Annotated in this window: 56 protein-coding genes (1 of these 56 cut by a window edge); 26 read left to right on the top strand and 30 right to left on the bottom strand. The window is 67.9% G+C overall.

Going from position 1 to position 56,071, the window contains the following annotated elements; translation table 11 throughout:
• Window positions 1-633 carry the 3' portion of an SAM-dependent methyltransferase gene (locus ACLARN_RS38940; RefSeq protein WP_409496510.1) on the top strand. Its footprint begins 165 nt before the window's first position, so only the last 633 of its 798 coding nucleotides appear in the window; the start codon falls outside the window, past its left edge; its stop codon occupies window positions 631-633.
• A gap of 84 nt (window positions 634-717) precedes the next feature.
• On the opposite strand, the gene ACLARN_RS38935 is transcribed toward ACLARN_RS38940, so the two are convergent.
• Window positions 718-1,098, bottom strand: coding sequence for a sterol carrier family protein (locus tag ACLARN_RS38935; RefSeq protein WP_409496491.1), 381 nt, complete (start codon window positions 1,096-1,098; stop codon window positions 718-720).
• Window positions 1,099-1,151: 53 nt separating this feature from the next.
• Here ACLARN_RS38935 and ACLARN_RS38930 point away from each other — a divergent pair, with 53 nt between their 5' ends.
• From ACLARN_RS38930 to ACLARN_RS38905, 6 genes are all read left to right on the top strand, one after another.
• Window positions 1,152-1,778, top strand: a complete 627-nt coding sequence (locus ACLARN_RS38930) for a type VII secretion system-associated protein (protein WP_409496509.1) — start codon at window positions 1,152-1,154, stop codon at window positions 1,776-1,778.
• Window positions 1,779-1,882: 104 nt separating this feature from the next.
• Window positions 1,883-2,698: a lysozyme gene (locus tag ACLARN_RS38925; protein WP_409496508.1), complete on the top strand. Its 816-nt coding sequence runs from the start codon at window positions 1,883-1,885 to the stop codon at window positions 2,696-2,698.
• 192 nt (window positions 2,699-2,890) lie between these two features.
• Window positions 2,891-3,736 carry a lysozyme gene (locus ACLARN_RS38920; RefSeq protein WP_409496490.1) on the top strand — a complete coding sequence of 282 codons (846 nt, stop codon included), beginning with the start codon at window positions 2,891-2,893 and terminating at the stop codon, window positions 3,734-3,736.
• Window positions 3,737-3,899: 163 nt separating this feature from the next.
• Window positions 3,900-4,706, top strand: a complete 807-nt coding sequence (locus ACLARN_RS38915; protein WP_409496489.1) for a Twin-arginine translocation protein TatA — start codon at window positions 3,900-3,902, stop codon at window positions 4,704-4,706.
• Window positions 4,707-4,710: 4 nt separating this feature from the next.
• Entirely contained in the window at window positions 4,711-5,820 is a 1,110-nt protein-coding gene (locus ACLARN_RS38910) for a pentapeptide repeat-containing protein (RefSeq protein WP_409496488.1), read from the top strand.
• Entirely contained in the window at window positions 5,817-6,674 is an 858-nt protein-coding gene (locus ACLARN_RS38905) for a hypothetical protein (protein WP_409496487.1), read from the top strand. Before ACLARN_RS38910 ends, ACLARN_RS38905 begins: the two co-directional genes overlap by 4 nt.
• A 194-nt stretch (window positions 6,675-6,868) precedes the next feature.
• Here ACLARN_RS38905 and purL read toward each other — a convergent pair whose 3' ends face one another.
• Window positions 6,869-9,154: a phosphoribosylformylglycinamidine synthase subunit PurL gene (purL, locus tag ACLARN_RS38900; protein WP_409496507.1), complete on the bottom strand. Its 2,286-nt coding sequence runs from the start codon at window positions 9,152-9,154 to the stop codon at window positions 6,869-6,871.
• A gap of 119 nt (window positions 9,155-9,273) precedes the next feature.
• On the opposite strand from purL, the gene ACLARN_RS38895 reads away from it, so the two are divergent.
• Window positions 9,274-10,899: an ABC transporter ATP-binding protein gene (locus ACLARN_RS38895; RefSeq protein ID WP_409496486.1), complete on the top strand. Its 1,626-nt coding sequence runs from the start codon at window positions 9,274-9,276 to the stop codon at window positions 10,897-10,899.
• 111 nt (window positions 10,900-11,010) lie between these two features.
• Window positions 11,011-12,738, top strand: coding sequence for an ABC transporter ATP-binding protein (locus tag ACLARN_RS38890; RefSeq protein ID WP_409496485.1), 1,728 nt, complete (start codon window positions 11,011-11,013; stop codon window positions 12,736-12,738).
• Between the two features lie 247 nt (window positions 12,739-12,985).
• On the opposite strand, the gene purQ is transcribed toward ACLARN_RS38890, so the two are convergent.
• Window positions 12,986-13,675, bottom strand: coding sequence for a phosphoribosylformylglycinamidine synthase subunit PurQ (gene purQ, locus ACLARN_RS38885; RefSeq protein WP_409496484.1), 690 nt, complete (start codon window positions 13,673-13,675; stop codon window positions 12,986-12,988).
• A complete protein-coding gene (gene purS, locus ACLARN_RS38880) occupies window positions 13,672-13,911 on the bottom strand; it encodes a phosphoribosylformylglycinamidine synthase subunit PurS (protein ID WP_076156233.1) in 240 nt (79 codons plus the stop codon). Before purS ends, purQ begins: the two co-directional genes overlap by 4 nt.
• Before the next feature lie 66 nt (window positions 13,912-13,977).
• Here purS and ACLARN_RS38875 point away from each other — a divergent pair, with 66 nt between their 5' ends.
• Together ACLARN_RS38875 and ACLARN_RS38870 are read left to right on the top strand one after the other, a co-directional pair.
• A complete protein-coding gene (locus ACLARN_RS38875) occupies window positions 13,978-14,751 on the top strand; it encodes a hypothetical protein (RefSeq protein WP_409496483.1) in 774 nt (257 codons plus the stop codon).
• Window positions 14,752-14,856: 105 nt separating this feature from the next.
• A complete protein-coding gene (locus tag ACLARN_RS38870) occupies window positions 14,857-16,437 on the top strand; it encodes a GMC family oxidoreductase (RefSeq protein ID WP_409496482.1) in 1,581 nt (526 codons plus the stop codon).
• Between the two features lie 101 nt (window positions 16,438-16,538).
• Here ACLARN_RS38870 and ACLARN_RS38865 read toward each other — a convergent pair whose 3' ends face one another.
• Both ACLARN_RS38865 and ACLARN_RS38860 read right to left on the bottom strand, forming a co-directional pair.
• Window positions 16,539-18,041, bottom strand: coding sequence for an aldehyde dehydrogenase family protein (locus tag ACLARN_RS38865; protein ID WP_409496481.1), 1,503 nt, complete (start codon window positions 18,039-18,041; stop codon window positions 16,539-16,541).
• Between the two features lie 35 nt (window positions 18,042-18,076).
• Window positions 18,077-19,219, bottom strand: coding sequence for an MFS transporter (locus ACLARN_RS38860; RefSeq protein ID WP_409496480.1), 1,143 nt, complete (start codon window positions 19,217-19,219; stop codon window positions 18,077-18,079).
• 62 nt (window positions 19,220-19,281) lie between these two features.
• On the opposite strand from ACLARN_RS38860, the gene ACLARN_RS38855 reads away from it, so the two are divergent.
• Entirely contained in the window at window positions 19,282-20,226 is a 945-nt protein-coding gene (locus ACLARN_RS38855) for a DUF5937 family protein (RefSeq protein WP_409496479.1), read from the top strand.
• Window positions 20,227-20,259: 33 nt separating this feature from the next.
• A complete protein-coding gene (locus tag ACLARN_RS38850) occupies window positions 20,260-20,895 on the top strand; it encodes an MBL fold metallo-hydrolase (RefSeq protein ID WP_409496478.1) in 636 nt (211 codons plus the stop codon).
• Here ACLARN_RS38850 and ACLARN_RS38845 read toward each other — a convergent pair.
• Together ACLARN_RS38845 and ACLARN_RS38840 are read right to left on the bottom strand one after the other, a co-directional pair.
• Window positions 20,885-21,583 carry a DUF2334 domain-containing protein gene (locus tag ACLARN_RS38845; RefSeq protein ID WP_409496477.1) on the bottom strand — a complete coding sequence of 233 codons (699 nt, stop codon included), beginning with the start codon at window positions 21,581-21,583 and terminating at the stop codon, window positions 20,885-20,887. The two genes, ACLARN_RS38850 and ACLARN_RS38845, sit on opposite strands and share 11 nt — an antisense overlap.
• 59 nt (window positions 21,584-21,642) lie before the next feature.
• Window positions 21,643-22,524, bottom strand: coding sequence for a phosphoribosylaminoimidazolesuccinocarboxamide synthase (locus ACLARN_RS38840; protein WP_409496476.1), 882 nt, complete (start codon window positions 22,522-22,524; stop codon window positions 21,643-21,645).
• A 35-nt stretch (window positions 22,525-22,559) separates the two neighbouring features.
• On the opposite strand from ACLARN_RS38840, the gene ACLARN_RS38835 reads away from it, so the two are divergent.
• On the top strand, window positions 22,560-23,366 hold the full coding sequence (locus ACLARN_RS38835) for an S-adenosyl-l-methionine hydroxide adenosyltransferase family protein (RefSeq protein WP_409496475.1): 807 nt from the start codon (window positions 22,560-22,562) through the stop codon (window positions 23,364-23,366).
• Here ACLARN_RS38835 and ACLARN_RS38830 read toward each other — a convergent pair.
• The 10 genes from ACLARN_RS38830 to ACLARN_RS38785 form a co-directional block, all read right to left on the bottom strand.
• A complete protein-coding gene (locus ACLARN_RS38830; RefSeq protein ID WP_409496474.1) occupies window positions 23,249-24,136 on the bottom strand; it encodes an MOSC domain-containing protein in 888 nt (295 codons plus the stop codon). The genes ACLARN_RS38835 and ACLARN_RS38830 overlap by 118 nt on opposite strands.
• 22 nt (window positions 24,137-24,158) lie before the next feature.
• A complete protein-coding gene (locus ACLARN_RS38825; protein WP_409496473.1) occupies window positions 24,159-24,899 on the bottom strand; it encodes an amino acid ABC transporter ATP-binding protein in 741 nt (246 codons plus the stop codon).
• Window positions 24,896-25,654, bottom strand: a complete 759-nt coding sequence (locus ACLARN_RS38820; protein WP_409496472.1) for an amino acid ABC transporter permease — start codon at window positions 25,652-25,654, stop codon at window positions 24,896-24,898. The genes ACLARN_RS38825 and ACLARN_RS38820 overlap by 4 nt, the downstream gene beginning before the upstream one ends.
• Entirely contained in the window at window positions 25,655-26,437 is a 783-nt protein-coding gene (locus ACLARN_RS38815) for an ABC transporter substrate-binding protein (protein WP_409496471.1), read from the bottom strand. It abuts the gene before it with no gap.
• Between the two features lie 8 nt (window positions 26,438-26,445).
• Window positions 26,446-27,219, bottom strand: a complete 774-nt coding sequence (locus ACLARN_RS38810; RefSeq protein ID WP_409496470.1) for an ABC transporter substrate-binding protein — start codon at window positions 27,217-27,219, stop codon at window positions 26,446-26,448.
• A 2-nt stretch (window positions 27,220-27,221) separates the two neighbouring features.
• Window positions 27,222-28,049, bottom strand: a complete 828-nt coding sequence (locus ACLARN_RS38805) for a substrate-binding periplasmic protein (RefSeq protein ID WP_409496469.1) — start codon at window positions 28,047-28,049, stop codon at window positions 27,222-27,224.
• A gap of 162 nt (window positions 28,050-28,211) precedes the next feature.
• Entirely contained in the window at window positions 28,212-29,642 is a 1,431-nt protein-coding gene (gene purB / locus ACLARN_RS38800; RefSeq protein ID WP_409496468.1) for an adenylosuccinate lyase, read from the bottom strand.
• Between the two features lie 103 nt (window positions 29,643-29,745).
• Window positions 29,746-30,339: a TetR/AcrR family transcriptional regulator gene (locus ACLARN_RS38795; protein ID WP_409496467.1), complete on the bottom strand. Its 594-nt coding sequence runs from the start codon at window positions 30,337-30,339 to the stop codon at window positions 29,746-29,748.
• Between the two features lie 24 nt (window positions 30,340-30,363).
• Window positions 30,364-31,068 carry a hypothetical protein gene (locus ACLARN_RS38790; RefSeq protein ID WP_409496466.1) on the bottom strand — a complete coding sequence of 235 codons (705 nt, stop codon included), beginning with the start codon at window positions 31,066-31,068 and terminating at the stop codon, window positions 30,364-30,366.
• A complete protein-coding gene (locus tag ACLARN_RS38785; RefSeq protein ID WP_409496465.1) occupies window positions 31,055-31,573 on the bottom strand; it encodes a SigE family RNA polymerase sigma factor in 519 nt (172 codons plus the stop codon). Before ACLARN_RS38785 ends, ACLARN_RS38790 begins: the two co-directional genes overlap by 14 nt.
• Before the next feature lie 135 nt (window positions 31,574-31,708).
• Between ACLARN_RS38785 and ACLARN_RS38780 the strand changes: the two genes are divergently transcribed.
• From ACLARN_RS38780 to ACLARN_RS38770, 3 genes are all read left to right on the top strand, one after another.
• Window positions 31,709-32,725: a threonine aldolase family protein gene (locus tag ACLARN_RS38780; RefSeq protein WP_409496464.1), complete on the top strand. Its 1,017-nt coding sequence runs from the start codon at window positions 31,709-31,711 to the stop codon at window positions 32,723-32,725.
• Between the two features lie 2 nt (window positions 32,726-32,727).
• Window positions 32,728-33,306 (top strand): HAD family hydrolase, encoded by a 579-nt coding sequence (locus ACLARN_RS38775; protein ID WP_409496463.1) that lies wholly within the window; start codon window positions 32,728-32,730, stop codon window positions 33,304-33,306.
• 103 nt (window positions 33,307-33,409) lie between these two features.
• Window positions 33,410-34,237 carry an SAM-dependent methyltransferase gene (locus tag ACLARN_RS38770; RefSeq protein ID WP_409496462.1) on the top strand — a complete coding sequence of 276 codons (828 nt, stop codon included), beginning with the start codon at window positions 33,410-33,412 and terminating at the stop codon, window positions 34,235-34,237.
• 3 nt (window positions 34,238-34,240) lie between these two features.
• Here the strand turns inward: ACLARN_RS38770 and ACLARN_RS38765 are convergent, their stop codons facing one another.
• The 3 genes from ACLARN_RS38765 to ACLARN_RS38755 all read right to left on the bottom strand — a co-directional run bounded on the left by ACLARN_RS38765 (window position 34,241) and on the right by ACLARN_RS38755 (window position 36,608).
• Window positions 34,241-34,423: a hypothetical protein gene (locus ACLARN_RS38765; protein WP_409496461.1), complete on the bottom strand. Its 183-nt coding sequence runs from the start codon at window positions 34,421-34,423 to the stop codon at window positions 34,241-34,243.
• 85 nt (window positions 34,424-34,508) lie between these two features.
• The gene (locus ACLARN_RS38760; protein ID WP_409496460.1) at window positions 34,509-35,696 is read right to left on the bottom strand and encodes a pyridoxal phosphate-dependent aminotransferase; all 1,188 of its coding nucleotides are present in this window, start codon (window positions 35,694-35,696) and stop codon (window positions 34,509-34,511) included.
• A gap of 9 nt (window positions 35,697-35,705) precedes the next feature.
• Window positions 35,706-36,608, bottom strand: coding sequence for a TetR/AcrR family transcriptional regulator C-terminal domain-containing protein (locus ACLARN_RS38755; protein ID WP_409496459.1), 903 nt, complete (start codon window positions 36,606-36,608; stop codon window positions 35,706-35,708).
• 160 nt (window positions 36,609-36,768) lie between these two features.
• On the opposite strand from ACLARN_RS38755, the gene ACLARN_RS38750 reads away from it, so the two are divergent.
• Both ACLARN_RS38750 and ACLARN_RS38745 read left to right on the top strand, forming a co-directional pair.
• The gene (locus tag ACLARN_RS38750) at window positions 36,769-37,953 is read left to right on the top strand and encodes an FAD-dependent monooxygenase (RefSeq protein ID WP_409496458.1); all 1,185 of its coding nucleotides are present in this window, start codon (window positions 36,769-36,771) and stop codon (window positions 37,951-37,953) included.
• Window positions 37,954-38,122: 169 nt separating this feature from the next.
• Window positions 38,123-39,337 (top strand): integrase catalytic domain-containing protein, encoded by a 1,215-nt coding sequence (locus ACLARN_RS38745; RefSeq protein ID WP_409496457.1) that lies wholly within the window; start codon window positions 38,123-38,125, stop codon window positions 39,335-39,337.
• Window positions 39,338-39,403: 66 nt separating this feature from the next.
• Here ACLARN_RS38745 and ACLARN_RS38740 read toward each other — a convergent pair whose 3' ends face one another.
• Together ACLARN_RS38740 and ACLARN_RS38735 are read right to left on the bottom strand one after the other, a co-directional pair.
• Window positions 39,404-40,528: a transglycosylase SLT domain-containing protein gene (locus ACLARN_RS38740; protein WP_409496456.1), complete on the bottom strand. Its 1,125-nt coding sequence runs from the start codon at window positions 40,526-40,528 to the stop codon at window positions 39,404-39,406.
• A gap of 44 nt (window positions 40,529-40,572) precedes the next feature.
• Window positions 40,573-40,884, bottom strand: coding sequence for a hypothetical protein (locus tag ACLARN_RS38735; RefSeq protein ID WP_185927309.1), 312 nt, complete (start codon window positions 40,882-40,884; stop codon window positions 40,573-40,575).
• Window positions 40,885-41,074: 190 nt separating this feature from the next.
• On the opposite strand from ACLARN_RS38735, the gene ACLARN_RS38730 reads away from it, so the two are divergent.
• Both ACLARN_RS38730 and ACLARN_RS38725 read left to right on the top strand, forming a co-directional pair.
• A complete protein-coding gene (locus tag ACLARN_RS38730) occupies window positions 41,075-42,379 on the top strand; it encodes a serine/threonine-protein kinase (protein WP_409496455.1) in 1,305 nt (434 codons plus the stop codon).
• Window positions 42,376-42,969: a DUF3558 family protein gene (locus ACLARN_RS38725; RefSeq protein ID WP_409496454.1), complete on the top strand. Its 594-nt coding sequence runs from the start codon at window positions 42,376-42,378 to the stop codon at window positions 42,967-42,969. Before ACLARN_RS38730 ends, ACLARN_RS38725 begins: the two co-directional genes overlap by 4 nt.
• 1 nt (window position 42,970) lies before the next feature.
• On the opposite strand, the gene ACLARN_RS38720 is transcribed toward ACLARN_RS38725, so the two are convergent.
• The 5 genes from ACLARN_RS38720 to purD form a co-directional block, all read right to left on the bottom strand.
• Window positions 42,971-43,741 carry an ESX secretion-associated protein EspG gene (locus ACLARN_RS38720; protein ID WP_409496453.1) on the bottom strand — a complete coding sequence of 257 codons (771 nt, stop codon included), beginning with the start codon at window positions 43,739-43,741 and terminating at the stop codon, window positions 42,971-42,973.
• A gap of 4 nt (window positions 43,742-43,745) precedes the next feature.
• Window positions 43,746-45,425 carry a hypothetical protein gene (locus ACLARN_RS38715; RefSeq protein ID WP_409496452.1) on the bottom strand — a complete coding sequence of 560 codons (1,680 nt, stop codon included), beginning with the start codon at window positions 45,423-45,425 and terminating at the stop codon, window positions 43,746-43,748.
• A gap of 10 nt (window positions 45,426-45,435) precedes the next feature.
• Window positions 45,436-46,077, bottom strand: coding sequence for a DUF3558 domain-containing protein (locus tag ACLARN_RS38710; RefSeq protein WP_409496451.1), 642 nt, complete (start codon window positions 46,075-46,077; stop codon window positions 45,436-45,438).
• Window positions 46,028-46,414 (bottom strand): hypothetical protein, encoded by a 387-nt coding sequence (locus ACLARN_RS38705; protein WP_409496450.1) that lies wholly within the window; start codon window positions 46,412-46,414, stop codon window positions 46,028-46,030. Before ACLARN_RS38705 ends, ACLARN_RS38710 begins: the two co-directional genes overlap by 50 nt.
• Window positions 46,415-46,564: 150 nt before the next feature.
• The gene (purD, locus tag ACLARN_RS38700; RefSeq protein WP_409496449.1) at window positions 46,565-47,827 is read right to left on the bottom strand and encodes a phosphoribosylamine--glycine ligase; all 1,263 of its coding nucleotides are present in this window, start codon (window positions 47,825-47,827) and stop codon (window positions 46,565-46,567) included.
• A 176-nt stretch (window positions 47,828-48,003) separates the two neighbouring features.
• On the opposite strand from purD, the gene ACLARN_RS38695 reads away from it, so the two are divergent.
• On the top strand, window positions 48,004-49,122 hold the full coding sequence (locus ACLARN_RS38695; RefSeq protein ID WP_409496448.1) for a glycerophosphodiester phosphodiesterase: 1,119 nt from the start codon (window positions 48,004-48,006) through the stop codon (window positions 49,120-49,122).
• A 170-nt stretch (window positions 49,123-49,292) separates the two neighbouring features.
• On the top strand, window positions 49,293-50,831 hold the full coding sequence (locus ACLARN_RS38690) for an amino acid permease (protein ID WP_409496447.1): 1,539 nt from the start codon (window positions 49,293-49,295) through the stop codon (window positions 50,829-50,831).
• Here ACLARN_RS38690 and ACLARN_RS38685 read toward each other — a convergent pair.
• Window positions 50,815-52,035 (bottom strand): MFS transporter, encoded by a 1,221-nt coding sequence (locus ACLARN_RS38685; RefSeq protein WP_409496446.1) that lies wholly within the window; start codon window positions 52,033-52,035, stop codon window positions 50,815-50,817. The genes ACLARN_RS38690 and ACLARN_RS38685 overlap by 17 nt on opposite strands.
• 463 nt (window positions 52,036-52,498) lie before the next feature.
• Here ACLARN_RS38685 and ACLARN_RS38680 point away from each other — a divergent pair, with 463 nt between their 5' ends.
• Window positions 52,499-52,993, top strand: coding sequence for an OsmC family protein (locus ACLARN_RS38680; RefSeq protein WP_409496445.1), 495 nt, complete (start codon window positions 52,499-52,501; stop codon window positions 52,991-52,993).
• A gap of 91 nt (window positions 52,994-53,084) precedes the next feature.
• Here the strand turns inward: ACLARN_RS38680 and ACLARN_RS38675 are convergent, their stop codons facing one another.
• Complete coding sequence (locus tag ACLARN_RS38675; protein ID WP_409496444.1) at window positions 53,085-54,371, bottom strand: adenylosuccinate synthase; 1,287 nt, start codon at window positions 54,369-54,371, stop codon at window positions 53,085-53,087.
• 54 nt (window positions 54,372-54,425) lie between these two features.
• On the opposite strand from ACLARN_RS38675, the gene ACLARN_RS38670 reads away from it, so the two are divergent.
• Complete coding sequence (locus ACLARN_RS38670; RefSeq protein ID WP_244197040.1) at window positions 54,426-55,106, top strand: hypothetical protein; 681 nt, start codon at window positions 54,426-54,428, stop codon at window positions 55,104-55,106.
• 186 nt (window positions 55,107-55,292) lie between these two features.
• Window positions 55,293-55,931, top strand: coding sequence for an HNH endonuclease family protein (locus tag ACLARN_RS38665; protein WP_409496443.1), 639 nt, complete (start codon window positions 55,293-55,295; stop codon window positions 55,929-55,931).
• The last annotated feature ends 140 nt before the right edge of the window (window positions 55,932-56,071 follow it).

Genomic DNA, 56,071 nt, shown 5'->3' with positions numbered 1-56,071 from the left:
TGTCGGTTCCTCGCCAGCCAGACGGGCATCACCCAGTTCCTCGACCTCGGATCCGGCCTCCCGACGGCCGAGAACACGCACCAGGTCGTGCAGCGGATCAACCCGGAGATCAAGGTCGTCTACGTCGACAACGACCCGGTCGTGCTCGCGCACGGGCGTGCCCTGCTCGAAGAGAACGAGAACACGCACTTCGTCTCGGACGACATCTTCGAGCCGGACCGGATCATGGAGAACCCGGACATCCGGCGGCACATCGACTTCACGCAGCCGATCGCGTTGCTGCAGCTCGGGACCCTGCACCACTACAACGGGCCGCACGACGAACCGGCCAAGATCATGAAGAAGTACATCGACGCGCTGCCTTCGGGTTCGTACGTGGCGATCTCGCACTTCTCCGACCCGCAGGACGAGCTGTCCGAGATCGCCCGCAAGATGGAGGAATTCTTCATCCACAGCCCGATGGGTTCGGGCACCTTCCGCACCAAGGCCGAGATCGAGGAGCTGTTCCACGACCTCGAGATGGTCGAGCCCGGCGTCCAGCTGTGCGCCGACTGGTGGCCGGACGGTCCGCGGATCAAGGAGCTGAACACGGCTCAGCGGACGATCTCCGGCGGGATCGGCCGGAAGAAGTAAGTCCCCGTCCCACGCGTGTTATGAACGGACCTTTCATAACAAATCCTGTTATGAAAGGTCCGTTCATAACATCCGGACCAGGGTTCAGAGGCGGACCAAGGGCAGCCAGCGGGCCAGATCGGCCCTGCTCCCGGAGGCGGTGACCCGCCCCGACTCGACGGCGTCGGCCCAGCCGAGCTGCCCGGTCGCCAGTTCAAGCCACGTGCGCGGATCCGTTTCGACGACGTTCGGCGGCGTCCCGCGCGTGTGCCGCAATCCTTCGACGCACTGCACAGCCGCGAACGGCGGCACCCGCACTTCGACACTCTTCCCCGGCGCGTCCGCGGCCAATGTCCGCAGGCTCAGCCGCACCGCCGCGGCCAGGTCGGGACGGGCCGGATCCGGCCCGGATCCGCTCAACCAGGGGGAAATCGCCGTGATCGCGGCACGTAACTCAGCGGGGTCGACCGAACGCGAAGAGGCCATGGGAGAACAGTAGAGTGAGCGCGAACAAACCTTCAGGCACCCGGAACGTGGGGATGGCGATGGCGCAGCGGGACGAGGCGGATCGGTTGGCGTCGAGCCCGGCGGGCAAGCTGAAACCGGGGAAGCCGAAGATCACCGAAGAGATGCGCGCCAACGCCAAGGCCAACCCGAACAGCTGGCTGTATGTCATCGACGAGGCCTTCGATCCCGACGGCCCGGTGCCGTCCTGGGCGGTCGTCGGCGCGTACCCGGTGAACGGCGCGGGTGAGATCGTCGAGGACTTCCACCCCAACGACCGCTATCGTCCCTCGCCGAAGGCGCTCGGCTTCCCGGAGCCGCGCAACGAACTCGAGCAACTGCTCCAGCTGGTGCGCACGAACCACCGCCCGGCCGCCGACCTGCCGCGGGTCATCCTCGACTCGACGCTGTTCGTCTACGCCCTTTCCCCGGTGCAGCGCACGGTGATCGGCTTCCACAACACCGACGGCCGGGTGCTCGTGCCCGCGTACACGGCCAAGGCGCTGGTCCCGCGCGAATGGCCGCACGCCCGCGCGGTGCTGGGCCGGGACATGGTGCCGTTGCTCGCGGGGCATCCGGTGACCATCAATCCGCATGACCGGCTCACCGCGATCATCCCCTCGGAGCACCTCGACAAAGCCCTTTCGGACGAGCGTCGTTAGGGCCCGGTTAACCCACTCGGCCCAATTTATTCGGCCGGAACGCCACTCTTTCGGGTGATGTTCGAGTCGCTGATTCTCTTTCCTAGGGGGATCGTGGCGACGTGATGAGTCGCAGAGTGTGTTCAAAAGGCTGGGGGGCCGTCCTCACGGCGGGGGTTTTGCTGCTCGCGCAGACCCCCGCCGTCGCAAGTGAAAGCGGGCCCAGATACGACGGGGCAGAGGAGCACTACGCCGGTTCGCAGATCGCGTTGCACGAAGGCGTCGCGGAGGCCGTCGGGCCGCTGTACGGCGGCGAAGCGCAGACGCTCGGCCACGACGTCAGCGGCCACCAGGGCGACGTCGACTGGCACGGCGCCGCCAGGACCGGCGCCAAGTTCGTCTACGTGAAGGCGACCGAGGGCACCGGCTTCGTCAATCCGCGGTTTCCCCAGCAGTACAACGGCTCTTACGGCGTCGGCCTGATCCGCGGCTCGTACCACTTCGCCCGCCCCGACATCTCGGACGGCGCCGCGCAGGCGCACTACTTCGTCAACCACGGCGGCGGCTGGTCCGGCGACGGCAAGACGCTGCCGGGCGCGCTCGACGTCGAGTACAACCCTTACGGCGAAACCTGTTACGGCAAGACGCCGGCGCAGATGGTCGCGTGGATGGCGTCGTTCGCCGAGGCCTATCTGTGGCGGACCGGGCGGCATCCGACGATCTACACGTCGACGAGCTGGTGGAAGCGCTGCACCGGCAACAGCAACGCCTTCTGGCAGAACCCGTTGTGGCTCGCGCGCTACAACACGGAGATCGGCGAGCTGCCCGCGAGCTGGAAGACCCAGACCATCTGGCAGTTCGCGGACAAGGGCAGCCTGCCCGGCGACCAGAACTGGTTCAACGGGACGGTCGACCGGGTGCGCGCGCTGGCCGTCGGTTGAGCACTCACCCCAGTGGGCGTTACAAGATCACATAACCTGACCTAATTGGAAATGAAAATCACCCACGCGTAGTACCAATTTCACGGAAGTTAGTGACAAACCCGGCACTCGTCGTCAACAATCGTGCCCGGACGGCCACCACCTGCAAGGTTGCCGTCCTCAGCGAGGGTTATCCGTGAAGGGATTGTCGTAATGCGCACTTCCCGAAGAATCACCATCGCCGTCGGCTCCGCGCTGCTCCTGCTCGGCAGCACGGTCCAGGCGTCGGCCGCCCCGTCCCCCGAGATCATGTCGATCGAACAGGATCTCCAGCAGAACGACCACACGATCGGATCGCAGATCCGGCGCGTGGAAGGCGACACCTCCACCCCGGAATCGAAGGCCAAGGCCGCGCAGCCGCAGCCCGAGGCCGGGGTGCTCGCCACCGTCGCGGGCATGGACGTGGCCAGCTACCAGAAGAATGTCGACTGGGCCTACTGGTGGGGCCAGGGCAAGCGCTTCGTGTGGACGAAGGCCACCGAAGGCACGAGCTACAAGAACCCGTACTTCGCCCAGCAGTACAACGGTTCGTACAGTCAGGGCTTCATCCGCGGCGCGTATCACTTCGCCCTGCCGAACGTCTCGAGCGGCGCGGCGCAGGCGGACTTCTTCATCAACAACGGCGGCGGCTGGTCCCAGGACGGCAAGACCCTGCCGGGCGCGCTGGACATGGAGTACAACCCGTACGGCGCCACCTGCTACGGCCTGAGCCAGGCATCCATGGGGGCATGGATCCGGGCGTTCCATGACCGGTACAAGGCACGCACCGGCCGCTGGCCCGTCATCTACACCTCGACGAGCTGGTGGAGCACCTGCGTCGGCACGTCGCAGAACTTCGGTGGCACGGTCCCGCTGTGGATCGCGCGCTACGCGTCGACCGTGGGTGCGCTTCCGTACGGCTGGGGCTTCTACACCGTGTGGCAGTACACCTCCAGTCCGCTCGACCAGAACACCTTCAACGGCGCATACGACCGCTTGCAGGCACTGGCCAACGGCTGAGCTGCGCATTTCGTGAACAAGCGGCTCCCGGCCTCGTCGGGAGCCGCTTTCACGCGCGAGGTACCTTCCCTCTGAAACCCCTGGCACGGGCGGATCCGGAACCAGCGCCGACCGTCGGCCGTCTGATCTCCAGCCTCAGGCCCCAGTACGGAAGGCGAGACCGATGACCTACCCACCCCAGCCAGGCCAGCCCTATGGCCAAGATCCCCAGGGGCAGCAGCCCGGCGGCTATCCGCAGCAGGGTGGCTGGGACCAGACCCAGCAGTACGGTCAGCCTCAGCAGTACGGACAGCAGCAGGGCTGGGATCAGACCCAGCAGTACCAGCAGCCCCAGCAGGGTGCCTGGGATCCGAACGCGCAGCAGCAGGGCTGGGACCCGAACAACCCTGGCTACCAGCAGGGTTACGGCGGCCCGCCCGCGCCGCCGCCGAAGAGCAAGACCGGGCTGATCATCGGGATCGTGATCGGCGTGGTCGTGCTGATCGCGTTCGGTGTCACCGGTTTCGTCGCGCCGGGCTTCCTGCTCAGCAAGGACGAAGGCAACAACACGGCCGCGCCGCCGGCGTCGTCGTCCAGCAAGGCCCCGACTTCCGCGCCGAAGAGCAGCCCGAAGTCGAGCGCGCCCAAGAGCAGCCCGAGGAGCACCGAAAGCGGTGGCACGGGCTCCGAAGGCAACCCGAAAGGCGTCCAGAACCTCAAGGACTTCCTGGCCAAGGTGAGTGCCGGTGACAAGGCAGGCGCGCTGTCGCTGGTCTGCGCGGACATGAAGGCGACCATGGGCGACTCGATCGACATCATGGCGCCGGCGCCGTCGCAGCTGGAGGTCACCTCGACCGCCGGTATCGGTGACGGGTTCATCACCGGTGACATCGAGGGCACGGTCAAGGGCAAGAAGGTGAGCGGCTCGGGGATCTCCTCGGACGACAACCCGGACAAGTCCTTCTGCGTCCGCAACTTCTTCGTATTCTGAGCAGATGAAGCGGTTGCTCCGCTCTCCACTGCTCTGGACGTTCATCGTCTCGCTCGTGCTGCTGCTCGCCGTCGGCGGCTGGTTGCTGACCGATCCGGCGACCAGCCGCAGCGAGGCGTTGAAGACCGGCGGCATCGCCGGTGGCGCCATCGTCGCGCTGTACGCGTTGTGGCTCAACGACCGGCGGCGCCGGGTCGAGGAGCGACGACAGGAAACCGAACGGCAGCGGCAGGAACTCGAACTGCGGCGGGCCGACCAGGACCGGGACCGGATCTCGGACGAGCGGTTCGCGAAAGCCGTCGAGCTGCTCGGGCACGACGCCGACCAGGTGCGGGTCGGGGCCCTGCACGCGCTGGCCGGGCTGGCCCGCGGACGGGCGATCTACACGCAGACCGTGCTGGACATCCTGTGCTCGTACCTGCGGCGGCCGTACAAGCACCCACGGTACGAAGGCGAGGCGAAACGTCCGGGGAACAAGCTGCCCGAAGCCGGTGACGCGGAGCAGGAGCAGGAACTCCAGGTGCGGCAGACCGCGCAGCGGCTCATCGGAGACCTGCTTCCGGCCGCGGATTCCGAGGGCACGCCGGGATACGACCTCGACCTGACCGGTGCGGTGCTGGAGTACTTCGACCTTTCGGAACGGAAGGTCGGCAAGCTCCTGCTGCGCTACGGGGGTTTGTACAGCAGCACCAATCTGTCCGGCTGTGTGTTCCTCGGACCGGTGTACCTGACCGGCGCGGGAACGGCAGACGAGAAGAAGATCGGCTTCTTCCGGTGCAATGAAGCCAAGTTCGAGCAGCGGGCGTGGTTCAGCGGGGTGCAGTTCAGTGAGGACGCCGAGTTCCGCGGCACGGTGTTCGCGGGAGAGACGTCGTTCAAGGACAGTGTCTTCGCGAAGACAGCGGAATTCGGCGACAGCGAGTTCGGTGACTCGCTGGATCTGCGGCGCGCCCGGTTCGAAGGTTTCTGCGACCTGAGGTTCCGCAAGGCGCCGGACTCGGTGTCGCTCTACAACACGACGGTGGAACCGGCCAAGGATCACGAACTCCCGGCGGGCTGGGTCATCGAGACCTTGTCCGACGGCCGTGCCCGGCTGACGGTGAAGGACGGATGAGGCGCCTGCTCAGGTCGCCGCTGCTGTGGACGTTGCTGTCGTCGGTCGCGGTGCTGGTCGGGGTCACCGCCTGGCTGCTCGCGGATCGCGCGACGAGCCGCGGTGACGCGCTCAAGACCGGTGCCCTCGCCGGCGGGGCGATCGCCGCGCTCTACGGGCTTTGGCTCAACGACCGGCGGAGGCGGACCGAGGAGGACCGGCACGAGATCGAGCGCAGCAGGATCTCGGACGAGCGCTTCGCCAAGTCGATCGAACTGCTGGGCAACGAGGCCGACCAGGTACGCGTCGGGGCGATGCATTCGCTCGCGGGGCTCGCCAGGACACGGCCGGAGTACCGGCAGACGGTGCTCGACGTGCTGTGCGCCTACCTGCGGCGGCCGTTCGACCATCCGAAGTTCCCGAGTGATATCAAGTGGGACACGGAAAAGCGGGCGGCCGCGGAGCGGGAACGGCTGGTCCGGCGCGCGGCCGAACGGCTGATCCGCGACATCCTTCCCCACGCCGGGACCACCGGTCCGACCTTCGGGCTCAACCTCAGCGACGCGCGGATCGACAAGCTGGAACTGACGGCGAGGCGGGTCGGCTGGTTCGGCGCGGATCGCAGTGAGGTGCTGCATCACCTCGTCCTCGAGAACGCCGAACTCGCCGGGAAGTTCTCGCTCAACCACGCGACGATCCACGGCGAGCTCAGGCTCACCGGGGCGACCTTCAAACGACGGGTGCAGATGGACGGCCTGGTCATCGAAAAGCCGGTCGACTTCAGCGTGGCCACCTTCGCGGAGCCACCATTGCTGGAGGGCGCGAAGTTCGCGCCCGGCACGACTCTGCCGGTCGTGAGTGGCATGGACGGTTAGATCCGCCCTGAGTGGCGACTGGCCGGTGGCCGTGTCGCGAAAGCCACTTTCGGGACATCAGACGTCGCGAAAGTGGCTTTCGCGACACCCGGGATGGCTCTGGCGTGGCCTTCAATACAGCACCCTCGTGTGCTCACTCATGCCTTCCTGCCCCACCGCAAGTAGAGGACTACTTGCGGTGGCTCACGACATCTTTAGTCGAACAGCGCGGGGAGCGTGCGCTCCCAAGGCTCCCGAAGCTCGTCCAGGGTGAACTCGGTGATGTCCTGGAGTTCGAGCGAGCCCGATTCCGGGTCCACCACCCCGGTCTTGCGCCACGGCAGGCCGCGCGCGGTGAGCATCTCGGTGAACCGCAGTTCCTCGGTGCGCGGCACGGCGACCAGCACCCGGCCCGCGGATTCGGAGAACAGCTGCACGAACGGGTCCTGCTCCGCGTCGAGGAAGACGCGGGCACCGCACTGTCCGATGAGGACGGTCTCGACGAGGGTCTGGATCAGGCCGCCGTCGGAGATGTCGTGCGCGGCGGAGATCATGCCGTCGCGGGAACCGGCGATGAGGATGTCGGCGAGCAGCTTCTCGCGCGCCAGATCCACGCGAGGCGGACGGCCGCCGAGGTGGCCGTGCAGTTCGCGCGCCCAGGCGGAGCCGTCCAGCTCGTCGTGGGTCTCACCCAGCAGCAGCAGGGTTTCCCCGGCCTCCGCGCCGATGCCGGTCGGGATGCGGCGGGTGACGTCGTCGATCACGCCGAGCACGCCGACCACCGGGGTCGGCAGGATGGCGACGTCACCGGTCTGGTTGAAGAAGCTGACGTTGCCGCCGGTGACCGGGATGCCGAGTTCGACGCAGCCGTCGGCGATACCGTGCACGGCCTGCTCGAACTGCCACATCACGCCAGGGTCGGTCGGTGCGCCGAAGTTCAGGCAGTCCGACACCGCGACCGGCTTCGCGCCACTGGTGGCGACGTTGCGGTACGCCTCGGCCAGCGCGAGCTTCGCGCCCTCGTACGGGTCGAGGAAGACGAACTTGCTGTTGCAGTCGGTCGAAACGGCGACGCCGCGGCCGGTCGACTCGTCGATCCGGATGACGCCGGAGTCCGACGGCTGCGCGAGCACGGTGTTGCCGCGCACGTAGCGGTCGTACTGGGAGGTCACCCATTCCTTCGACGCCTGGTTCGGCGACGCGATCAGCTTGAGGATGTCGGCGCGTAGTTCGTCCGAAGTGGACGGACGCGGCAGCTTCGCGGAGGTGTCGGCCTGCAAGGCGTCCTGTGTGGACGGACGCTGGATCGGGCGGTCGTACACCGGGCCCTGGTGCGCCACGGTGTGCGCCGGGACGTCGACGACGACCTCGTCATTCCAGGTGATGACCAGGTGCTCGCCGTCGGTGACCTCGCCGATGTCGGTGGCGATGACGTCCCACTTCTCGCAGACCTTCATGAACGCCTCGACGTTCTCCGGCGAGACGACCGCGCACATGCGCTCCTGCGACTCGCTGGACAGCACCTCCGCCGGGGTCATCCCGGTGGCGCGCAAGGGAACCCGGTCGAGGTAGATGTGCATACCGCCGTCACCGGCGGCCGCCAGCTCCGACGTCGCGCAGGAAAGCCCGGCGCCGCCGAGGTCCTGGATGCCGACGACGAGCTTCTGGGCGAACAGTTCGAGACAGCACTCGATGAGCACCTTCTCGGTGAAGGGGTCGCCGACCTGGACGCTCGGCAGCTTCTTGCGGCCACCCGAGGATTCGTCGCCGGAGAAGGTGTCACTCGCGAGCACGGAGACGCCGCCGATGCCGTCGAGACCGGTGCGCGCGCCGAACAGGATGATCTTGTTGCCCTGGCCGGAGGCGAACGCCAGGTGCAGGTCCTCGACGCGCATCGCGCCGACGCACAGCGCGTTGACCAGCGGGTTACCGGCGTAGCTCTGGTCGAACACCAGCTCGCCGCCGATGTTCGGCAGGCCGAGACAGTTGCCGTAGCCGCCGACTCCGGCGACCACGCCGGGCAGCACGCGGCGGGTGTCGGGCGCGTCGGCCGGGCCGAATCGCAGCGCGTCGGCCACGGCCAGCGGGCGCGCGCCCATCGCCATGATGTCGCGCACGATGCCGCCGACGCCGGTCGCGGCGCCCTGGTACGGCTCCACATAGGACGGGTGGTTGTGGCTCTCGACCTTGAAGGTGACCGCCCAGCCCTCGCCGATGTCGACGACGCCGGCGTTCTCGCCGATACCGGCGAGCATCTTCTCCTTCATCTCGGGCGTGGCGGTCTCACCGAAGTAGCGCAGGTGCTTCTTCGAGGACTTGTACGAGCAGTGCTCGCTCCACATCACCGAGTACATCGCCAGTTCGGCGTCGGTCGGACGGCGGCCGAGGATCTCCCGGATCCGGGCGTACTCGTCGTCGGCGAGGCCGAGCTCGACGTACGGCTGGGTCTGCTCGGGGGTCGACTCGGCGCGTGCGGTGGTGTCGACGTCGGTGCTGGTCACGGTGTCCACATCAGGGTTCGCCACGGCCTTGAGAATAGGCGAACCACATGTTCACCTCTCGGTCGCCCACGGATAAATCGGTCGCGCCGACGACGGTGATCCGCTTACCGTCGACAATCGTGCTTTCCGCCACATATCCCCTTCCGCGACTGAGGCTGCCAGCCAAGCCGACCGCCTGGCGCTATCTGGTCGCGATGATGCTCGCGCGTCCGGGACTGCTCGCCGTCTCGGCGATCAGCGGTGCGCTCTGGTCGCTGCCGATCGCGTTGCTGCCGGTCGCGATCGGCCGCGGCATCGACGCGATCGGACGCGGTGACGGCGACTCGGTCTGGCTGTGGGCTCTCTCGGCGGCCGGGCTCGGGATCGCGCAGACGCTGGCGGGCACGGTGCAACACTTCGCGTCCTACGGCTGCTGGATCCACGGCGCCGGGGTCACGCAGCGCCTGGCCACCGAGCACGCCGCGAAACTGGGCGCGAACCTCCGGGACACGACCACCACCGGTGACGTGGTCGCCATCACCACCAGCGACATCAACCCGATCGGGGACTCCTTCGAGGTACTCGGCCGGGCCTTCGGTTCGTTGATCGCGTTCATCGTGTGCGCGACGGCGCTGCTGACGACGTCTCCGCTGCTTGGCGTGGTCGCGCTGGTCGGCGTGCCGCTGGCGGTGGTGGGCATCGGCCCGCTGCTGAAGCCGCTGGAGAAGCGCCAGACGAAGCAGCGTGAGGAGAAGACCGACGTCAACGCGCTGGCCGCGGACATCGTCTCCGGCCTGCGGATCCTTCGCGGTGTCGGCGGCGAGAAGCAGTTCCTCGACCGCTTCCGCCGTTCCAGCCAGCGAGTGCGGGCGGCCGGTGTCCAGGTCGGGCGCAGCGAAGCGTGGCTTTCGGCGGCGGAGGTCGCGCTGCCGGGCCTGGTCACGGTGGTCATCACCTGGCTGGGCGCGCAACTGGCGCTCAACGGCACCATCGGCGTCGGCGAGCTGATCACGTTCTACGGCGTCTCGGTGTTCCTGGTGATTCCGGTGACGACGGCGACCGAGTTCGCGGGTGTGCTGAGCGCCGCGCTGGTTTCGGCGCGGAAGGTGTGCAAACTGCTGTCCACCGAACGCACGCTCGCCGAACCGGAGACCCCGCTGCCGCTACCGGAAGGCCCGCTGGACCTGTACGACGAGACGTCCGGGATCAAGGCCGAGGCCGGGAAGCTGACCGTGATCGACGTCGGGGCCGATGCCGAAGCGGTGGCTTCGCGGATGGCGCGGTTCACCGATCCGAGTGAACCTGCCCTCGTCGGCGGGGTCCCGGTGGACCAGGTCACCCTCGGCGAACTGCGGCGGCGGGTGGTCTACGCGCACAACCAGGACATCTGGTTCTCCGGGGTGCTGCGCGAGCAGGTCGCCCCCGCCGAGCCTGGCGACGTCGAGATCACCGAAGCGCTGTACGCGGCGGACGCCGAGGACATCGTGGAGGCGCTGCCCAACGGCGTCGACGAGGTGATCGGCGAACGCGGACGTGAGGTTTCCGGCGGTCAACGGCAGCGGCTGAACCTGGCCCGCGCCCTGGCGACCGACGCCGACGTCCTGCTGCTCGACGAGCCGACTTCGGCCGTCGACGCGCATACCGAAGCTCGCATAACCGAACGCGTCGCGAAGCTGCGGCGCGGCAAGACCACCGTCGTGTTCAGCCAGAGTCCACTGTGGACACATGTGGCCGATGTGGTCGTGAGTACGAAAGTGGTGGCCTGAAGACGGAGTTGCCGCGCCCGCCTTTGGCCGAAGGCCTCGCGAATCCGTTGGCGGGCCGAAGGCCCTCCGGCGGGTTCGCGACGACCACCTCGGGGGTAAGGAAATGACAGCATGAAGAAGCTGCCGCTGGCAGACAAACAAGACGTCCGACGATGGATCAGAGAGACCGCGCGGGACAACAAACGCGAGTTCTTCGTGATGCTCGGCCTGTTCTGCGTCGCGACCGCGATCGGGCTTGCCGGGCCGCGACTGCTGGGCGCGCTGGTGGACGAGGTCGCCGGAGGCACGACCACCACCACGATCACCTGGCTCGCGATCGCGTTCGTGGTCGTGCTGGGCGCGCAGGCGTGGTTCAAGGGACTGGCGCGGCTGCGCGCGCGGGTGTTCGGCGAGCGGATCCTGGCGCACAACCGCGAGGAGTTCGTCGGCAACGCGCTGGACCTGCCGCTCGGCACGGTCGAGGCCGCGGGCACCGGTGACCTGCTCAGCCGCGCGACCACCGACGTCAGCCGCATCGACCACGCGGTGCGGCACGGCGCGCCCGAGATCCTGATCGCCGCGGTCACCGTGGTGTTCACCGTGGTGGCGATGGTGATCACGTCGCCGTTCCTGGCGCTCGGCCTGCTGGTCGCGCTGCCGCTGCTGGTGCCGGTGAACATCTGGTATCAGCGACGGGTGCCGGACGTGATGCGGCGGATGCTGGACCGGTGGTCCGAACTCCAGTCGGCCACGCACGAGACCGCGGAGGGCGCGCGGACCGCCGAGGCGCTGAACCTGACCGGCCGCCGCGTGCGCGCCGGGCACGACGGCCTCGACGAGGCGATGCTGGGCGAACGCAAGATCCGGGCGTTGCAGATGTGGTGGATCCCGTCGCTGGAGATCAGCTACGTGCTGCCGGTGCCGGTGATGCTCGGGCTGGGCCTGCTCGCCTACTCGAACGGCTGGGAAGGGCTCGGCACGATCACCGCGATGCTGCTGTACTCGCAGGTCATGACCGGTCCGCTGAACGAGGCGCTGTTCTGGCTCGCGGACATGCAGGTCGCCGGGGCGTCGCTGCGACGGCTGCTGGGCGTGCGCCCGGCAGCCTCCACGGCTGTGGTTTCCGAGGCTCCGCGCGGGCAGGACATCGAGGTCAGCGACGTGCGCTTCGGCTACAACGCGGACCGCGAAGTGTTGCACGGGATCGACTTGCGAGTGCCGCGCGGCGAGCGGCTGGCGATCGTCGGGCCGTCGGGCGCGGGCAAGTCGACCCTTGGCAGGCTGCTGGCCGGGATGTCGGCGCCGACCTCGGGCTCGGTGCGGATCGGCGGGGCCGAGGTGTCGTCGCTGCCGGACGACGTCCTGCGCGGTGAGGTCCTGCTGCTGACCCAGGAACACCACGTGTTCGCGGGAACGCTGCGGGACAACCTGACGCTTCCCGCCGGGGACTGGTCCGACGACCGGCTGCTGGCCGCGCTGGCCTCGGTCGGCGCTTCGGAGTGGGTGGCCGGGCTGCCGGACGGGCTCGACACGAAGGTCGGCGCGGGCGCTGTCGCCGTCCCGGCGGCGATGGCGCAGCAGCTGGCGCTGGCCCGAGTGGTGCTGGCCGACCCGCACACGCTGGTGCTGGACGAGGCGACGTCACTGCTGGACACGGGTTCGGCGCGGGATCTGGAGCGGTCTTTGAGCGCGGTGCTCGAGGGGCGCACGGTGATCGCGATCGCGCACCGGCTGCACACCGCGGCCGCGGCGGACCGGGTCGCCGTCATCGAGGGTGGCCGGGTGACCGAACTGGGCTCGCACGCGGAGCTTCTTGCGGCGGGTGGGCCTTATGCGGCTCTGGTGGCCGCGGCGTCCTGAAGTGTTATGAACGGTCCGTTCATAACAGGATTTGTTATGAACGGACCGTTCATAACACGCGCGTAGGCGGAAACGCGTCTCCCCAAGGGCGCCCCGCGCCCGACGGAGACTTCACCCGTCGCGCGCCCTCTTTCGGGCCGAAGGCCCACGTGAACACGATGAAGGGGCGCCTCCGCACTCAACGTGAGTCGAGTACGAAACGGCGCCCCTTCGGCGTGTTCGCGTCAGCGCGCGATCAAAATTACAGTCAGCGCGCGGCCAATGACACAGACAGGGCGTCCACGGCGCTGTAGAACATGCCGAGACCGTCGTCGGAAGGCCCGGTGAGGGCGTCGATGGCGTGCTCCGGATGCGGCATGAGCCCGACCACGCGGCCGTTCTCGCTGCGGATGCCGGCGATGTCGTTGCGCGAGCCGTTCGGGTTGCCGCCGACGTAGCGGAACACCACGCGGCCCTCACCCTCCAGCTCGTCGAGGGTGGCCTGCTCGGCGACGAAGCAGCCGTCGATGTTCTTCATCGGGATGAGGATCTCGGCGTCTTTTTCGTACCGGGTGGTCCACGCGGTGTCGTTGTTCTCGACGCGCAGCCACTGGTCACGGCAGATGAAGTGCAGGCCCGCGTTGCGGATCATCGCGCCCGGCAGCAGCCCGGCCTCGCACAGGATCTGGAAGCCGTTGCAGATGCCCAGCACCGGCATGCCCTTGTGGGCGGCCTCGATCACCGACGACATCACCGGCGCGAACCGGGCGATGACGCCGGCGCGCAGGTAGTCGCCGTAGGAGAAGCCACCAGGGACGACGACGGCGTCGACGCCCTTGAGGTCCTCGTCGGCGTGCCACAGCGGCACGGCTTCGGCGTCGGCGTAGCGGGCCGCGCGGGCCGCGTCACCGTCGTCGAGCGTGCCGGGGAAGGTGATGACCCCGATCCGGGCGCTCACGCGTCGACCCGCTTGATGGTCCACTGCTCGATCACCGGGTTCGCGAGGAAGCCCTCGGCGATCTTCTCGAGCGTCGCATCGTCGACGGAGTCGTCGACCTCGATCTCGAAGTGCTTGCCCTGACGGATCTCACCGATCCCGGTGAAGCCGAGACGACCGGCGGCGCCGAGCGCGGCCTGCCCCTGCGGGTCGAGGATTTCGGGCTTGGGCATGACGTCGACAACGACTCGGGCCACGGCAGGCTGCTCCTTATTCACGCAGGTCGTGGGTACCGCCCGAGCCTACTTCACTACGGTTGACGCATGACCTACGGGCAGTACGCGCCGCCGAGGAAGCCGAAGACCTGGCTCTGGATCATGCTGACGCTGGTCTTCGTCCTGATCGCGGGCAGTGTCGCGTTCACCGGCTTCGTGACGCCAGGGTTCTTCAAGACGAAACCCGACACGGCCTCCCGCGCGACGCCGGAGCAGCTGAGCCAGTCTTTCGTGAACGGCGTCGGCGGGGGGCGCGTCAGTCAGCTCTGGTGCCCGATCCGCTCGAAGCGGTCCTACACCTTCGAACAGATGATGGCGGTCTCCGAAGGCGCACAGCTGAGCACGCCCGCGCACCAGCGTGCGGCGCAGGAGTACTCGGCCGCGTTCACCACCGGGGGCCAGACCGTCGGGATCGCGATGATCCCCGGCGAGGGCGGCTGGTGCGTGCGCGACGCCAAGGTCGGCGGCGAGCCCGAGCCGCTGCCGGGCATCGACACGAAGCCCGCGCCCCGGCCCGCCGTGAAGACCGGCGAGGAGGCTGGGACCAAGTTCGTCGACGCGGTCAACGCGCGCGACATCCCGGCGGCGTTGTCCGTGCTCTGCGAGAAAGTGCCGGACACGACGCGCGACGGCGTGCAGCAGATCATCCACGACGAGGCGAGGTACACCGTCGAGAAGGCCGACGTGCTGACCACCGCTGAGCAGACGATCCTGCATCTCTCCGGTCTCGTGGACGGTGTGCAGAACCCGGGGCGGGTCGAGACCGAGGACGACGCCGAAGGCGGCCCCTGCGTGACCTCTTTTTCACCCGACTCCGACTGAGCTCGCCCCGGTCCTTCGACTGGGGGATGCTCGGAGCGCGGCGCTGGGCCAAGATGGGCCCATTGGCGGAGCGTCAACACCGGGTGAGCAGCAGCAGGAGGCACCGTGGCCGATCAGGACTCCTTCGACTACGTCATCGTCGGCGCGGGCAGCGCGGGATGCGTACTGGCGAACCGGCTGAGCGAGGATCCGTCAGCGCGGGTCCTCCTGCTCGAAGCGGGCGGTGAGGACGACGCCGACGAGATCCACATCCCGGCCGCGTTCCCGGGGCTGTTCAAGACGAAGTTCGACTGGAACTACGAGACTGTCGAGCAGAAGCACACCGGCAAGACCCTGTACTGGCCGCGCGGGAAGACGCTCGGCGGGTGCTCTTCGATCAACGCGATGATCTACATCCGCGGCAACCGCGCGGACTACGACGGCTGGCGCGACGGGCACGGCGCCGAGGGCTGGGGCTTCGACGAAGTCCTGCCGTACTTCAAACGGGCGGAAGGAAACCAGCGGCTCGGCGGGCCGCTGCACGGCACCGACGGGCCACTGAACGTCGAGGACCGTCGCTTCACCCACGAACTTTCCCAGGCCTGGGTCGATTCCGCGGTTGCCTGGGGCCTCAAGCGCACCGATGACTTCAACGGCGAGTCGCAGGAAGGCGCCGGCGTCTACCAGGTGACGTGCAAGAAAGGCCGCCGCTGGTCGACAGCCGACGCGTACCTGCGGCCCGCGCTGACCCGCCCGAACCTCACCGTGCGGACGAACGCGCAGGCGACGCGCGTCGTCTTCGAAGGCACTCGCGCGGTCGGTGTGTCCTATTTGGACAAAGGTGTCGAGACGACGGTGCGCGCGTCCACCGAGGTCCTGCTCAGCGGTGGCGCGGTGAACTCACCGCAGTTGCTGATGCTTTCCGGTGTCGGCCCGGCGGAACACCTGCGAGAGCACGGGATCGACGTCGTGGCCGGTCTTCCCGGCGTCGGCGACAACCTGCACGATCACCCCGCCTGCGGGATCATCTGGTCGACCCGCGGCTCCACCGATCTGGTGGACGCCGCGACGCCGGGCGGTCTGGTGCGCTACCAGCTCACCAAACGCGGCCCGCTGGCCTCGAACATCGGTGAGACGGGCGCGTTCTTCCCCGCCGCGGACGGTGTTTCGCCGCCGGACATGCAGATCCACGTCGCGCCGACGTTGTTCTACGACAACGGGATGCGCGAACCGACGGTGCCGGGCTTCACGTCGGCGGCGACGCTCGTGGATGTCGCGAGCCGGGGCCGTCTGCGACTGAAGTCGGGGAATCCCTTGTGGAAGCCCGAAATCGACCCGGCCTACTACGCCGAGTCCGTGGACATGGAGAAGATGCTGGCGGGTCTGCGTGCCCTGGTCGAGATCGGGAAGTCCGGTCCGCTGGCGCGCTACCTGGACAAGCCGTTCCTGCCGGAGCGGCAGGACCTGACCGACACCGAACTGGCCGACTACGTGCGCGAGAAGACGCAGACGCTGTACCACCCCGTGGGGACCTGCTCGATGGGGACAGGCGAGAACGCCGTCGTCGACCCGTCGCTGAAGGTGCGCGGAGTGGAGGGGCTGCGGGTGGTGGACGCGTCGGTGATGCCGGTGGTGCCGCGCGGGAACACGAACGCGCCGACGATCATGGTCGCGGAGAAGGCCGCGGACCTCATCCGGGGTGCGTGACCGGTCCTTTCACGCTCCCGGCCGTGTTATGAACGGACCGTTCATAACAGAATTTGTTATGAACGGTCCGTTCATAACACGTGGGGGTTGACGGGGGTGGTTCAGCGTTTTCCGTGCAGGACGGTGATCAGTTTCGCCACCAGGGCGTCGGTCTTTTCCTTGCGGGAGAACGAGGTCAGCACGATCGGCGCGGTGAATCGCTGGCGCGCGACGGCCTTCGGCCGGGCGAACTCGCGCAGGCCTTCCGGGCCGTGGATCCGGCCGAAGCCTGAGTCGCCGACGCCGCCGAAGGGCAGCGAAGCGATACCGGCGAAGGAGAGCGGCGCGTTGATCGACGTCATGCCGGTGCGCAGGCGGGCGGCGAGTTCCAGGCCGCGCGACTTCGAGAATACCGTGGAGCCGAGGCCGTACTTGGTGTCGTTGGCCTTGTCGACGGCCTCGTCCATGTCGCGGACCTTGGCGATGGTGACGGTCGGGCCGAACGTCTCCTCCTTGACCGCCGAGGAGTCCTCCGGCACGTCGACGAGCACCGTCGGCTGCACATAGCGGTCGCCGACCGCGTCGACGCCGCCGACCAACGCCTTGCCGCCGCGTTCGAGGGCGTCCGCGATATGCCGCTTGATCACCGCGAGCTGCGAAGGCATCGTCACCGGGCCGTACTGGGCCTCAGCGTCCGAACCGGCCCGCACGTCCTTCGCCTTCTCTACGACCTTCGCGACGAACTCGTCGTGCACGCGCTCGTGGACGTACACGCGCTCGACGCCGATGCAGGTCTGGCCCGAGTTGGAGAACGCTCCCCACACGGTCGCGTCGGCGGCGGCCTCGAGGTCGGCGTCCGCGTCGACCAGGACCGCGTCCTTGCCGCCCGCCTCGATGATCACCGGCGTCAGCGTTTCGGCGGCCGCGGCCATGATCTTCTTGCCCGTTCCGGTCGATCCGGTGAAGGCGATCTTGTCGACGTTCGCGCCGACGAGTGATGCGCCGGTCTCACCGAAGCCGGTGATCAGCTGGAGCACCGGCCACTCCGGGACGACCTCGTTGAAGGCGTCGACCAGCCATTTCCCGACGCCCGGCGTGTACTCGCTCGGCTTGAAGACGACGGTGTTGCCCGCGGCGAGGGCGTAGGCGATGGAGCCGAGCGGGGTGAACACGGGGTAGTTCCATGGCCCGATCACGCCGACGACGCCGAGCGGCTGGTACTCGACCGTTGCCGCCTGGTTCGACATCATCAGCCCGGCCGCGCGACGCTGCTTGCCGAGGATCTTGCGCGCGTTCTTGCCCGCCCACGCGATGTGCTCGATGGCGAGGACGCTCTCGAGCTGCGCGTCGGCGATCGGCTTGCCGGTCTCGTCGCGCACCACCTGGCACAGCTGCGGCAGCCGCCGGGTGATGACGCCCTTCCAGCGGCGCAGACGCTCCGCGCGACCGTCGAAGCCGAGCGCGGCCCACCATTCGGCGGCGTCCCTCGCGCGGGCGACAGCGGCGCGGACGTCCTCCCTGCTGTGCACCGGGTAGGTACCGACTACCTCGTCGGTCGCCGGGCTGAGGGAATCGAAGGTCTCCCCCACGCTGTGCGCGGTCGGCTTCGGCTGGACTGCGGTCATCGACTTCTCCCGTGTGTCTCGGCTCAAAGCCCAGGCTACGACGTTACTGACGGCGTGCCAATAGCTCGCCTGGGGCGTCGTACCAGCATTACACAGGAGACAAGGGCGGCGAGGACACCGAGCAGCGGACACAGCCACACCGGCAGCACTCCGATCGCCAGCGACCCCAGCCCGAATCCCGACGCCTGCACGGTGAAAGCCAGCGAGAACCCCTCCGCCCGACGGCGTTCCGGGAGCAGTTTCTGCAGGTTGACCGACGAAACGGCCATCAGCGGGCCAGTGCAGACTCCGATCAGCGCGACCCCGCCGAGCAGCCCGGCCCAGCCGAGGCCCAGCGACACCACGATCCCGCCGAGCACGAATCCGGCCAGGAACAGCCGCGGATCGCCGACCTTCCCCCGCGCCGCGTACAGCGCGCTCCCGGTGATGCTGGCGGCACACAGCACGACGATGACGATCGCCGTCGTCGAGTCGGGAGCACCGAGGCGCTGGACGAGCGGCAACAGTCCGACCTCAATGGTCGACAGCAGCAGACCGACGGTGAACAACCCCATCAGCCAGGGGACACAAGCGGCGACCGGGATCGACTGATGCTCGATAGTCCTTTGTGGACCGGAAACGACGGCACGCCTCGGTACCAGCAGGGCCGCGAGCAGGGCGACGACGGCCATCGCGAGGACGGGGACGGCCGGGCCGGACGTCGCCAGGAGCGCCACCAGCAGCGGTCCGCCGACGATGACGCCGTCGAGGATCATCGCGTCGACCGAAACGGCCCGGGGCAGTTCCTCCTCGGTCACCGTTCCGGCGAGCAGCGTCCGAAAGCCGCCGTTCAGCCCGCCCGCGACCAATCCGGGCGGGATCGCCAGCGCGAGCAGCACCAGGTCCGGAGCACCGGCGGACGCGACCGCCGCCAGCACGAACAGGCCGAGAGCGACCAGCACGAGCATCACGACGAGCCCCCGCGCGGGTCCGACGCGGTCGAGCAGCCGTCCGGTCGGCACGGCGCCGACCATTTCGGCGGCGACGAACACGGCCATCATGACGCCGCCGAGCCGGTACGAACCGGTCGTCGCGGTGGTGAGCACGGTGAAGGCCAGCGGCGCCATCGTGGCGGGCAGCCGGTTCAGCTGTACCCCCGCCGACCAGCGCCAATACCCGGAATTACGGAGCAACGTCATGTCAGGAGACCCTGCCGAACACATGCTGGCGAGGACCATTGATTAGCGCATAGCCTAATCGGATGATCGAGCTGGTCCTGACCGCCGAGAGCGCCAACCGCGTCCGCTTCGGCATCTCCCCGCTCGACGAGACCATGGGCGCGATGCAGACCCTGTTCGGACGCCGCGGGCACCCGAGCCATCTGCCGTGGCTGCGCGAGGCCGCCGCGAAGCTGCCGGAGCTGCCCATCACGGACTTCGCCAAGGTGATGAGCGCGCGGCACTACATCACCGACTTCCTCAGTCCGCCGCCGAGCGGACCGGAGACCACCGCGACCGCCCAGCTCGCCGAGATCCGCCGGACGCCGCCGGGCCAGGTCGCCCATGAACTGTCCAAAGTGGACGCGGACCTGAGCGGACTCCCCGAAGATCCCGCCGAGGCAAGGGATCTGCTCGCTGACCAGATGGAGATCGCCTGGACCGAACTGGTCGAGCCGCATTGGCCGCGGATGCGCCGCTTCCTCGTCGCCGACATCGAGGAGCGCTCGCGACGCCTTGCCGCCGGCGGCATCGAGTTGGTACTGGAGGACGTCCACCCGCGAGTGCGGCTCGTCGACGACGTCCTGGTGATCGAGATGAAGGAACGCAGCCGGGTCCACCTCGACCGCCGCGGTCTGGTGCTGATCCCCGGTGTCTTCGCGTGGCCGTCGGTCGGGGTGATCACGATGGAACCGTGGCAACCGTCGCTGCTCTACCCGGCCCGCGGCGTCGCCGAACTCTGGTCGGATCCCGAACGCCCGTCCGGCGCGCTCGCCGGGGTGCTCGGACGCACCAAGGCGACCCTGCTCACGACGCTCAACGCACCCGCGAGCACCACCGAGCTGGCGCGCAGACTGGGCTTCTCGGCGCCGACGATCTCCGCGCATTTGACCGCGATGCACGCGGCGGGCCTGCTCGAAACCCGGCGCCGCGGCCGCGAAGTGCGCTATCTGCGCACCGAACTTGGCGACGCTCTGCTCCGGGCATAGGCTGGAAATGACCTACCGCGAAGGAGAACCCTGATGCGCATTGTCCACTTTGGACACGCTTGCACCCTTCTGGAGACCGAGGGCGCGCGAATCCTGATCGACCCCGGCGCCTTCTCGGTGGGTTTCGAAGGTGAGCGGGAACTGGACGCCATCCTGATCACCCACCAGCATTTCGACCACCTCGACGCGGACAGGCTGCCCGCGCTGCTGGAGGCGAACCCCGGCGCGCGGCTGATCGTCGACCCGGGTTCCGCCGAGGCCGTCGAGAAGATCGGCGCCGAGTTCCAGATCGCGAAGCCCGGCGACGCCTTCGACATCGGCTCCAGCGGCGTCAACGTCGTCGGCGGCGAGCACGCGATCATCCACGAGGACATCCCCGCGATCCCCAACGTCGGCTACATCGTCGACCACGGCGCGTTCTACCACCCTGGCGACTCGTTCTTCGTGCCTGAGCAGAAGATCGACGTCCTCGGCCTGCCCACCGGCGCTCCGTGGCTCAAGGCGGGCGAAGCCGTCGACTACCTGCGTGCGGTGTCGCCGCGCCTCGCCGTCCCGATCCACGAAGCCGTCCTCGCGCGACCGCAGATGCACTACGGCCTGTTCGCCAACCTCGCCCCGGAAGGCACCGAGGTCAAGGTCCTCGACGTCGGGGAGCCGGTCAAGCTCTGATGGGTGTCCGCAGCGAGCCGTAGGTGGCCCCGAAGGCGCGGTTCTCCAGCGAGACGTCAACGGCGTCGAGGAACGCCTGCCGCAGCCCCGGCCTGGTGAGGTCCGCGGCGTCGATGCCGAGCCGCACGAGCCCGCCACGGCGCGCGGCCCTGGCCGCGGCCAGCACCAGCGCGAAGCACCGGACGGTCTCCGTCCGCTGCGAAGGCCCACTGAACTCCTGGACCCGCGCGCGCCGGACCTGGCCGGTCACCAGGTCCCGCACCGAGACAAGATCCGCGCACAGGGCGAACCCGTGCTCGCGCAGGGCCTGCACGGTGCCCTCCGACGCGATCCAGCGCGGCGGCGCGAAGCCGTCGACGGCCATGCCGGTGGTGTCGAGCGCCGCCTTCGCCGCGATCAGCCGCAGCCGCGCCTCGTGTGCGGGCAGTGCCGCGAATTCGGCGCGTTTGCCCAGGTAGACGGCGCGGTGGGTGGGGGTGATCCGATGGTCGTATCCGTGGAGGAGGACGGAATCGCCGCGAGCGCGGCGCGTCCGTACCCACTCGGTCACCGGGCCCTCGCCGGTGCGAGCGGCGTAGAGCACGGACAACGGGACCTTGCGCCTGTCGAGCTCGGCCGCGAGGTCGGCACAGCGGTGCAACGTCCGGGTGGTCACGCCGGACAGGGAAACCAGCAAACGTGCGTCCACACTGCCCAGTGGGCCAGACCGGCCTTGCGTCGGACTGACGAGGGAGTGAACGCCGCTGGTCAGGCGGGCCAATCCTCCAGCGAACAGCCGGTGACGCGTTCGTACGCGTCGATGTACCTCGCCCTGGTGGCGGCGACGATCTCGTCGGGCAGCGGTGGCGGCTCCGGTCTCTCGAGCCGGTGCCAGCCCGAAAACGGACCGGTGAGCCAGTCGCGCAGCGGCTGCTTGTCGAACGACGGCCGCGGCCTGCCCGCCGGGTAACCGCTCGCCGGCCAGTAGCGGGACGAATCCGGGGTGAGGACCTCGTCGGCGAGGACGAGGTTCCCGTCGCGATCGACGCCGAATTCGAGTTTGGTGTCCGCGAGCAGGAGACCGCGTTCGGCGGCGAGCTCCGCACCGCGGCGATACACCGCCAGCGTCGCCTCGCGGACCTCCTCGGCCCGCTTCTTCCCGAGCTGCCCGACGACGTCAGAGAAGTCGATGTTCTCGTCGTGCGAACCGTGATCGGCCTTGGTGGCGGGGGTGAAGATGGGTTCGGGGAGCCGGGAGGACTCGGTCAGGCCGGGAGGAAGTTCGACCCCGCAGACCGTGCCGCGCGCGCGATAATCGGCTAGGCCGGTGCCGGTGAGATAACCGCGGGCGACGGCTTCGAGCGGCAGCATCGCCAGCCGCCGCACCAGCAGCGCCCGGCCGCGGACCTCGGCGGGGATGCGTTCGTCGTCGTAGGAGACCAGATGGTTGGGGAGGACATCGGAGAGCTGGGAGAACCAGAACACGCTCATCGCGGTGAGCACCCGCCCCTTGTCGGGGATGGGCGTGGTGAAGATGACGTCGTAGGCGGAGATCCGGTCCGAAGTGACGAGCAGCAGATGCTCGTCATCGACGGCGTAAAGCTCACGGACCTTGCCGGCGGCGATCTTCGGGTATTCGAGCGTCGTCACGGCTGCACCCTAGCGATCAAGGATGATGGCTGATCATGCCGATCCACTGCGTCTCGTTCACGACCGACTACGGACTGTGCGACGGTTTCGTGGCCGCTTGCCATGGGGTGATCGCCCGGATCGCGCCGTCCGTCCGGCTGATCGACGTGAGCCACGGGATCCCTCCGCAGCAGGTCAGGACCGGCGCCGAGGTGCTGGCGCAGACCGTGCCGTATCTGCCGGAGGGCGTCCATCTCGCCATCGTCGACCCTGGCGTCGGCACGTCGCGGCGCGGCGTCGTGGTGGTCACCGAACGCGGAATCCTCGTCGGCCCGGACAACGGACTCCTCATTCCGGCCGCCGAAACACTCACCGGGGTGATAGCCGCGTACGAACTCGTGGCCCCGGAATACCGCCTTCCGGTGACGTCCTCGACGTTCCACGGTCGCGACGTCTTCGCGCCGGCGGCGGCGCATCTCGCGCTCGGCGTCCCACCGGAGAGTTTCGGACCGCGCGTCGAAAACCTCGTGCGGCTGCCGGATCCGTTCGTCGCGGTGTTCCCCGGCAAGCTGGTGGCCGAGGTGCTCACGGTCGACCACTTCGGCAACGTCCAGCTCGCCGCGAGCTCTGCCGACCTCGAACTGGCCGGGCTGTCCGGCACGGTCTCGGTCAGCAGTGAGCACGTGCTGGTGACGGCTTTGGTCGGCGACACCTTCGGCACCGTGCCGCCGGGGAAGAACGTGCTCTACACCGATTCGGCGGGACGGCTCGCGGTCGCGGTGAACGGCGGCTCCGCCGCGTCGGTGCTCGGGCTCGGACCGGCCCAGGAGTGCACGATCACCTCGTCGCCGACGGCCACCTGACCCGGCCCGGTCACCGCCATCTTGATCCCGAACGAGACGCCGCCCTCGGGCTCGCGGCGGTAGTCCGCGAGCGACCGGATCGGCTCCGGACCGGCCTTCTTCCCGGTCTCCTGATCGACCATCGGCACCGTGCAGCGGATGCAGACCCTGGCGTAGCCCAGCTCCAAGCCGCCGACGGTGAGCGAACGGACGTCGTCCTCCCGGTGCGGCTCTGGCCAGCCCGCGACGACGATGTTGGGCCGGAACCGGTCCATCGGCACGGCCTCGGCGCCACGGGACGCGATGCGCTCGTTCAGACCGTCCAAAGAGGACTCGGAGGTCAGCAGGATCGCGTGCGCGTCGGCGAACGCGGCGGTGCCGGGGATCTCGCCGTTGGTGACGCGCTCGTGCTCCGGCGCGAGCCCGACGAACACCGACGGCAGGCCGAGGACGTCAGAGAACCACTCGGCGGCCTCGTCACCCTGGTGGACGCCCTTGCCCTGCCAGGTGAACGTCGAGGCCTGCTGCCGCGGCCCGTCCGGGACCGTCTCGACCAGCAGGTCTTCGACGCCGGGAGCGGAGAGCCGCAGGCGGGCGCCCTCGTCCAGCACCTCGGCCCGGATCGAGGCCATCACCGGATGCTTCCGCTGGCTGCGGAACTCGCCGTCGGTCGACACGACCATCCAGGCACGGTCGAACCTGAGGCCCGCCGGGGTGACGTCGGCCGTTTCGACCGACGTCCCCGCGCAGCCCTTGACCGGGTAATAGACCAGCTTCGCGACTCTCGCCATAGTCGCAGGTTAGTCGTCCGGCTCAGAGCACCTGGGACAGGAACCGCTGCAGCCGCTCGCTCCGCGGAGCGTCGAAGATCGCCTCCGGAGCGTCATGTTCGACGATCTTCCCGTCGTCCATGAACGCGACCTCGTCCGCGACGCCGCGCGCGAAGCCCATCTCGTGCGTGACCACGAGCAGCGTCAGCCCGCGCTCGGCGAGACCGGCCATCAGGTTGAGGACGCCCTTGACCAGCTCCGGGTCGAGCGCGCTGGTGGCCTCGTCGAACAGCATGACCTCGGGTTCCATCGCGAGCGCCCGCGCGATCGCCACCCGCTGCTGCTGCCCGCCCGAGAGCGCGCTCGGCCGGTACGGCGCCTTGTCTGCGAGGCCGACCTCGGCGAGGCGGGCGTGCGCGATCTCGGCGGCCTCCTCCTTGCCGAGCTTGCGCACACTGCGCAGCGGCAGGGTGATGTTGTCCAGCACACTGCGGTGGCCGAACAGGTTGAAGTGCTGGAACACCATCCCGACCCGCTGGCGCAGCGCGTCCGGGTCGGCGGAGATGACGCTCTCGCCACCCAGCAGCAGGTCGCCCGAGTCGGGCTCCTGCAAGCGGTTCACGCAGCGCAGCAGCGTCGACTTCCCGGAGCCGGAGGGCCCGATGATGCAGGTCGTACGGCCCTTCTCGACCTTGAGGTCGATGCCCTTGAGTACTTCGAGGGTGCCGAAGGAGACATGGATGTCGCGGAGTTCGACACTCGACGAACGCACGGCTGCGGTCATGACATCGGCACCTTTCCGGCGTTCAGGAGTTCCACGTCGCCATCGTCGTCATCGGCGCGGACCTTCCGGCCGGTGCGCAGTTTCTTGTCGATGTAGTTGACCAAGTGGGTCAGCGGCACGGTGATCACGAGGTAGAAGAAACCGGCAGCGACCAGCGGCGACAGGTTCCCGGTGTTGGCCGCGAGGTCCTGCCCGATGCGGAACAGGTCACGCTGCTCGGCGAGGAAGCCGAGGAAGTACACCAGGCTGGAGTCCTTGATCAGCGCGATGAACTGGTTCACCAGCGCGGGCAGCACGCGCCGCACGCCCTGCGGGATGACGACGAGCGCCATCGCCTTGGTGTAGCTCATGCCCAGCGCGCGGCTGGCCTCCATCTGTCCTTTTTCGACACTCTGGATGCCGGCGCGGAAGATCTCGCCGATGTACGCGGCCGCGATCAGGCTGAGCGCCAGAATGCCCAGCGGGTAGGTGTTCCGCGCCATCGACGGGATGAGGATCCCACCGCCCTGCCCGATCACCAGGATGGTCAGGATCGCGGGCAGTCCGCGGAAGATGTCGGTGTACACCCTGGCAGGCCAGCGCAGCCACGCCTTGCTGGACAGGCCCATCGTGGCCAGCAGCATGCCGAGCACGGTGCCGATCAGCGCCGAGCACACCGACATGATCAGTGTGTTCAGCAGCCCGGTCTTGAGCAGGTCCGGGAAGACTTCCCAGATGTAGTCCCAGTTCAGGAAGGTGGTGAAGAAGTCGTTCACTTATCGCTGCCCGGCCTTGAAGTCGGCGGGCACCGGCGCGTTCGGTTCGAACCGCTGGTGCACCTTTTCCCAGGTCCCGTCGGCGATGACCGCCTTGAGGCCCTCGTTGATCTTGCCCGCGAGTTCGGTGTTGCCCTTCTTCACCGCGAACCCGTGCGGGATGGTCGTGGTGATCGCCTTGACCACCTTGAGTTTCGCGTCCGGGTTCTTCGCCGCGTAGTCCTCGGCGGTCGCCTGGTCGAAGATCGCGCCGTCGATGGCGCCGGACTTCAGCGCGGCAAGGGTGGCGGCGTCCTGCGGGAACCTCACGGCCTGCGCGGCAGGCGCGTTCGAGGCGAGCCAGCTGTCCGACACGGTCCCCTGGACGACGCCGATCCGCTTGCCTGCCAAGGAGTTCTCGTCGGTGATGCCGACGCCTTCGCGGGTCTCGATGCCGAGCGACTGGTAGTTGTACGGCGCCGAGAAGTCGACGGTCTTGCGGCGTTCGTCGGTCTGGGAGATCCCCGAGCTGCCGATGTCGAACTTGCCGGTGGCGACCTGGCCGAGCAGTGCCGAGAACTCCGTGGAGACGAACTCGAGTTTCAGGTTCTGGTTCGCGGCGATGGCCTTCAGCAACTCGTTGTCGAACCCGGTGAACACGCCGTTTTCCTGATAGGCGTTGGGTTTCGAATCGCTGAGGGTGCCGACGCGCAAGGTGCGCGCCCCGGCGTCCTCACCGCCGCCGCACGCCGCCAGCACCGCCAGGAGAGCAGTGGTGACGACAGCGGCGAGTGACTTCTTCATCGTGATCCTCACGCCTTGAACTGGTCCGGCACCGGCGCCGTCGGCAGGAACTTCTCGTGCAGCTTGACCCAGGTGCCGTCGGCGATGACCTGCTTCAGGCCGTCGTTGATCTTGGTGAGCAGCTCGGCGTTACCCTTCTTCACCGCGAAACCGTGGGGCACGTCGGTGGTGAAGGACTTCACGACCTTGAGCTTCGTGTCGGCACTGTCCTTGACGTTCGACTCGGCGATCGCCTGGTCGAGGACGTAGGCGTCGACGGCGCCGCTCTTGAGCGCGGCCAGCGCCGGGGCGTACCCCGGGAAACGCACGGCCTGCGCGTCGGGAACGGTCGAGGTGAGCCACTTGTCGCCGACGGTCGCCTGGATGACCGCGACCCGCTTACCCGACAACGCCTTCTCCTCGGTGATCGGCGAGCCGTCCTTGGTCTGGATGCTCATCACTTCGAAGTTGTACGGGCTGGAGAAATCGACGTTCTTCTTGCGCTCGTCGGTCTGCGCGATGGCCGACGAACCGATGTCGAACTGGTTGTTCGCGACCTGGCCCAGCAGTGACGAGAAGTCGGTCGAGGCGAACTCGAGCTTCAGGTTCTGCTTGGTGGCGATGGCCTTCAGCAGCTCGTTGTCGAAGCCGGTGTAGTTGCCGTTCTCGACGTAGATGTTCGGCGGCGCGTCGCTCAGGGTGCCGACACGGAGGGTCTTGTCGGCGGCGGCGTCCCCGCCACCGCAGGCGGCGAGCACCGCGACAAGGCCTGCTGCGATCGTCGCGATCAGGGATTTCTTCATGTTCAGACCCCCGGGTTCTGGACGGGCAGGCCGGGGCCGCCCTGCTCGAGTTCCTTCGGCAGCGGCTCGTTCTTGAAGAACTGAGCGTGCAAGCGGGCGACAGTACCGTCCGCCACGGCCTTCGCGAGGCCGTCGTTGAGCTTCTTCAGCAGGTCCTTGTTGTCCTTGCGGACGGCGAACGCGGACGGCGTGTCCTTGGTCTCGACGGTGTAGCCGAACTCCAGCGGCACATCCGGGTTCTGGTCGAGGTACTTGTGCCCGATGTCCTTCGGCACGACCCAGCCGTCGAGACCGCCGGCCTTCAGCTGCGCGAAACCGGCGTTGTAGTCGGGGAAGCGGACGACGTTGGCGCCCGGGACCTTGCCGGTGGCGAAATCGTCCTGCACCGACGCCTGCACGACACCGATCCGCTTGCCGCTGAAGGAGGCGACGTCCTTGAGGCTCGCGCCCTTCTTGGTGACGATCGTGGTGAACCCGGTGGAGTAGCCGTTGCTGAACGCGACGGTCTTCTTGCGGGCCTCGGTGGTGGAGATCGTGGAGCTGCCGATGTCGAACTTGTTGGTGGCGACGGCGGCCAGCAGACCGGCGAACTCGGTGCCGACGAACTCGACCTCGAAACCCTCGCGCTTCGCGATGTCGCGGAGCAGCTCGTTGTCGTAGCCGGTGAAGTTGCCGTTCTCCAGGTAGATGGACGGCGGCGCGTCGGTCAGGGTGCCGACGCGCAGCTTCTGGCCGCTCGCGGCGGTGTCACCGGACCCGCAGGCCGCGAGGGCGAGGGTGGCCGCTCCCGCCGTGACGACGGCGACGATTCTCGACAGCGTGGATCTCATCGCTTCTTCCGTGGGTTTCGGCGCCAAGGCGCGATACAAACACGCCAGGCCGCCTCATGGGCGGCCTGGCGCTCCGGGTTCAGCGATCGAGATTAGGCAATTCGCCCGATCGAGTAACTTCGTCTCACTCTGTGAACGCCCCGTGGTGGGGCTGCTCACACGTCAGAGAATCGGCGCAGGCGAGTAAGCCGTGGCCTCCGGGAAACGCTCCAGGACCGCCTCGACACGCGACGCGATCGCGGCCACCTGACGCGGTGCGACACCGGTGAACGAGATCCGGTCGGCGAGGAGTTTGTCCAGCTCACCGCGGTCGAGCGGAATGCGCTCGTCGGCGGCGAGCCGGTCGAGGAGGTCGTTCTCCGCGAGTCCCCGCTCCCGCATCGCGAGCGCGACGCCGACGGCGTTCTCCTTGATCGCCTCGTGAGCGGTTTCACGCCCGACCCCCGCGCGGACCGAGGCCATGAGCACCTTGGTGGTCGCGAGGAACGGCAGATAGCGATCGAGCTCACGCGAAATGACCGCCGGGAAGGCGCCGAACTCGGCCAGCACCGTGAGGAAGGTCTCCAGCAGCCCGTCGAGCGCGAAGAACGCGTCGGGCAGCGCGACGCGGCGGACGACCGAGTCGGAGACGTCACCTTCGTTCCACTGGTCACCGGCGAGCTCGCCGATCATCGACAGGTAGCCGCGCAGCACCACGGCGAGTCCGTTGACCCGCTCGCACGAACGCGTGTTCATCTTGTGCGGCATGGCCGACGAGCCGACCTGGCCCGGTTTGAAGCCCTCGGTGACCAGCTCGTGGCCCGCCATCAGGCGGATCGTCTTCGCCAGGCTCGACGGCGCCGCGGCCAGCTGGACCACCGCGGACAGCACGTCGAAGTCGAGCGACCGCGGGTACACCTGGCCGACGCTGGTGAACACCCGCTCGAAGCCGAGGTGGGCCGCGACCCGCGACTCCAGTTCGTCCAAAGTGGACTCGTCGCCGAGCAGGTCGAGCATGTCCTGCGCGGTGCCGACCGGGCCCTTGATGCCGCGCAGCGGGTAGCGGCCGATCAGTTCGTCGAGCCGTTCGAAGGCGACGAGCAGTTCGTCGGCGGCGGTGGCGAACCGCTTGCCCAGGGTCGTCGCCTGCGCGGCGACGTTGTGCGAGCGGCCGGCCATCACCGTGTCGGAGTGTTCGATCGCGATCGAGGCGAGCCGGGCGAGTACCGCGCCGACCCGGCTGCGCATCAGTTCCAGTGAGCGCCGCACCTGGAGCTGTTCGACGTTCTCGGTGAGGTCGCGGGACGTCATGCCCTTGTGCACGTGCTCGTGCCCGGCGAGCGCGTTGAACTCCTCGATCCGGGCCTTCACGTCGTGGCGGGTGACCCGCTCGCGCGCGGCGATCGAGTCGAGATCGACCTGCTCCAGCACACGCTCGTAGTCCGCGACGACCCCGTCGGGAACCTCGACGCCGAGGTCGGCCTGCGCCCGGAGCACGGCGAGCCAGAGCTCGCGCTCCAGCACTACCTTGCGTTCCGGGGACCACAGTTCGACCAGCTCAGGCGAGGCGTAGCGGCCGGCGAGCACGTTGGGGATGAGGGGCTTGTCCGTCACGCGGCCAGACTAACCTCCCGCAATTAGTCACCTACTCGCGCCACAAAGCGCGCCGTGACGTCTCGCCTCGATCGCAAGTAGGTGACTAATTGCGGGGGGGCGGTCAGGTGAGAGCGGCCTGAAGCATCCGGGCGGCGGCGGCCCGGGGCTCAGGGTCGACCTCGATCAGCGCGTTGACCACGGCGCCGTCGACCAGGGCGACCAGCCGTTCCAGTTCGGTGGCGTCCACCGGGGTGCCGGAGCGCGCGAAGATCTCGTGGAGCAGTTCGTACAGCTGCGCGGACAGCGTCCGCATCAGGGGCCGAAGGTACGGACGGCGGCCTGTCCCGACGAGACGTTCGTAGCGCAGGAGGACCGCTTCGGCGTCGGCCTCGCGATCGGGGCGAAGCGGGCCGAGGAGCATGTCCAGCACCAGGTCGACGGTGGCTTCGACACCGCGGTTGCGGGTCGCCAGCTCGTCGAGGCGGCGCCGCCCGGTCTCCAGCTCCAGTTTCGCGTGGTGTTCCACGGCGGCGGTGACGAGCTCTTCGAGCGAGTCGAAGTAGTACGTCGTCGAGGCCAGCGGCAATCCCGCGCGTTCGGCCACCGCACGATGACGCACGGCGTCGAACCCGCCCTCGGCCAGCAGCGACGCGGCGGCCTCGATGAGCTCGGCGCGCCGTCGCTCACCCTTCGGCGTTGTCGCTGCGACAGTCATGACGGGTTATTTTGCCAGGCGCGGTCAGTAGCGGGCCGCGAGCACACCGGCGAACCGGTCGACGTCGGACTCGGGGAACGCGGGCCTGCCCGAGCCGTCACCGAGGCTCACCACGACCACCAGTGATCCCTTGGCCGTGGTCCGCCGTGCGCTGGACGCGCCGGTGGGCGTCGCCGGGACGGACGAACCCGCCGGGAAGACCGCGGCGGAAACCGTGCCGCCCGGCACCTGGAACCCCGCCGACCTGGCTCCCGTCGTACAGATGTCGCCGGGCGTCGATTTGGCGACATCCACGGGGACCGGGAGCTCGCCAGCGAGGGCGGTGGCGAGCTCCCGATCCACCTGGTCGCACCCGAAGGTGCCTTCGGCCGTCATCTGGCCGGTCTTCTCTGGACCGCCGCCCCCCTGCTGAGGCGGCGGGTTCGAGAAGTTCGAGGACTCCCCGCTGTCTAGAGGACGTGCGGAGGCCGCCCCGGGTTGCCCCGCGGAAGCGGCCTCGCTGTCGGATTTGGCAGCGCTGCCCATCTGGAGCTCGGTTCCACCGAGCACGCCGAACATGCCCACTCCGGCGAGGACCAAAACCAGTGCACTACAGGCCACGGCGATACCGTTGCGACGTCGGGCAGTGGCGCGTTGCGAGGCGCGGACGACGTCGGCGGTGTCGAAGCTCGGCGACGGCGCGTCGCCGGGGGCGTCACGGAACAACGCCTTCAGGTCATTCTCGTCCATCCCGTGTCACCTCCTCCTTCTCCATGACCTGCCTGAGGTTCGCCAGCCCACGCGCTGTCTGGCTCTTCACGTTTCCTTCGCTACAGCCGAGCGTCTTCGCCGCCGCGCCGACGTCCAGCCCCTCGAAGAACCGCAGCACCAGCACAGCCCGCTGCTTCGGGGGCACTTCGCGCAACGCGGCCAGCAGGTCTTCCCTGGTGACGACCTGTTCGCCGAGGTCGAAGCCGTCCTGCGGCGGTTCGGGCAGCTCTTCGGTCTGCCATTCCCGCCGCCACGGCCGCCTCGACTCGTCGATGGCCGCCCTGACCAGCGTCTTCCGCACGTAGGCGTCGGTCGCCGCCCGTTCCCTGATCTTCTTCCACCTCCGGTGCAGCGCGACGAACGCCGTCTGCGCGAGGTCGTCCGCGCGATGCCAGTCACCGCAGAGCATGTACGCGGTCCTGCGCACGGAGTCCCGCTTCGCGGCGAAGTACTCCGCGAACTCTTGTTCGTCGCGCTGGTTCACGCGGTTGTTGTCTCCGCTCTTGCCTCGTCGGTGGGTAGGACGGAACCGGGGGCGTCCACGGTTGCATGAGCGGGCGCGGCGGACCAGCCGGGGAGGAGGTTCGTGGCGAGCCGGACGATGTGATGTGATCGTACCGTGACCTCGACGATCGATTTCCGCTCCGACACCGTGACCCGGCCGGACGACGTCATGCGCCAGGCCATGGCGAAAGCCGAGGTCGGCGACAACGTCCTCGACGGCGATCCCACCGTCGGCGCATTGGAACAGCGCGCCGCGAACCTCCTCGGCATGCCGGCCGCGCTCTGGACGCCGACCGGGACCATGGCGAACCTGATCGCACTGAGCCTCCACCTCCAGCGCGGCGACCGGTTCCTCGCGCCGCGCGGCGCGCACGTGATCACCGACGAACTCGGTTCCGCCGCCTGGCTCGCCGGTGGCATGCCGGAGCCGTTGGAGCACGACGCCGGACCCGGGCGGCCGACACCGGAAACGCTTTCGGCCGCGATCGGCCTCCCGCGCGGGCCGTACTACGCGATGCGCACCCCGTTGCTGTGCCTGGAGAACACGCACAACACGGCGGGCGGCGCGATCACCCCGCCCGACGAACACGCCCAGCTGGTCGCGGTGGCGAAAGAGGCGGGGCTGACCGTGCACCTCGACGGCGCCCGGATCTGGCACGCGGCGGTCGCGCTGGGAATCCCGCCCGCGGCCCTCACCGTCGGCGTCGACACCGTTTCGGCCTGCTTCTCCAAGGGTCTCGGCGCGCCCGTCGGCTCGGTCGTGGCGGGCAGCGCGGAGTTCGTCGAGGAGGCACGGCGGATGCGCCAGATGCTCGGCGGCGGTGTCCGCCAGGCAGGCGTGCTGGCCGCGGCCTGCCTGGTCGCGCTGGACCGCGTCGGAGATTTGGCCGAGACCCACGAGAACGCGACCCGGCTCGCGGCCGGGTTCGCCGAGCACGGCTGGGAGGTCAACACCCCCGAGACCAACATCGTGCAGGTCACCGTGCCCGACCTGGTGGGCCGGTTGGCGTGGCTGGCGCGGCTCGGGATCCGGACGCTGCCCAGCTCGGGCCGGATCCGGTTCGTGGTGCACCGCGACCTGTCGGCGGCCGACATCGAAGAAACCCTTCACCGCGTCAAGACCGGGGGCTGAACATGAACTGGATCGTCTTCGACTACGGCGACGTCATCAGCGAGCACACCGACGCGCTGCCGACCCTGGCCAAGGCCTTCGACCTCGAACTCTCCGACTTCGAGCCGCACTACTGGGCCGAGCGGGTCCGCTACGACTCGGGCGGCTCGGACTTCGAGTACTGGCAGAGCGTCGGCCGCGCGCTGAACGTTCCCGTCGACAAGGCCTTCGCCGACGAACTGACCCACATCGACGTCACCGGCTGGACGCATCTGGAACCGGCGGTGATCGAGCTGCTGGAGGGCCTGCACGAGGCGGGCGCCGCGCTCGCGCTGCTCTCCAACGCGTCGTCGACCTTCGGACGCTGGGTCCGCGAGCAGGAATGGGCACGCCTGTTCCGCGTGAAGCTCTTCTCCGGCGATCTCGGCTGCATGAAACCCGACGCGAAGATCTACCGGATCCTGCTCGGTGAACTCGGCGCCGAACCGGCCGACTGCCTGTTCTTCGACGACCGTCAGTCCAATGTGGACGGTGCGCGGGCGGTGGGGATGAAGGCGGAACGCTGGCTCGGCGTGGAAACCGCGACAGCGGCACTCGGCTGAACGGGCGGAGATAATCACCCTTACCGTTCATCCGCTTACCCGCGGTGAATCGGATGTCCTAAGCTGGCTTCGTCCCGAACCGAATTGCCAACGGTAGGTGCCCATGCCAGGTCAAGACGACCGGCGTCCGTTCGTGCCCGTCGATTTCGACCGGCCGAGTATCGCGCGGGTCTTCGACGCGCTCATGGGCGGCCAGGACAACTACGCGGCCGACAGGGTGGTGCTGCGCCAGATCCTGGACCTCGCGCCGGAAGCGAAGGTCATGGCCAAGGAGGTCCGGCACTGGCTGGTCCGGACGGTGCGCTACCTGACCGACCGGGAGCACATCGACCAGTTCCTCGACCTCGGCTCCGGCTTCCCGACCGTGGACAACACACATCAGGTCGCGCAGCGGTACAACCCCGAGGCGCGGGTCGTCTACGTCGACCACGACCCGGTGGTGCAGGCGCACGGCCGCGCACTGCTCGCGGCGAACGACTTCGCGCATATGGTGGGTGCCGACCTGACCGAACCGGCCGAGGTCGTCGAGGAACTCGCGCGCACCCACCGGCTGGACTTCGACCGGCCCGTCGGGCTGATCCTGTGTGCGATCATCCACCACGTCCAGGACCTCGACGAGGCGCGGGAAATCGTCCGCGCCTATGTCGACGCGCTGGCCCCCGGCTCGTTCGTCGCGCTGCTGCACCAGCACAACCCGGCCGACGGCTCCGAAGCGGCCGATGTCGCGACGTCACTCGAGAAGCGCTTCAACGGCACCGGGCTCGACACGCTGTACCGCACACGCGAGGAGATCGAGTCACTCATCAAGGGACTCGACCTCCTCGAACCCGGCCTGACCTACCCGCATCTGTGGTGGCCGGACGGCCCGCGCTTCACCCCGCTTTCGCCCGTGAACTTCACGTCGCTCGGCGGGGTGGCGCGTAAGCCTTAGCCCTTAGCGAAGCTGCTTCGGGGTGCGCTTGCCCTTGATGGCGCCATACGCGGCCGTGCCGAGGAAGACCGCACCGCCGATGACGGCGATCCAAAAGACGGCCTTCACCAGGAAACCGAGCACGGACCCGAGCACCATGAAGGCCACCCAAGCCAGAATCAGCCCGCCGACGATCTTCCAGAACATGGCATCCTCCGATTGCCTCACCGGGCCCAAACGGGCCTGGTGAGTCCAGGTTGTCAGGCTGAGCTCGTAATTGCCTTCGTTCTGCCTAACGTTCAGGGTGAATTCCGGGTTCCCCCTGAGACTTGAGCCAGTCGCCGAGCCGCCGGATCCCCTCGTCGATGTCCTCGCGCGAACCGGCGAAGGAGAACCGCACGAACTTGCCGCCGTCGACCGGGTCGAAGTCGATGCCGGGCGCGATCGCGACACCGGTGTCGGCCAGGAGGCGCTGGCACCAGCTGAGGCTGTCGTTCGTGTACGCGGAGACGTCGGCGTAGGCATAGAAGGCGCCTTCGGCCGGCGCGAGCTTGTCGATGCCGATGCCCTTGAGACCGGCGAAGAGCGCGTCGCGGTTGGCGCGGTAGCGCTCGACGTGACTGTCGGCCTCGGCGTACGACTCCTGGGTGAACGCGGCGATCGCGGCGTGCTGGGAGACCGCGGGTGGGCAGATGGTGAAGTTGCCGGTCAGGACGTCGATCGCGCGGTGCAGCCGCTGGGGCGCGAGCATCCAGCCGAGCCGCCAGCCGGTCATGGCGAAGTACTTGGAGAACGAGCCGAGGACGAGCGCCTCGCTCCCGTACTGCCAGGCGCAGTCGAGTCCGGCGCCGTACGAGATCCCGTGGTAGATCTCGTCGCTGATCAACTGCACGCCGCGTGACGCGCACCAGCCGCTGATCGCGGCGAGTTCACCCGGTGGCAGGACGGTGCCGGTGGGATTGCTGGGGCTCGCCACGATGAGTCCCTTGACCGGCCCCAATTCATCGAGCAGTGCGACGGTCGGCTGAAAGTTCGTCTCGGGTCCGGTGGCGAACTCGACGACCTCGCAGCCGAGCACCCTCAACAGGTTGCGGTAGGCCGGATAGCCCGGTCGTGCCATCGCGACGCGGTCGCCCGCCTCGAAGGCACTGAGGAATGACAGCAGGAAGCCGCCGGAGGAACCGGTCGTCATGATGACGTCCTGCGGGCTCACCTCGACCGAATACTTGCGTTCGTAGTGCGCCGCCACGGCTTCGCGCAGTTCGGGGATACCGAGTTGCACGGTGTAGCCGAGGTACTGCTCCTTCAGCGCTCGTTGCGCCGCTTCGAGCACCGGCTGGGGCGCCGAAGCGGACGGCTGACCGGCGACCAGCGCGATCAAGTCGCCGTGGCTGCGCTGCCGCGCCTGCGCGGCCGAAAGGACGTCCATGACGTGGAACGGCGGGACGTCGGAACGTGCGGCTGGGCCAGGGAAGGACATGGGGTGAGGCTAACTCGCCTTCGCCAGCAGAACCGCGTAGCCGTCGAGGAGACGTTGAAGGCCGAACTCGAAGAGCGTGTCGAGGTCGTAGTCGAACGGGGCGCGCGAGACGACGCCAGCGAAGCTCGGAAAACGGCCCTCGGAGACCAGGTCCCAGAGGATCGGCTCGTTCTCGGCGAGCCAGGCGTCGGCCGTGACCGCCGTTCCGGCTTCGTTCTCGGCCTCGGCCTCGAAGTTGAGGGCGATACCGCGGACGTGGTTGAAGATCGTGATGTGCGCGTACATGATCGTCGACGACGGGAGGCCGTGGCCGTCGAGGGCGCGGGTGGCCCAGTCGGCGTGGCGCAGCAGATTCGGCAGCGGCTGCGGGCGAGTGATCGAGAGCGCCTGCGCGAGCCAGGGGTGCCGCCGGAACAAGGCCCACTGGGCCCTGGCCATCAGCTCCAATTGTGCCCGCCAGCCGGATGGCGGGTCGGGCGGGAAGCGGATTTCGCCGAGCGCGACGTCCGCCATCTCGAGGATCAGCTCTTCTTTCGCAGTGACATGGCGATAAAGCGCCATCGTCGCGACGCCGAGACCGGACGCGACGCGGCGCATGGACAGCGCGCGGATGCCCTCGGCGTCGGCGATCCGGATCGCGGCCTTCACCACCCGCTCGCGTGACAGCTCCGCCTCGGTTCTCGGCGCGACTTTCCGGGTGCGGCCCGCGACGACCGTCCCGGCGCCGGGTTTGGCGATGACCAGGCCCTCCCGTTTGAGGGTCGCGAGCACCTTCGTCGCGGTCGCCATCGCGACCCCCCATTCGGCGATGATCCGGCGCGTCGACGGGACCTTGTCCCCTTCGCCCAGCTCACCGGCGACGATCCGGCGGCGGATCTCGGCGGCGATCCGCAGGTAGGGCGGATCGGTCATGGTCGACTCCTTGCCGTAGTGCGCTTTGCTGTCGAATCGGCCTTCGCGCGGCTCACCGCACTAGTACACCTGAGATTTTATGCCGCTTTTCCTGGGGTTCCGCTGGAGCGACCATACGTTGTACGCAGTGCTTCAAAACAGCGTACACAGGGGAGTTCACATGCAGAAGGTGCTGATTTCGGGCGCGGGGATCGCCGGGACGACGCTGGCCTACTGGCTGCGGCGACACGGGTTCGCGCCGACCGTCGTCGAGCGGGCACCGGCACCGCGCGTCGGCGGGCACGCCGTCGACATCCGCGGCACGGCGCTCGGCGTCGTCGACCGGATGGGGGTGCTCGGGCGCCTTCGGGAGCTGAAGACGGACATGCGGGGGATGTCGTTCGTGAACGGGGCCGGGAAGACCCTGGTGAAGGTCACCGACCACACGCTGACCGGCGGGCTCACCGACAGCGACGACGTCGAGATCCTGCGGGACGACCTCACGGACACGCTGGCGTCGGTGGCGCAGGAGGGTGTCGAGTACGTCTACGGCGACTGGATCACCGGGATCACGCAGCAGGCCGACGGTGTCCGGGTCACGTTCGCCAATGGCGAGGCACGGGACTTCGCTCTCGTGATCGGCGCGGATGGGCAGCACTCGGCCGTGCGCTCGATGGTTTTCGGGGCCGAGAAACAGTTTTCGCATCACCTGGACACCTACCTGGCGGTGTTCACCGTGCCGAACTTCCTCGATCTGGACCGCTGGCAGACCTTCCACATGACGCCGGGGAAACTGGCCGGTCTCTACAGCGCGCGACAGAACACGGAGGCCCGGGCGATGCTCGGCTTCCAGTCGCCGGAACTCGATTTCGACCGGCATGACCTTGCACAGCAACGAAAACTCATCGCCGACCGATTCCTCGGCCAGGGCTGGGAAGTGCCGCGGCTGGTCCGGGAAATGGAGTCGAGCGAGCTGTACTTCGACTCGATGACCCAGATCCGGATGGACCGGTTCACCGAGGGACGGGTCGCGCTCGTCGGAGACGCCGGCTACGGTCCTTCGCCACTTTCGGGACAGGGCACCAGCTTGGCACTCGTCGGGGCTTACGTACTGGCCGGTTCGCTAGCCGTCCATCAGGATCACCGCGCGGCTTTTTCCTCTTACGAAAGGGAAATTCGGTCTTTCGTGCTTCAGAACCAGAAGCTGGCCTCGCTGAACCAGCGGAAGCAGACCCGGTTCGCGCAGTGGAAGCAGATCCAGTCGATGCGGATGCTGCCCTATCTGCCGTTCCGCTCGCGGGTGATGAAGGCGGCGATGCGACCGCTGACAGACGCTTCGAACGCGTTGGTACTGAAGGATTACTGAGGCGCCTTGGTCACCTGAAGTACATGAAGGCCCCCGCGTTGACTCATCTGAAATGCCCGCGTAGCGGGTCGGTTGATGGGTCGTTGCCTCATGACTGGATGCCCGTGTAGCGGCGTGGCGATCCGGGGTGTGGGGGTTCGCTGGCTCATCGTGACGGATGGGATTGACGATGAGCCAGCGTCAGGCTGTGACCGGGCAGAACGCGCTTCGGTATCGGGCGGCGAGCCGGGTTGGTAAAGCGGTGATCCTGGATGAGTTGTGTGCGCTGACCGGCTGGCATCGTGACCACGCCCGCAAGGCGTTACGGGTGGCGCTGGTGCCGGTGCCGGTGCGGTCGCGGCCTGCGCGGCGGCTGCGGTATGGGCCGGAGGTCATCGAGGCGTTGACGTTCTGCTGGCAGGTGATGTGCGGGCCGGCCGGTAAGCGGATGGCGCCGTTCCTGCCGGTGCTGGTGGCGCGGCTGCGGGCGTGCGGTGAGCTCGACATCACCGAGGAGGTCGCGGTCGCGCTGAGCACGATCTCCGCGGCGACCATCGACCGGAAAATGGCCGGTGAGCGGAAGAAACTGCAGATCAAGGGCCGCTCAGGGACGAGGCCGGGGTCGTTGCTCAAGTCGCAGATCCCGATCCGGACCTGGGCGCAGTGGGACGACGCACGGCCGGGGTTCGTAGAGATCGACCTGGTGGCGCACGAGGGCGGTGACGCACGCGGGATCTACTGCCAGACGCTGACGATGACCGATATCGCCACCGGCTGGACCGAGACCCGCGCGGTGCGCAGCAAAGCGCACGTGCGGGTGCTGGCCGCGGTGACAGCGCTGACCGCGGCGATGCCGTTTCCGGTGCTGGGCATCGATTCCGACAACGGCCGGGAGTTCATCAACCAGCAGCTGCTGGACTTCTGCGTCGCCCGGAAGATCACGTTCACCCGGTCCCGGCCCGGCAACTGCAACGACGGCGCCCACGTGGAGCAGAAGAACTGGACCGTGGTCCGGCACGCGGTCGGCTACGCCCGCTACGACACCACCGCCGATGTGAAGGTCCTCAACCAGCTCTACAAGCTGCTGCGACTGGAGACGAACTTCTTTATGCCCCAACAGAAACTCATCTCCAAGGTCCGCGACGGCGCCAAGGTCAGCAAAAAGCACGACAAGGCCATGACCCCCTACCAGCGGACAAGCGAGGCCTCCTCGGTCAGCGACACCGACCAGGCCGCACTCGACCGCGTTTACGCCCCGATCAACCCCGCCGCGCTACGCCGCGACATCACCAAGCTGCAAGACACACTCCTCACGCAATCAGCCGCCCGCAACCACCCCCGCAACCCCCTCCCACCCCGGGCATCACTCCCTGAGGCAACGACTCAAGCCAGGCGGGCATCTTGACATGAGGCAATACGGCCCCCTTCCTTGCGCTAGGCGCAAGGAAGGGGGCCTTCATGTACTTCAGCGCTAGTAGCCCTGGTACCCGCCGCCACCGGCCATGGACTTCAGGCCCGGGTGCCCCTCGAACCCGCCGTACCGCGAGAACGTGTACCGCACGCCCGCGATGATGTTGTCGATCGGGTTGTAGATGTCGTCGTGCCCGGGAAGCTTGTGCGCGTTGAAGGTCGGGTCGATGCACTGCATCAGCCCCTTGGACGGGGTACCCTTCGCCGCGTTGGAGTCCCAGTTGTTGATGGCGTTGGGGTTACCGCCGGACTCCTTCTCGATGATCGTCCAGATCTTGTTGATGTCGGCTTCGGTCACCGGGATACCGGCCGCTTGCAGGATCTTGATGGCTTCCTGGATCCACTGCTGGACGTTGCCCGGCGGCGTCGTCGACGGCGGACCGCCACTCGACCCGAGGCCGCCGCCCCCACCGCCACCGCCGCCTCCTCCACCGCCACCACCACCGCCGCCGGCGTGGAGACCGCCGGTGCGCTTGGGGACGCTGCCGTCCTTGCCGGGCATCGGGACCTTGGAGTAGCCGCCCTCGATGTCCTTCTTCATCAGTGCTTGGGACTTCTGGATCATCTGGTTGGCCTGGTCGAGCAGGCCCTTGACCCGGCCGTCGGCATCTCTGGCGATGCCGTTGATGTCGGTCTTGGCCTTCTGGATGATCTCGTCGGCTGAAGGGCTCGGCGCCGGCTTGTGATCCTTCTCGGCCTGCGCGGCGGCCTGAATCGCCGCGTTCTTGTCCGTCTCAGCCGTGGCGTTCCGCTTGTTGACCGCCGCTTCGGCTTCCTCGTAGACGCTCGCGACCTGGGTCTTGACGTTGCCGAGATCGGTGTGGACGCGATCGAGGTCGTCCACGACCTTGCCCAACTGCTCCTCGACGTTCTTCCCGGCCTTGGTGATCGACTTGACGTACTCGAAGAACTCGTCCGCGGCGGGCCCGACCCAGACACCGCCGTTCAACGCTTCGGTCGAACTCGACAACGCCGCACTGTGGTCACCCGCGTTGTCAGCGGCGGTCTTGAACTGTTTCGAGGCGTTCTCAATGGCGGCGAGGTTCACGTTTTTGATCTGATCAGCCTTCTTGACCAGTTCGCTCCAGCCGTCCGGTGTGCCGGCGCCGGCACTGTTCAAACCCACTGCTCAAGCCCCCTTGCTCTCCGGCCCACAGACCGGCCGAATCGTCACAGCTCCCCGTGCACCTTCAAGTTGTCCACGTGGACCGCTTCGGTCTCCTTGATCAGCCCTGCCGCCTTTCGCAGCACGAAGGCCGTGGCCTCCATCAGCTGACCGGCGGAGTCGAATTCGTTGTGGACACCCTGCTTGAACTTGCCGACGGCACCGTGTGCGTCGCCGTGCTCGTCCACTCCGCCGAAGGGGCTTTCCTTCTCGTCATCCATACCGGTGACGCCCTTTTTGGTCTTCTCGAACTCGTCCTTGAGCTTCTCCACCTGACCGGCGGCGATCCCCATCGAATCCGGGTCGTACACAGGCACGGTTCGTCATCCCCTTCACGGAAAACTCGTATCCGCCTGGTCAGACGCGCGGCCGATCAGGACGGTTCCCGCGCATACTTTAAGACCTCGACAGCGAGCCGTGTGCGCTTCCACGCCAAGTTCCACCCGCCGATGAGCATGCGACCTCTCGCACATGCTTTGTAGCATGCGTCCGGGGAGGTAAGACTTTGTGAAACCGCTGAATCCGGGTGAACCCCGGCAAATCGGGCGCTATCGCCTTATCGCGGCGCTGGGCGAAGGCGGCATGGGCAGGGTCCTTCTGGGGGCGTCGCAGGACGGTCGGCTCGTCGCCTTGAAGCAAGTCCATCCGGGATTCGCCCACGACGAGGGGTTCCGCTCGCGGTTCCGGCGCGAAGTTCAGACGTCGCGGATGGTCTCGGGCGCCTACACAGCCGCTGTCATGGACGCCGATCCCGACGCTCCGACGCCTTGGCTGGCCTCCGTCTTCGTCCCCGGCCCTTCGCCGAAGGAGGCCGTCGACGCCGCCGGGCCATTACCGCCAGACTCGCTGAGGTTCCTCGCGGTCGGCCTCGCGTCCGCGCTGACGGAGATCCACCGCACCGGGCTCGTTCACCGCGACCTGAAGCCCAGCAACGTCATCCTGACCGACGACGGACCACGGGTCATCGACTTCGGCATCGCCCGTGCGGCTGAGGGTGAAACGGACATCACACATACCGGATCGATTATCGGCTCGCCTGGGTTCATGTCCCCGGAACAGGCCAACGGACACCCGGTTACTACGGCGAGTGATGTTTTCTCACTTGGCGCCCTCCTGGTCATGGCGGCGACCGGGCAAAGCCCATTCGCAGGCACGTCCACTCCCCAGACTCTTTACAACGTCGTCCACAGCCAAGCCGACCTGCGGAGGTTGCACCCCGCGGTCCGGCGCCTCGCGGAACCATGCCTGGCGAAGAATCCCGCGGCACGGCCGACGCCGGCACAGATCCTGGACTTCCTGGGTGCGGTCACGCCGAGCGCGAGTCCCTGGCCTCCGGTGGTACACGCGTCGATCGCGGCGCAAAAAGCAATGGTGAATCAGGCCTTGTCTCTGCCGACGCCCGTAGAGGAAACACCGAACGAGAACACCCAATCGAAAAAACGTGGACGAGCAGCTCTCGTCATCGCCCTGTGCCTCGTCATCCTTCTGGGCGTAACGACCGCGGTCGTCATTTCACTCAACAGGTCGACCTCGCAGGAAACCGGCCAAGGGGTGTCCTCTACGAGTGCTTCCCCGCCACTGCCGCCACCGGACCCTTTCAATCCCGTATCGCTGCGGAAGGTGGACCCTTGCACCCTCCTCGGAGAGACGGACCTGGCGGCGGCTGGGCAGTCGCTCGAACGAATCGAAAACAGCGTCAAATTCGAAGAATGCGCGTACTCGATAACAGACCCTGCCAACCCCTCGAAGCCTCACCTGATAACGTTGAACCTCGGCCAGAAAAAGTGGCCAAACCGGGTGCGACAAGATTGACCATCGAAGGCCTCGAAGCCACCAAATTCATCGATAATACCTGCACCATCACAGTCACCAATCCCGCGAACAGCGCCCTGACGATTCACGCGTGGAACCTCCGGGCCGACGAAGCCGGATGTTCGTCGACGCAGGCACTGCTCACCGCCGCCATCAAGAAACTTCGTACCGGCGGAGACATCGAGACCTTTCCCAAGGAAAGTTTCCTCAACTTCGATCCGTGCACGTTCATCAGGCAGGACGAAGTGGAGAGCCTCGCGGGCGAGGTGCTGACGGCTGATCCCGACGGTCTTCACGAGTGCACTTGGCGAGGCACGTCCTCGTACGTGGTCGGCCCCTTCAACGTGAGCATGCCGACGGGACAGATGGAAGGACAGAACATCCTCGACGTGGCGGGCGTTCGTGCGCTCGAAGAACGTGATGAGGACTCGTGCTCGGTCACCTGGCTGCATCGTAAAACGGCCCGGGAGTCGTTCGAACAACTCCGGGTCAGGGTCAACAGCCACGATGGCAAGATCACGGTCGACGAGGCTTGCAAACGAGCCAAGGATCTCGCCGAGCTCGTGATCACCAAGCTTCCCAAGCCCTGACTCAGAAGTCGGAGACTTCCCGGATCCTCGTCGCCAGCAGCTGGTTGTCCGCCGGGGTGATGGTCGCCCAGTCCCGCCCGTCCCGGTTCCGCGCGACCTGGAACAGGTATCGCCCCGCGTCCGTGTCGTAGAAGGCGACCACGCTGTCCGCGCGGCGAGGGCGGCCGTCGCGGCCCGCGCGTTCGACGCCGAACTGGCCGCAGGCCTCCTGGCCGAGCAGCATGCCCGCCACTTCCTGGGCCTGCCACAGCGGGACGTCCAGGTCTTCCAGTGCGGTCACCATCGCTTTCGCGTCGCCGCGGGCGGCGGCGTCGGCGTCGCGGAGCAGGTCGTGCGGGATGCTGATCGACTGGCCAACGCCGGGGCCGAGGTCACCCGCGACCGAGACGGCGGCCTCGGCGAGGGAGCTTTCGCGGGCGGGGATCAGCCACACCTGGCCGGAGTCGATGACGCCGAGCAGCGCCTGGTTGCCGACGCTGACGGCCTGGCCCTTGATCTCGCGGTCGGTCCACACCCAGACGTCGATCGCGACGCGGGGGTGCGCGAACAGGTTCAGCATGTCGACCAGCTCACCCGACGCCTGGTGCCCCCGCGCGAGGCCACGCTCGCGCAGGGATTCCCAGGCCTCTTCGATCAGTGCCGCTCGCTCCGTATGGGTCGTTCCGGGGCTCGGCACGTCGAGTGCGACATGGCGGCGGGGCAGCCGTTCGGCTTCCCAGAGCATTTCGAACTCGAGTGCGGACAGCACCAGGCTGCCGTTGTCGTTCGGCACAGGTTCAGCGCGCTTCGGAGTTGCCGTGGTCACCGATGACGTCGGGCGAAACCATGCGCTCGTCGGTGAACAGGTCCTTGTCGTCGACGCCGTAGCGGCGGATGTGCTCCGCGTCCTCTTCGACGTCCTGGGTGGCCGCGCGCTCCATGAACTTCGACTCGGCCTTCGGCTGCTTCGCGCCGATCTTCTCGGAGCGCCGCATGGCCTCCTCTTCGGGAAGCTCGCCGATCGGCAGCTGACGGGTCGGCTTCACGCCACCGCCTTCCTGACGGGGACGGCGGTCGCGTTCCTTGTCGCCGCTCAGCGCGCCGCCCGCGACACCGGCGCCGAGCGCGGCGGCACCGGCTCCCAGGTCGCCCGCGGCCGGGCCGGTGATCTTCGGGACGGCCGGGAAGCCGCGGCCGGATTCGTTTCCGGCGGCCAGCGGTGCCTGCGGTCCCGTGCCGACCGAGCGCCCCTTGCCGAGAGCTTGGTCGCCTCCAGCCTGGCCACCGCCGACGCCACCGAAGACGCCGGGGCCCGAGCTAGAGCCGGGGCCCTTGCCGAGAGCGCCGTCGACGCCGGGGCCGGTGCCGAACGACTTGCCCGCCGGCTGCGCCGACGTGGTGCTGTTGCTCGGCGGCAGGCTCCCGGTGGACTGGCCAGGCGGGACGTTCGGGGAGCCCGGCGGGAGGTTAGGCGTACCCGGCGGGACGAACGGCGGAGAGCCGGGCGAGCCGGTGACCGGGTACGACGGCCTGCCCTGTTCGGGCTGCGGAGCGGGCCGGTTCGGCGTCACCCAGCCGCTGCCTGGCGCAGGCACCGGCCGCGAGGTGCCCGACGGCGTGGTCGGCGCGGAAGCCGCGGGAACCGTGGCACCGCCATGAGGCGCCGAGGAGCTGGTCTTCCTGGCCGGAGCGCCGCCGCCGAGTGCGACACCGTAGGCCGGGGTCGGCGCGTCGTAGGACGGCGACTTCGGGTTGCTGACGGGCTGCACGACCGGCGGCACGTACTTCGACTCGACGGCGGCCGACGCGGGCCGCACGCTGCCGTCCGGAGTCAGGTCGGTGGCCGTGCCCGCGAGGTCGAGCGTGCCGGAACCGCCGCCTGTTCCGGCCGCGGTCGTGTTCTGGGTCAGGTTCATCGCCTGCGGGTCGGCCAGGGTGTCGGTCGACAGCAGGTTCTCGCCGCTCGTCTTCGCGTAGTCGTTCAACGCCTCCTGCGCCTGCGCCCGCGCGTTGTTCGCGGCGCCGACGCTCTTCGCGTGGTCGGTCTCGAACCCGATGAGGCTCAACACGACGTCACCGAGGGTCAACCCGCCCGCGCCCTTCCGGACCACTTCCGGGTCGGGGAGCTTGTGCAGCGTCCGGTTGAAGGCCTCACCCTGGGCGAAGATCATCTCCGCGGAGTGCGAGACCTTCGAGTTCGCGTCCTGGGAGAAGCCCGCCTGCTCGGTGAACACCTCGCCGGCGGCGCCACCCGCCTCGCTCTGCCATTCCACGCCGAGCCTGCCCAGCTCGTCACGCAACGTCTTGTCGGTGTCGGCGAGCGCGGTCGCGACGGACTTCAGCGCGTCGACGGCGATGCCGATGCTGCCGGTGCCGTCGCCGCTGCGGAAGCGTTCGATCTCGGTCGCGATCCCGGTGTCGGTGTAGCCCTCGAACCGAAGATCGCGGAGCCTGCCCGCGAGGTCGGAAACGTTCACGGCGCCCTCCCTAATTGCGTGCTTTCAAGGTCTGCAATGCCAGATCGGCCACCTGCGCGGACATCTCGCACAGCTGCGGCCTGGTGAACGCGCCGGCGGTGACGGTGATGGCCCGCGCCGCCAGCGTCTGCCCTTGGGCGACACCGACGAGCGTTTCGCACTCACCCGGCGTCCCGGCGTCGCGGTAGTTCGTGACGGCGGGAAACCCGCCGACCGCCTTCGGTTCGGTCGTCATGCTGTTCTTGCGGCGCTTGCCGGTGAGCCACTCCTCCACGTCCGCGGTGACCGTGCGGACGTAATAGGTGTGGAAGGGCTCCGCTGCGTCCGCGTCGAAGACACAGGTCGGGCCGTCGATCGGTTCCGCAGCCGCACGCGGTTTGCTGTTGATCTTGAGCTGGTCGAGCTGCGGAGCGGTGACCAAGGCGCACGGATCGACGCCCTGAAGACTCAGTTCGGCGGGCCTGGCGGGCAGCGCGGACGCCTTGGCGCCCTGAGTGGCCGAAGCCAGCGCAGGTTCGTTGGGAAACGCCTGTCCGCCCGTGTCCGTGGCACATCCGGCCAGCGCGAGGGTGAGCACTCCGCCGGATACCAGCACACGGGGCCTACGCCCGGTGTACACCACGGTCCCCGAACGCGGCGGCCTTGTCCGCATCGCTGGTCTTGTACTCCTTGGCCGCCGTGCGGAGTTGCTTGACCAGCCCTCGCAGCCCGGCGATGTACGCCTTGACCTGCGCGGCATACGACGTGTCACCGTCGGCCACCAGCTCGTTCCAGACGCTGGTCGCGTGCACGCTCACGGTGTCGTTGGCCGGAGTGTCGATCCGCAGCTGGTCGAGCCGCGTCAAAAGCTTGTCCTGCAGCGCGTCGACCTGCTGTTCGACGATCTTCGCCACTTCGAGCAGCTTCGACGGATCGACCCGGATATCGGCCACCGACGGCGGAACCGGGACCGCCGACGCGAGGTCCTGGACCTTGCTCGATCCTGACATTCCCCACCCCTTAGAAGTACGCACGGTGACCGTTCGCCCTGCCGAGGCTACCAACGCCGATGTATCGGTTGCCTAAGCTTTGCAGGAAATACCGGGTTTGACGCACCGGTTGCCGGGACGGTTCCGTCCGAAATTCACGAGGCCCCAATTTCACGAGACAGGGGTGGCGATCTCTCCCTTGGCGGCGAGCAGGGCGATGTCGGTGCGATGGTGCGAGCCGGCCAGGTGGACCTTCTCGACCGTCGCGTAGGCGTCCTTGCGGGCGGCCTTCAGGTTCTTGCCGGTGCCGACGACCGACAGCACGCGGCCGCCGGAGGAGACCACGGCGCCGTCGTCGCGGCGGCGGGTCCCGGCGTGGAGCACGCCTTCGATCTCGCCACCGGTGATGACGTCACCGGTCCTCGGCTTGCCGGGATAGCCGTCCGCGGCGAGCACGACGGTGACCGCCGCGCCCGAGTCCCAGTCCAGCGGCGGCAGGTCGGCGAGCTTGCCGGTCGCCGTCGCGTGCAGGACCTGGCCGAGTGGGCTGCGCAGCAGCGCCAGGACGACCTGGGTCTCCGGGTCGCCGAAGCGGCAGTTGAACTCGATGACCTGCGGGCCTTCGGTGGTCAGCGCGAGACCGGCGTAGAGCAGGCCGGAGAAGGTGGCGCCACGGTTGTCGAGTTCGTCGACCACGGGCTGGACGATCCGCTCGACGACGTCGTCGACCAGGTCTTTCGGCGCCCACGGCAGCGGCGCGTACGCACCCATGCCGCCGGTGTTCGGGCCAGCGTCGCCGTCGCCGACGCGCTTGAAGTCCTGCGCGGGCAGCATCGGGACGACCGTGCGGCCGTCGACGAAGCAGAAGAGAGAGGCCTCCGGGCCGTCCAAAAAGGACTCCAGGAGCACCGGGTGGCCGCCGTCGAGCAGCATCAGGGCGTGCTTGCGCGCGACGTCGACGTCCGTGGTGACCACGACGCCCTTGCCGGCGGCGAGGCCGTCGTCCTTGACCACCCAGGTGGGGCCGAAGCGGCCGAGCGCGGCGTCGAGGCGGGCCGGGTTGTCGACCACCTCGCAGTGCGCTGTCGGCACCTTCGCGGCCGCCATGACGTCCTTCGCGAACGCCTTCGAGCCCTCGATCCGGGCCGCGGACGCGGACGGGCCGAAGCAGGCGATGCCCGCCTTGCGGACCGCGTCGGCGACTCCCGCCACCAACGGGACCTCGGGACCGACCACCACCAGGTCCGCCTGCCACTGCTTGGCCAGGGCCGAGACCGATTCGGGATCGGCCGCTTCGACACCGAGCTGCTCGGCCACCGAGGAGGTGCCGGCGTTGCCCGGGGCACAGGCCAGTGCGGTGACGGAAGGGTCTTCCGCGACCGCGAGGACAAGTGCATGCTCACGGGCGCCGGACCCGATTACCAGTACGCGCACGACGCACAGGGTAACCGGGCCGGTGAGCCACGAAGACGTCGCCGTCCTCGTGCGGGTGGTTCCATCCGGCGTTCACCCGGCGGTCAGCGCCCCGCCGGTCCGTCTTCGCCGACCGGACGCCTCCTGCGTCAAGGGTGGCGCGGTACCCGCGTTCAAGTCGAAAGAGGTTACCCACCATGCGAAAGCGCCTGGGCGTGCTCGCCCTGTCCGGCCTCGCCGTCCTCAGCGTCACAGGGCTGGCCGGCGCCGCCGAGACGGGTGCCCAAGATGTGTCGGCACAGGCAAGGGGTCACGATGGTCCGGTGATCGTCGGACACCGCGGCGCGCCCGGCTACCGCCCGGAGCACACGCTCGCCTCGTATGAGCTCGCCTACCGGCAGGGCGTCGACTGGGTCGACGTCGACCTGGTGCCCACCAAGGACGGCCAGCTGGTCGCCCGGCACGAGAACGAGATCGGCGGGACCACCGACGTCGCGAAGCACCCCGAGTTCGCGAACCGGAAGACGACGAAGGTCATCGACGGCGCGTCGTTCACCGGCTGGTTCACCGAGGACTTCACCCTCGCCGAGTTGAAGACCCTGCGCGCGACCGAGCGGATCCCGCAGCTGCGGCCGAACAACAAGCTCTACGACGGCCGCTACCAGATCGCCACCTACCAGGAGGTGCTCGACCTGACGCGCCGGCTGGGCCGCGAACTGCGCCGTGAGCTGGGGACCTACCCGGAGATCAAGCACTCGACCTACTTCTCCTCGATCAAGAACCCGACCGAACCGAAGCTGGTCGAGGTGCTCAAGCGCAACGGGCTCAACCACCCGAAGGCGCCGGTGATCATCCAGTCGTTCGAGGTGTCGAACCTGATCGCGCTTTCGCGGCAGGTGCGGGTGCCGCTGTTGCAGCTGACCTCGGCGACAGGCGCTCCGGCCGACTTCGTCGCGAAGGGCGACCCGCGGACGTACGCCGACCTCGTCACGCCGGTGGGTCTGAAGGAGATCTCGAAGTACGCGGACTACCTGGGCCCGGAGAAGGCGCAGGTCATCCCGGTGGTGAACGGTGCGCTGGGGCAGCCGACGAGGCTCGTCGCCGACGCGCACAAGGCCGGGCTGAAGGTCGGGCCGTACACGTTCCGCAACGAGAACAACTTCCTCCCGCAGAACCTGCGCTCGTCGGCGAACCTCGCCGAGTGGGGCGACGCGTTCGCCGAGCAGGAGGCGTTCCTCAAGGCGGGTGTCGACGGGTACTTCTCCGACCATCCGGACACCTCGCTGGAGGCCGTGAAGGCGTTCCAGGGGCGCTGACCGCCGCTTCGCGCGTGTTATGAACGGACCTTTCATAACAGATTTTGTTATGAAAGGTCCGTTCATAACAACGGGGCACTTCTTGACGGGACCTTGACACACCCAGGTGAGCGGGCCTAATTTCGGCGGATCTCAATGGTCTGTCCGCATACCTTTTAAGTGGGTGCCCGATGGATGTCTCAGATAAGCAGGCCGCCGAACCCGCCGACGAAGACAGTGCCCGGCTCCACCAACTCGGCTACGCGCAGGAACTCCGGCGCACGATGTCGACCTTCTCCAACTTCGCCGTCTCCTTCACGATCATCTCGATCCTCTCCGGCTGCCTGACCCTCTACGGGTTCGGCATGAAGACCGGCGGTCCCGCCGCGATGATCTGGGGCTGGCCGCTGGTGGGTCTGTTCGTCATCCTCGTCGGGCTGGGCATGGCCGAGGTCTGCTCCAGCTATCCGACCGCGGGCGGGCTCTACTACTGGGCGGCGAAGCTCGCCCCGCGCAACGGCGCGGCCTGGGCGTGGTTCACCGGCTGGTTCAACCTCATCGGGCAGATCGCGGTCACCGCGGGCATCGACTTCGGCGCGGCCCTGTTCCTCAACGCCTTCCTCGACTTGCAGTTCAACTTCGAGGCGACGCCGGGCCACACGATCCTGCTGCTGGCGATCATCCTGGTGATCCACGGCCTGCTGAACACCTTCGGCGTGAAGATCGTGGCGTTGCTGAACACCGTCAGCGTGTGGTGGCACCTCGCGGGTGTGCTGGTCATCGTCGGGGTGCTGATCATCGTGCCCGAGAAGCACCAGGACGCGTCCTTCGTCTTCGGCGAGTTCGTGAACAACACCGGCTGGGCTTCACCGGTCTACGTCTTCTTACTGGGCCTGCTGCTCGCGCAGTACACACTCACCGGGTACGACGCCTCGGCCCATATGACCGAAGAGACCAAGAACGCGGCGAAGGCCGGGCCGCGCGGGATCATCAACTCGATCCTGGTGTCCCTGGTCGCCGGCTGGATCCTGCTGATCGGCCTCACCTTCGCCATCCAGAACTACGAAGGCGCCGCCGGCTCCGAGACCGGGGTGCCGCCCGCGCAGATCTTCATCGACGCGACCGGCGCGACGACCGGCAAGTTCCTGTTGCTGATCTGCATCGGCGCGCAGTTGTTCTGCGGCATGGCGTCCGTGACGGCGAACTCGCGGATGATCTACGCCTTCGCCCGCGACGGCGCGATCCCGGGGTCGAAGTTCTGGCACCGCATCAACAAGCGCACCCAGACGCCGACCAACGCGGTATGGCTGGCCGCGGGCGGCGCGCTCCTGCTCGCTCTGCCGTACCTGTGGAGCGCGACCGCCTACGCGGCGGTGACCTCGATCGCGGTCGTCGGCCTCTACGTCGCCTACGTGATCCCGGTGTTCCTGCGGGTGCGCAAGGGTGACGACTTCGAGCCCGGCCCGTGGAGCCTCGGCCGGTGGGGCAAGCCCGTCGGTACGGTCGCGACCGTCTGGGTGTGCTTCATCTTCGTACTGTTCATGCTCCCGCAGGGATCACCGATCACCATCGACAGTTTCAACTACACGCCGATCGCCTTCCTCGTCGTACTCGGTGGTGCGGCCGTGTGGTGGTTCGCCTCGGCACGCAAGTGGTTCACAGGCCCGAAGGTGCAGGGCTCCGAGGAGGAACTCGCCGCCGTGGAACGGGAACTCAAGGAACTGGGGTAGCGGCGGCCTCCCGGGCGCGGCCGACACGGACTCCGGTCACGGCGGCCGCGCCCAGCGCACCGACCCCGGCGAAGGCGTAGAAGCCCCACGGGTACGCGATCCCGGCGGTCAGCAGCGCGCCGCCGAGGATCGGGCCGCAGATCGCGCCGACCCGGCCGACGCCCGCCGCCCAGCCGATGCCGGTGGCGCGCTGCCAGTCCGGGTACGTCTTGCCGATGTAGGCGTACACGAGGACCTGCGCGCTGAACACGAATCCGCCGGTGAGGAACACGGCCACGTACAGACCGGCCGCGGGCAGTTTCACGCTCAGCAGGGCCAGGAACACCGCTGCCCCGAGGAACCAGAAGATCACCGCCGGCCGCACGCCGACCTTGTCCGCCACCCTGCCCGCGATGAGCAGGCCGACGACACCGCCGAGGTTCAGCGTGAGCAGCAGTCCGAGCGCCGCGCCGAGCGGATACCCGGCCTGGCGCATGATCTCCGGCAGCCAGGTGTTGAGCCCGTAGACCAGCAGCAGTCCCATGAACGACGTCACCCAGAACGCGATGGTGGCACGCAGGAGACCGCCGCGGAACAGCCCGCCGACGACCTCCGCCGCCGACTTGTCCTGCGTCTCCCGCGCCCGCTCGAAGGACTCGGATTCCGGCAGGTACTTGATCATCAACGGGATCATGACGAGCGCGGGCAGCGCGCCCGCGACGAACATCGCGCGCCAGCCGAGCGGCTGGATCAGCCAGATGCCGAGCAGGGCGGTGAGCACCGCGCCGACGTGGTAGCCGGTCATCACCGTGGTGGTCGCACTTCCGCCCTTGCCCTTGCGGGCGTACTCGGTGACCAGCGCGATCGCCGTCGGGAGACAGCCGCCCAGGCCGAGCCCGGCGAGGAAGCGGAACAAGCCGAAGAAGAACGCCGAGGGCGCGATCGCACAGAGCGCGGTGCACACCGAGAAGGCGGCGACCGCGATGATCAGCGCCTTCCGGCGGCCGATGACGTCGGTGATCGTGCCGATCGCCATCGCGCCGATCATCATGCCGATCAGGCCGAACGTCGAGATCACCGACGCCGTGCCCGGTGTCAGCCCCCAGACATGGTCACGGAGCAGCGCGGGCAGCACCGTGCCCAGGACGACCAGGTCGAATCCGTCGAGCAGCACCGCCGTCCAGGCGAGCGGGACCACCCACGAACGGGCCGTGGCAGGGGACATCGGGACCTCCAGCTGTGTTCGCTATGCGCACGAGTATGCACAATCCGAACTCTGTGAGCAAGGCCACGGGGCGAAAGAGGCTGAAGGGGACTTTCACCGCATGTCATGCGGTGAAAGTCCCCTTCAGCTCGTCTTACGCGACGATGGGCCCCTTCAGCCCTTTACGAGGTCTCCCAGGACGCGCCAGGTGCGAAGTCGCTCTTCGGAGTTCCGGGTGCCGGACTGGGTCGCGACGACCTCGGTCGCCCCGGCGTCGAAGTACCGGCGGATCTCGGCGGCGACGGTCTGATGTTGACGGCGTCCGCGGTGTCGCCGGACGGGAGCGCCACTCCGATGGTCATGTTCAACGCCAACGAATCCGCCGAAAGGATATTTCGGTGTTCACCGACTGGGATCACGCGCGCGGTTTCCCGGGTTGTCGCACCCTGGGCGCTGTCCGACACCTCGATCCTGGAGTGACCCGATGTCGCTGACCGATGTCATCGAAGGAACCAAGACCGCCGTCGACGCCGACCCGCGCAACGTCGCCGTCTCGTTCAGCGTCGCCAACGCGCTGAACCCCGGAACCGCGACCCAGGTGGACGTCCGCGTGCGCGACCACACGTTCACCGTCGACGAACCCGCCGCGCTCGGCGGCACCGACACCGCGGCGAACCCGGTCGAATACGCGCTCGCCGCGCTGGGCTCCTGCCAGGTGATCACGTACCAGTTCTGGGCGGCGAAGCTCGGTGTGCCACTCGACGGCGTGAAGGTGACCGTGAACGGCGACATCGACCTGCACGGGTTCTTCGGGTTCTCGTCGACCCGGCCGGGCTTCGGTGACGTACGCGTTTCGGTCGAGCTGAGCGGGCCTGCGGGTGCGGAGGCTTACGAAGATCTGAAGCGGCAGGTGGACGAGCACTGCCCGGTGCTGGACCTGTTCCGGAACGAGACTCCGGTGAAGACCTCGCTCACCTGACGTCTGGGTCGTCCGAGACGCAATGAAAGGCCCCTTCCTTGCAAAATTTGCAAGGAAGGGGCCTTTCATGTCACACGTGCGCCTCGAAACGTCAGACGAACTCGTGCCGCACGATCGTCTGTTCCCGCCCCGGGCCGACGCCGATCGCCGAGATCCGGGCGCCCGAAAGCTCTTCGAGCCGCTCGACGTACGCTCGCGCGTTCGCCGGCAGCTCCTCGAAGGTGCGACAGCCCGAGATGTCCTCGAACCAGCCCGGCAGTTCTTCGTAGATCGGCAGCGCGTGGTGCACGTCGGTCTGCGTCATCGGCATGTCGTAAGTACGGAAGCCGTCGACCTCGTAGCCGACGCACACCGGCACCTTCTCCAGTCCGGACAGCACGTCCAGTTTGGTGAGGAAGTAGTCGGTGATGCCGTTGACCCGCACCGCGTAGCGCGCGATGACCGCGTCGAACCAGCCGGTGCGCCGCGAGCGGCCGGTGGTGACGCCGAACTCGCCACCCTGCTTGCGCAGGTACTCGCCGGACTCGTCGTCCAGTTCGGTCGGGAACGGGCCGGAGCCGACGCGGGTCGTGTAGGCCTTGAGGATGCCCAGCACGGTGGTGATCTTGCCCGGGCCGATGCCCGAACCCGCGCTCGCGCCGCCGGACGTCGGGTTCGACGACGTCACGAACGGATAGGTGCCGTGGTCGACGTCGAGCAGGGTGCCCTGCGAGCCTTCGAGCAGCACGGTCTCGCCGCGTTCGAGGGCCTGGTTGAGCTGGAGGCGGGTGTCGGCGATGCGGTGCGCGAACTTCTCGCCGGCGGCCAGCACCTCGTCGGCGACCTGGTCGGCGTCGAGGGCCTTGCGGTTGTAGACCTTGACCAGCACCTGGTTCTTGAACTCCAGTGCCGACTCGACCTTCTGCCGGAAGATCTTCTCGTCGAGCAGGTCCTGCACGCGGACGCCGACACGGGCGATCTTGTCCTGGTAGCAGGGGCCGATGCCGCGGCCGGTGGTGCCGATCTTGCGGCTACCGAGGTAACGCTCGGTGACCTTATCGATCTCCACGTGGTACGGCATGATCAAATGCGCGTCGGCGGAGATCAGCAGTTTGCTGGTGTCGACGTCGCGTTCTTCCAGCCCGGCGAGCTCGTCGAGCAGCACGCCCGGGTCGATCACGACGCCGTTGCCGATGACGTTGGTGACGCCCGGCGTGAGGATCCCGGACGGGATCAGGTGGAGGGCGAAGTTCTGCCCGTCGGGAAGGACTACGGTGTGGCCCGCGTTGTTACCGCCTTGGTAACGCACGATCCACTGGACGCGGTCGCCGAGCAGGTCGGTGGCCTTGCCCTTGCCCTCGTCCCCCCATTGGGCCCCGATCAGCACGATGGCCGGCATGTGACACTCCAGGTGTTCGGCGACTTGTGGTTTGGCGCTGGTAAATGCCGGTGCATGAGCGTAACGGAGGGCCTTCGGGTGCGCGGAATAGTGGTGGTCTGTCCGGAGGGCGAGCCCACCCTCCCGGAGATCGACGACGTCGAAATGGTGCGCGTCCCGAGCCGTCCCGGCAAGGCGGATATCGACCCCTTGCTGGGGGAACACGATCACTTGGTGGTCGCGGGCACCGACGCGGACCTGGCGGCCGTCGCGCTTCGACTGTTGCGAAAGGAACAGCTCACCGGCGTGTCGCTCGGGTTCGTGCCGTCCTCGCCGGACTCCGACGTCGCCCGTATCTGGAGCCTGCCGACCCAGCCACTGCGTGCCCTCGCGCTCGCGCTGCGTGGCGAAGTGGACCCGGTGCCGCTGATCCGCGACGACACCGGCGGCGTGCTCGTCGGCCGCGGCGTGGTCGGCATGGTGCGCGGGGTGGCCTACTGCGACGAGCACACCGTCCTGCGCGGGCCCGCGCGCTCGATCGAGGTCGAACCGGACGCGAGCGGGCCGGGACTGATGGTCCGGGTGACCAAGGGGACGCTGTTCAAGCGGCCTTCGACGCAGTACGCGCGGGCGTTCCAGCTCGGCTGCATCCCGACCCGGCCGAGCAGCGACGGCGTCGTCCATCCGCGCGCGATGAGCCGGTGGACCTGGTACCGGCACACCGAGGACCTCCGGCTGGTCCGAGGTCTGGTGTAACCCGTTCGGCCCAGAACCATCCGCTGGACTTTCCGAATCTTTTTCGGCGGACGTACACCGGATCCTGCCTGCTAGCGACATCCTCTGTTCACGAATGGCCAGCAAGGTGTCACCCGATGGTGTTGCGCAGGTCATATCCGTGCCGCAAGGTGACTTGGTCCCCACACCTGACATGGAGGCAGCAATATGCCAACTGGGCTTGCTGTTCGTCGCTCATTCACTGTCCTCGCCGTCTCGGCGATCGTCTCGGCGGGCGTCGTCGGCGTCGCCGAAGCGACACCCCCTGGCATTCCGTCGACCGCGACCGCCAAATCGCAGCTCGCCGCGCTGACCGTCCAGCCGGACGGCTCGTCGAGCGGGTACAGCCGCGACAAGTTCCCGCACTGGTCCGATCAGGGCAACAGCTGCAACACCCGCGAGGTCGTGCTGAAGCGGGACGGCACGAACGTGCAGCAGGACAGCAGTTGCGCCGCCGTCTCCGGCAACTGGTTCAGCCCATACGACGGCGCGACGTGGAGCGCGGCGTCCGATGTGGACATCGACCACGTCGTCCCGCTCGCCGCCGCGTGGCGCACCGGGGCGTCTTCGTGGACCACCACGCAGCGACAGGCGTTCGCGAACGACCTCAGCGCGCCGCAGCTGATCGCCGTCACCGACAACGTCAACCAGGAGAAGGGCGACAAGTCGCCGGACGCCTGGAAGCCGCCGACCACCGGCTACTGGTGCACCTACGCGAAGATGTGGACCACGGTGAAGCACAAGTACAAGCTCACCATCAAGACGGCCGAGAAGACCGCGCTGACGGACATGCTCAACCGCTGCTGACCTCCCAAGTACATGAAGGCCCCCTTCCTCTTGGGTTCTAGTGGTGGTTGCAACACCTGACTTGTTCAGGGGTTGTGTTGTTCGAGATCCGTCAGACGCGGTTGCCTCAGGGGCCGCGGAAGCTGCTCGCCGAGCGGCGG

Source organism: Amycolatopsis sp. cmx-11-12 (assembly GCF_046269425.1).
GTDB lineage: Bacteria > Actinomycetota > Actinomycetes > Mycobacteriales > Pseudonocardiaceae > Amycolatopsis.
This window is presented reverse-complemented; position numbering and strand designations above follow the sequence as displayed.

Bases quoted from the DNA above. Each gene is read 5' to 3' on its own strand.
- ACLARN_RS38790 (WP_409496466.1), bottom strand. From the start codon at position 31,068: ATGGACGAGAATGACCTGAAGGCGTTGTTCCGTGACGCCCCCGGCGAC.
- ACLARN_RS38670 (WP_244197040.1), top strand. From the start codon at position 54,426: ATGAGCGTAACGGAGGGCCTTCGGGTGCGCGGAATAGTGGTGGTCTGT.
- ACLARN_RS38695 (WP_409496448.1), top strand. From the start codon at position 48,004: ATGCGAAAGCGCCTGGGCGTGCTCGCCCTGTCCGGCCTCGCCGTCCTC.
- ACLARN_RS38755 (WP_409496459.1), bottom strand. From the start codon at position 36,608: ATGACCGATCCGCCCTACCTGCGGATCGCCGCCGAGATCCGCCGCCGG.
- ACLARN_RS38910 (WP_409496488.1), top strand. From the start codon at position 4,711: ATGAAGCGGTTGCTCCGCTCTCCACTGCTCTGGACGTTCATCGTCTCG.
- ACLARN_RS38935 (WP_409496491.1), bottom strand. From the start codon at position 1,098: ATGGCCTCTTCGCGTTCGGTCGACCCCGCTGAGTTACGTGCCGCGATC.
- ACLARN_RS38675 (WP_409496444.1), bottom strand. From the start codon at position 54,371: ATGCCGGCCATCGTGCTGATCGGGGCCCAATGGGGGGACGAGGGCAAG.
- ACLARN_RS38930 (WP_409496509.1), top strand. From the start codon at position 1,152: ATGGCGATGGCGCAGCGGGACGAGGCGGATCGGTTGGCGTCGAGCCCG.
- ACLARN_RS38710 (WP_409496451.1), bottom strand. From the start codon at position 46,077: ATGCGGACAAGGCCGCCGCGTTCGGGGACCGTGGTGTACACCGGGCGT.
- ACLARN_RS38905 (WP_409496487.1), top strand. From the start codon at position 5,817: ATGAGGCGCCTGCTCAGGTCGCCGCTGCTGTGGACGTTGCTGTCGTCG.
- ACLARN_RS38685 (WP_409496446.1), bottom strand. From the start codon at position 52,035: ATGTCCCCTGCCACGGCCCGTTCGTGGGTGGTCCCGCTCGCCTGGACG.
- ACLARN_RS38860 (WP_409496480.1), bottom strand. From the start codon at position 19,219: ATGACGTTGCTCCGTAATTCCGGGTATTGGCGCTGGTCGGCGGGGGTA.
- ACLARN_RS38795 (WP_409496467.1), bottom strand. From the start codon at position 30,339: ATGACTGTCGCAGCGACAACGCCGAAGGGTGAGCGACGGCGCGCCGAG.
- ACLARN_RS38770 (WP_409496462.1), top strand. From the start codon at position 33,410: ATGCCAGGTCAAGACGACCGGCGTCCGTTCGTGCCCGTCGATTTCGAC.
- ACLARN_RS38680 (WP_409496445.1), top strand. From the start codon at position 52,499: ATGTCGCTGACCGATGTCATCGAAGGAACCAAGACCGCCGTCGACGCC.
- ACLARN_RS38890 (WP_409496485.1), top strand. From the start codon at position 11,011: ATGAAGAAGCTGCCGCTGGCAGACAAACAAGACGTCCGACGATGGATC.
- ACLARN_RS38925 (WP_409496508.1), top strand. From the start codon at position 1,883: ATGAGTCGCAGAGTGTGTTCAAAAGGCTGGGGGGCCGTCCTCACGGCG.
- ACLARN_RS38810 (WP_409496470.1), bottom strand. From the start codon at position 27,219: ATGAAGAAATCCCTGATCGCGACGATCGCAGCAGGCCTTGTCGCGGTG.
- ACLARN_RS38830 (WP_409496474.1), bottom strand. From the start codon at position 24,136: ATGGCGAGAGTCGCGAAGCTGGTCTATTACCCGGTCAAGGGCTGCGCG.
- ACLARN_RS38665 (WP_409496443.1), top strand. From the start codon at position 55,293: ATGCCAACTGGGCTTGCTGTTCGTCGCTCATTCACTGTCCTCGCCGTC.
- ACLARN_RS38825 (WP_409496473.1), bottom strand. From the start codon at position 24,899: ATGACCGCAGCCGTGCGTTCGTCGAGTGTCGAACTCCGCGACATCCAT.
- ACLARN_RS38920 (WP_409496490.1), top strand. From the start codon at position 2,891: ATGCGCACTTCCCGAAGAATCACCATCGCCGTCGGCTCCGCGCTGCTC.
- ACLARN_RS38775 (WP_409496463.1), top strand. From the start codon at position 32,728: ATGAACTGGATCGTCTTCGACTACGGCGACGTCATCAGCGAGCACACC.
- ACLARN_RS38915 (WP_409496489.1), top strand. From the start codon at position 3,900: ATGACCTACCCACCCCAGCCAGGCCAGCCCTATGGCCAAGATCCCCAG.
- ACLARN_RS38750 (WP_409496458.1), top strand. From the start codon at position 36,769: ATGCAGAAGGTGCTGATTTCGGGCGCGGGGATCGCCGGGACGACGCTG.
- ACLARN_RS38705 (WP_409496450.1), bottom strand. From the start codon at position 46,414: ATGTCAGGATCGAGCAAGGTCCAGGACCTCGCGTCGGCGGTCCCGGTT.
- ACLARN_RS38690 (WP_409496447.1), top strand. From the start codon at position 49,293: ATGGATGTCTCAGATAAGCAGGCCGCCGAACCCGCCGACGAAGACAGT.
- ACLARN_RS38745 (WP_409496457.1), top strand. From the start codon at position 38,123: ATGAGCCAGCGTCAGGCTGTGACCGGGCAGAACGCGCTTCGGTATCGG.
- ACLARN_RS38805 (WP_409496469.1), bottom strand. From the start codon at position 28,049: ATGAGATCCACGCTGTCGAGAATCGTCGCCGTCGTCACGGCGGGAGCG.
- ACLARN_RS38760 (WP_409496460.1), bottom strand. From the start codon at position 35,696: ATGTCCTTCCCTGGCCCAGCCGCACGTTCCGACGTCCCGCCGTTCCAC.
- ACLARN_RS38850 (WP_409496478.1), top strand. From the start codon at position 20,260: ATGCGCATTGTCCACTTTGGACACGCTTGCACCCTTCTGGAGACCGAG.
- ACLARN_RS38835 (WP_409496475.1), top strand. From the start codon at position 22,560: ATGCCGATCCACTGCGTCTCGTTCACGACCGACTACGGACTGTGCGAC.
- ACLARN_RS38855 (WP_409496479.1), top strand. From the start codon at position 19,282: ATGATCGAGCTGGTCCTGACCGCCGAGAGCGCCAACCGCGTCCGCTTC.
- ACLARN_RS38765 (WP_409496461.1), bottom strand. From the start codon at position 34,423: ATGTTCTGGAAGATCGTCGGCGGGCTGATTCTGGCTTGGGTGGCCTTC.
- ACLARN_RS38815 (WP_409496471.1), bottom strand. From the start codon at position 26,437: ATGAAGAAGTCACTCGCCGCTGTCGTCACCACTGCTCTCCTGGCGGTG.
- ACLARN_RS38875 (WP_409496483.1), top strand. From the start codon at position 13,978: ATGACCTACGGGCAGTACGCGCCGCCGAGGAAGCCGAAGACCTGGCTC.
- ACLARN_RS38865 (WP_409496481.1), bottom strand. From the start codon at position 18,041: ATGACCGCAGTCCAGCCGAAGCCGACCGCGCACAGCGTGGGGGAGACC.